Below are 41096 nucleotides of genomic sequence, written 5' to 3'. Positions count from 1 at the left end.
TCGTTTCAACACCCTCATTTTCGCCTGGTTTAATTGACTTTATACTACCCCGTCGTAAAAAACCTACACCTGTCAGGGAGTAGGGGTTGGGCCAGAAAGCCCGCCCTGAATATACAATTTAAATGCGCGACAGCTTAGTAGTGGTGCTAATATTGCTGAAGGAGATGGTCGAGGTAGCTATCATAATCATCGGCGATTTATCAAGATTGCCAGAGGTTCTTTATATAAAACAAAGCACTGGTTGAGACGGGCTTATACTAGGCAACTACTAACAAGTACGCAAGTAGAAACACTCAAGCCAATTATTGACGCACTGTCGCCAAGGCTAAACGCCTATCTAAAATCTATAGGCAACACATTAGACAAAAATTAACAACTGCCAACTATCAACTGCCAACTATCAACTGCCAACTGCCAACTATCAACTGCCAACTGCCAAAGGAGGTAATATGCGATCGCGAACTGTAAGAGAAGGTTCTGTCGGGTTCTTAATTTTAGTAGGAATCGGTTTATTTGGTGGCTTAGTTCTCTGGCTGCGGGGCGTGCAACTAGGGAACCGCAGCTACAAATTCGCCGTAGAATTTGGCAGCGCCCAAGGAATGCAAATAGGCACGCCCATCAGGTATCGCGGGGTTGCAGTCGGTAAAATTACCGCCCTCCAACCGGGTTCCAACGGGGTAGACGTGACGCTGGAGATTGCCCCCGGTACTTTAGTGATTCCCAGGGATGTTACCATCGAAGCGAATAAATCGGGTTTAATTGGCGAATCGTCGATCGACATTACCCCCAACTCGATTTTGCCAGAATCATTACTTACCGCCAATCCCGTTAGTGCCAACTGTCCCCCAGAGATTATCTGCCAAAATTCGCGCTTAAAAGGTCAAGCTGGTGTCACTATCGACGAACTAATTAAATCCACAGTCCGCCTAGCTAATTTCTACACTGACCCCGCGCTTTTTAACAATATTAAATCTCTTACCGAGAATACAGCCAACACAGCTAAAGGTGCAGCTAAACTCACTCAAGATTTATCAAATTTAACTCAAACTGCCCAAGCGGAAATAAAAAATTTAAATCAATCTGTAAGGGGAGACCTTGGGAGCTTAAATCAATCATTAAAAAGTGAAATAGCAAGTTTAAATCAATCATTAAAGGGGGAAGCCAGCAGTTTAAATCAATCATTGAAGGGAGAAGCAAGTACCTTAAATCAATCGCTCAAGACGGAAATATCAGCCGCCGCCGCTGATGTTTCTAAAGTAGCAGCTACGGCGGACACTTCCACAAAAGCCGTATCTGCAGCTGCGATAAATTCTGCTAATTCAGTAACTCAAGCAGCCAATCAAATTACATTAACAGCCAACCAACTCAATTCTTTAGTAACAACCAACCGCGCCAGTTTAGTCTCAACTCTGAATAACATCAATCAAAGCAGTCAGGAACTGCGGGTAGCTGTCAGCAGCTTGAGTCCGACAATTAATCGAATCAATCAAGGACAATTGCTGAACAATTTAGAAGTTTTATCAGCGAATGCTGCCCAAGCTTCTAGTAATTTGCGAGATTTATCCAGCCAGGTAAACAATCCCGCCACTTTGCTATTATTGCAGCAAACTCTAGATTCTGCACGAGCTACATTTCAGAACGTGCAGAAAATCACTTCCGACGTGGATGATTTGACAGGAGATCCGGCTTTCCGCAACAATATTCGCAGGTTGTTCAACGGATTAGGAGGCTTATTGGGTTCGACAGAACAACTGCGACAGCAAGTTAAAGTGACTCAAACATTAGCTCCCCTTTCTGAGAAAGTAAAGGCGAGTACACCTGCCAGAAATCAATCAGTAGAGCCGGGATTCCCTCGCTTGCACAAACAGCAAAAATTGCCTGTTATACCTTCTCAAACTGCAAAGTCAGCAGAACCAGTTGCTCCCGAAAATAATCCTTAAAACACGGTATAATTGAATAACCGCCAGTGCAATATTCGCGACTTACTCTAGTTAGTAATATGGGCAATACGCACTTTGATTACAGCTATTTAATAAGGTGTGGCTTTCGCACCAGGTATTAAATTTATTGTCCAAATCCTATTAAGAAAAAACTCTTTATATCGCCACGAGAAAAACCAATGACGCAAATATTATCGAAACCGGACGAAACCAAAACCAAGTATAATATAACTTGGGAAAAATTGCCCGACGACTTTAAATTACCCGACGCTCCTGTTGAAAACATTGACCAACCACTTTTAGCGGCGGCCCTCCGAGAAGCCTTGGAGATCGCAGGATTTATCCTAGCTTCAATGCTAATAGCTTCCAATTTTGGACTCTGTGCCAAAGTTAACGACAAAACAGTAGTAAAAGCACCGGATTGGGTGTACGTTCCCTCAGTATTGCCAGCAGAACCAGGAGAAGTTCGCCGCAGTTACACGCCCAATGCTGAGGGAGAAGTACCTGCTGTAGTGATGGAATTTTTATCGGAGACTGACGGTAGTGAATATTCAAATAAACCGACATATCCTTACGGAAAATGGCGGTTTTACGAGCGAATTTTGCAAGTACCGATTTATGTAATTTTTGAACCGAAATCGGGAGTATTGGAAGTGTACAGACTCTCGACTTCTGGAGAATACGAATTGCAAGAACCGGATGCTAATCAGCGATTCTGGATAGAATCAAGGGGTTTATTTCTGGGGGTTTGGGAAGGTGAAAAATCTCATAGAATGGGTTATTGGTTGCGCTGGTGGGATGAGAATGGCAATTTGCTGCTGTGGGGTGCGGAACGGGTGGAACAGGAACGCCAGCGCGCCGAAGATGAACGCCAGCGCGCCGATCGACTAATGGCATACTTGATTCGTCAGGGTATCGATCCTGATGGCATTTGAAGGTGTGGGAGGTCGATCGACCTTTCGGCCCTTAATCCAATCCCATTTTGATTACACAATCGAGTCAGCAAGGGCGTTTTAAATTAAAAATAACCACAATTAAGGAGCGATATGCAGGACTGCAACAAAATTAGAAGAAAAATTAGATCGGCTTTCTGATGAATTAGCCTCAGCACTAGAAGCGGAACGCCAGCGTGATCCTGAACTCACATCTTTGCTAGCGCTTTACCGAGATCGGTTTGGCGAATTGCCTGAGAGTAACGGCTAAAAAGTAAGGGTGCGATCGCGCTTCACCAATTCGATCGCCCGCGTGTTATTGTTACCTAAATGTCCTTGACAAGTCTCAGTTTTTGTGTGGGGGAGAATTGGTTTCAAATTTTAAATGGCGAAGGGCGATCGTTTTGCGATCGAACTTGGGCAATCTAGAGATAGGTGCTTTGCGAGTGCCTGGAAAACAGCGACGCCAAGAGTTAGCAATGGAAAGTACACAGAAAAAATCTAGTGAAAGTCGGGTTCATCGGAGCGATCGAATTAAGCAGATTTTTGCGTTAGTATCAATGGTTGGCTTTGGCGGTTCGGCAATTTTTGGTATGGTGAGTCTGTTCGGCAGCGGTTTGAGCAGTCAGCACCAACAAAAATCGGCTCCGGTAGCAGTTTCTCAGGAGTCTTTGCTGGCGGCGCAGGAACGGGGATATGAAACGGTTTTGCAGCGAGAACCGCAGAATCAGACGGCTCTGGAGGGGTTGGCCAATGTGCGCTTGCAGATGAATAATGGGAAAGGGGCGATCGAGCCTTTGGAGAAGTTGGTGAAGCTAAATCCCGGGCGATCAGATTATAAGGTATTGTTGGGGCAGGTGAAGGGGAAGTAGTAGCGGAAAGGGGGGACTTCAGATGTATCTTCTCCATTGGCTTCTCAGCAATCTCCCCTACCATAGCAATATCTACCCATATCATCGTTAATTATCCTTTTATTTTATCTCCAGGTTATAGCATGGCAATTTTTGTTCCGAGCCTAAAGAAAAGCGGGCATTTAAATAATATTCACGTAACAGTATGCCTCGTTGGCTCTCGTAAGATCGCAGACAAAGATGACTATGGGAGTCAGGGGTGGGATATTTTTGCACCCAATCTTACTATCTATGGATTCGATGCTGATGAAGCTGCTTGTCATGAGGCTAACGCCACTATAGAAGCTCGAAAAATAAATTGGACTGAAAAACATATTCCACTAGCTCTGGGAAATTCTGTCGGAACATCCACAATTTATCTTACTAAACACCCAGGTTGCAGTTCACTATATCCTCCCAGCGATTTCTATATTGAGCGGTTTGTCGGAAATTCTCAGCTAATTGAGCTAGTTTCTACTGTGGAAGTTGAGATAACAACTTTAGATTCTTTTTGCCAATCAAAAGCAGTTAACGAGATTGATTTTATACAACTAGACGTTCAGGGGGCAGAGCTTCTGGTTTTAAAAGGAGCTTCTAGTATTTTAAAAAGTAGCACTCTAGCGATTGTAACAGAAGTAGAGTTTACAGAAATATACAAGGGTCAACCTTTGTTTGGGGATGTAGATGTGTACCTGAGAGAACAAGGATTTACACTTTTTGATTTATGTAATATACATCGTGACGATCGCCGAATGCCTGTAGTGTCACCCGACCACTATGGAGCCTTAGTCTGGTCTGATGCTTTTTATTTTCGGGATCTGATTCGGGAAGACTTGGATACAGAATTAAAGACACCTGATCAAATACTAAAATTAGCTTGTATCGCTGATGTGATGAACTTTCCTGACTATGCTCTGGAACTTCTAGCGTATTTGACCCTGCAATATGGCGACGATATAAGATATAACTTGGCGGATAATATTATAGAGAGCTTAGCGGAGATTCCAGAGCTAGTTAAGGTGGGACTAAGTTCATTGCCTATTATTGCTAAAATTATAAATTACAGCAGCGGTTACAGTGCCAGGAGTGTGTTAAACGATCAATGTAATTGGCAAAAAAGAGGTAATTCCTGCTTGTTTTTAGGAGACTATTCTCAAGCAGCGAGTATTTATGAGCAAGCTATAGAAGCTGAACCAAACATTAAATCCCACTATTGGCACTTGGGGTTGATGCTGCTTTTGCAAGAGCAAGAAGCCGAAGCTCTAACAGTCTGGCTCACAGGTATACTTGAGGGCAATGCCGAACAAAGCGAAGAATGCACATCTGAACTAATAAAAGTTATACAAACAGAAGCACAGCGCCGAGAAAGACTCACGGATTATGCTGTTGCTCGCGGAATCCGGCAACACATCCGGGAAATAGATCCCACCGACATAAATAATTTGTTAAAGATTGTCGATCTTTCTATTAAAATGAATAGTTTGACAAATCAATACCTAATATCCTTGGGAATTGTTGAGTTGTTGCGCTCGGAGTTGTACCCTGTTAATTCCGATTTACTATTACAAGTACTTCAAAGCATTTTAGATTGTCTACCCTACGAACAATCTACCCTGGAATTTGCAACAGCTTGTCAGCGTTATGCCTCCGATTCTCAAGCATTTGTTAAGGTATTGATGCTAGCTAGCCCTAAAATCCCAGATACCCAAACTGTAGATACTCCTACTCATAAATATTCATATTTAGACGAAGAAACTATTATTGATAAATATTTAAACCAATTAAATATAGAAAACAAATACTGTGTCGATATAGCTGCTAGTGATGGGATAAGTATGTCAAACACTTATTTTTTATACAAGCAAGGATGGAGTGGGTTAGCAGTAGAATATGATAGCCAACTATTTACCAAATTAGCACTTAGGTATACTGAATTTGAAAAAGTAAACTTAAGTAAGTGCATGGTGACACCTGAAAACGTAGTTTCTCTTATGAAAACACATCAAGTTCCAGAAAACTTTAGTTTTCTCAATCTTGATATAGATGGTTATGATTATTTTGTATTAGACAAAATACTTAGTTCATTTAGACCTTTGTTGATTACCGTAGAAATAAATGAAAAAATCCCACCACCTCTAAAGTTTACTGTTAACTATAGCCCCAATTATGTTTGGAATAACGATCACTTTTTTGGTCAAAGTATTTCACAGTTAAATAATCTGTGCCAAAAATATAACTATGCTCTCGTAGAGTTACATTATAATAATGCTTTCTTGATTCCTCAAGAAATCAGTCCGATAACTTCACTTACACCAGAGGAAGCCTACAGAAGGGGGTATCTCGATAAACCCGACCGGAAAAATAAATTTCCGTGGAATGCTGATATAGAGCAAGTTCACAATTTATCTCCTCAAGAAGCCTTAATTTATATAACTAACTTTTTTTCTAAATATGAAGGACAATTTACCTGCTACATATAATTTTAGTAATTAGGCGTTTAATGAAAAGAATTTAATTTTTTAAGTAGTCAGATGCCTAATCTAAGGAAACGCTAATCTAACAAGCAAGGTAAAGACAGGCTCTAAACAATGGAAAATAATATTTCAAACTCGGAGATAAATGCCTACGCTATGTTCAAAAAAATTACTGTTCAACCAGTCAGCTATACAACCATTCAGTCTGCTGTTGAAGCCATTGAAGGTTTCATGGTTCCAGGGCAAGAAGAGTACCTTTTCAATAAGGTAAAATCCCTTTCTAAGGATGCTGTAATAGTTGAAATAGGCTCGTATAAAGGACGCTCCACAGTCGCAATGGCTTATGCTTGTATAGGAACTAATAGGAAAATTTATTGTATTGATACCTGGGACGGCAACGATATTGACTTTCCCGACAGAAACTTCTTTGAAATTTGGCAACATAATGTACAAACAAATGGATTATATGAATATGTAGTCCCCTTACAGGGATATTCTCATCAAGTGTTAAGCCAGTGGAGCGAACTAACTGGTGCTAACAAAATTAACTTTATTTTTATTGATGGTTCTCACCAATTCTTAGATGTATTAAAAGACTTTGAACTGTCATTCCCTCTCCTAAAAGAAGATGGTTGGATAGCGTTTCATGATGTTGTACCTACTTGGCCGGGTTCTGAGCGTGTATGGCATAATATTGCCAAATATTGTCTAGTCAATCATCAGTATTCGTCAACTCTGGCCTGCGGTCAAAAAAATTCTACTGCTTTCTCCTCTACTTCATCACCCGAATTACCGATTCACTTCTTTACTATTGTCCTCAATGGTGAGCCATTCATCAAGTATCACATAGAAGTATTCAAACAACTCCCCTATAAATGGCATTGGCATATAGTCGAGGGTGTAGCGGACTTGAAGCATGATACAGCCTGGTCTTTGCGAAATGGCGGACGTATTACCGACGAAATCCACTCCAAGGGACGCAGCAATGACGGCACAGCAGAATACCTAGACGAACTGGCACAGTTATATCCAGAAAATGTCACTGTTTATCGTAAACCGGAGGGTATTTTCTGGGAAGGCAAACGTGAAATGGTTAATGCACCACTACCTAATATTCGCGAGGAGTGTTTGCTGTGGCAAGTGGATGTGGATGAATTGTGGACTGTTGAGCAATTGTGTACTGCCAGATATATGTTCATCAATAATCCTGAAAAAACGGCTGCTTTTTATTGGTGTTGGTATTTTGTCGGAGAGAATCTGGTTATTAGCACTCGCAACTGTTACGCTCAGAATCCCGCACAAGAATGGTTGCGAACCTGGAGGTTTAAACCAGGATGTGTCTGGACTGCCCACGAACCTCCAGTATTAACTGAACCTTTACCTAATGCTCAGTGGAGGGATGTTGCAGCAGTAAACCCTTTTGTCCATGAGGAGACAGAAAAGCGGGGTTTGGTGTTTCAACACTTTGCCTACGCGATGGCAAAACAATTAGAATTTAAAGAACAATACTATGGCTATTCAAACGCAGTTTCTGAATGGAAGATATTGCAATCTCAGACTAGATTCCCAGTTCGCCTAAGCCAGTATTTTTCGTGGGTTCAAGATGGCACGATGGTTGATACTGCTAATTCTTGTGGTGTAACACCAATGGCGAAAAGAGAAAAAGATACTAATATCTGGGAGTTTTGCTCCACAGACGAATTACCAAGGAAAACAGTAATAAATCTTCCAAAAGCAAATCGAACGATTATTATTGATGGTGTGTTTTTTCAGCTTTATAGAACTGGAATAGCCCGTGTTTGGACATCCCTTCTGAAAGAATGGGTAGAAAATGGGTTTGCCGATCACATTATTCTTTTGGATAGAATTGATACGGCTCCCAAAATTCCCGGTATCGCCTATATCCAACTGCCAGCTTACGATATCAACAACATTTTAGCTGACCGCCAAATGCTACAGCAAATCTGCGATGATGAGGGTGCTGAGGTATTTATCTCCACTTACTACACAACACCTATATCTACTCCCTCTGTATTCATGGCTTATGACATGATTCCAGAGGTATTGCGAGCTGATTTGAATGAGCCTATGTGGAGGGAAAAACATTATGCTATCCGCCATGCTTCTGCCTATATTTCGATTTCCGAAAGTACGGCCTGCGATTTAACTAAGTTTTTTCCAGAAATTGCACAGGAGTCTGTAACAGTAGCTCATTGTGGAATTAACAAATTCTTCTCAACTGCTAGCACAGAAGAGGTTAATAATTTTAAAAATAAGTATGGAATTACCAAGCCTTATTTTCTGTCTGTTGGGAGTGGAGCAGATTATAAAAATAATAATTTGTTCTTCCAAGCTTTTGCTCAATTGCCTAGCAAACAAGGCTTTGAAATTGTCTCTACAGGCAGCGGAATTGTATTAGAAGGAAAGTTGAGAACTTATACTTCAGGTTGTGTTGTTCATAAGCTTCTACTAAGTGATGAGGAATTGAGAGTAGCTTATTCTGGAGCTGTAGCACTGGTGTTTCCGTCAAAGTATGAAGGTTTTGGGATGCCTGTGTTGGAGGCGATAGCTTGCGGATGTCCCGTCATTACTTGTCCCAATGGGTCTATACCTGAAGTGGCGAAGGAAGCAGCTTTGTATGTCAATGATGACGATGTTGAGGGATTAACCGATGCACTGTGTGAGGTACAAAAGCCGAAAATTCGCCGATCATTAATTGCTGCTGGGTTAGAACAAGCTAAAAACTTCTCTTGGTCTAAAATGGCGGAAAGAGTTAGTTTTGCTTTGATTGATGCTACTCTCTTGCGTTTAAAATTAAAAGAGATTAATTTAGTTATATTCCCAGATTGGTCACAGTCGGAACAGTCTTTGAGTCTAGAATTGGAAGGAGTAATAAGATCGATCGCAACTCACCCCGACCAAAATAAGATGACTGTGCTTATAGACAGCAGCAACATTTCTGATGAAGATGCAAATCTAACTTTATCTAGCGTAGCGATGAACCTTTTAATGGAAGAAGATTTAGATGTTTCCGATGGACCGCAAATTTCCCTGATTGGACAGTTGAGTAAAATTCAGTGGGAAGCGCTCATGCCTCGCCTTCACCGTAGAGTGGTATTGGAGAATGAGAATAGAGAGGCGATCGCAGCAGCAGGATATGAAGAAATTCCATCTTATCTACTGGACTGTTTTACGAATATGTAATCTTGACAGAAAGGCTCAGCAATTATTGTATAACTAGGATTACTATGAACAGTGATATGTCAAAATCCCCACCTCCTCTCAAGCCAACTTTGGACAGACCTATATTTTTCTATTGCTGTGAAGGAGTGTATTCACCTTTAAGCATATGTTTAGCGGAAGGCTTTAAAGAGCTGGGAATACCCTTTTATTCAAACATCAATCATTGGAAGATTGCGCCCGGCATAGAAGAATATCTTTTCTGTTATGACCCAAGTGTGAGTCATCGCGATTGCTCAATTGTGATTTTGGACTTCAGATGGATCCTAAACGGGACATCTTTTCCTGAAAATCTATTTCAGTCAGGGCGAAAATATGTCACTGTCTATCTAGATGACATGGATGGTTTTACCATCTGGAACCCACAGTTAGAGAATTTCGATTTCAGATTTAGAACTCACTGCAACAGCAAATCTATAGAGCCTTCAAACTGTTTAACCTGGGTTTTTGGGCTTTCTAATCGCATCCTTCGAGAGACTAGCGAAATAGAAAAAATTCAGAACAAAAAAAGACGCTTACTTATCAACTTCCGCAACGATCATCGGCGATTGAGCTACATTAACGCTGTGATGAAAACTCGCCAGGGTTATCTATGGGTTAACAGTGGAGAGATGATATTAGACAATCCTATAAGGGAGATTGTTCGCGAACAATTCTTGCCATTGATTCAACATATTCTACCGCCGGATGAGAGCACCGAGGATTTTGATAAATCTCCCTCAGACAGTTACCATTACTTGCAGTGGAAGCAAACAGGTAAACGCCACTATCCGAGTTACTACCAGCGTTTGAAGCAATCTGCGGCTTGTGCGTGCTTTGGGGGTGCTGTTACCTCCAGCTATTTCACAGGAGAACCAATTGTAGAATGGTGGGACAGTTGGCGCTTTTGGGAGTCATTGGCGGCTGGGTGCGTAACGTTTCACGTAGATTTCGATAAGTATGGAGTTAAACTGCCAGTAATGCCCGAAAACTGGCGGCACTATATAGGAATCGATCTAGACAATATGCAGGATACTGTCGATCGCATTGCTGATGACCCAGGAATTTTAGAGAAAATCTCTATGGAAGGTCGGCAGTGGGCTATTGAAAATTACGCTCCTGTTCCTACAGCTTTGCGTTTTCTGGAAATGCTCGGTTTCTACACTCCGCAAATGGGCCAATGCCAGGAAAATGAAAGCGGGTCAGCAGCCTTGTCACTGTCGATGGAATTGAGAGGGATTAACCTAATTGTTTTTCCAGATTGGACGAGACCAGAAGAGTCTTGGGGCGTAGATATAGAACGAGTGATGAGGGCGATCGCAACTCACCCAGACAAAAGCAAGATGACTCTTTTAGTAGACAGCAGCAATATTTCTGAGGAAGATGCTAATCTCGCTTTGTCTGGTGTAGCGATGAACCTTTTAATGGAAGAAGATTTAGATGTTTCCGATGGACCGCAAATTTCCTTGATTGGACAGTTGAGTAAAATTCAGTGGGAAGCGCTCATGCCTCGCATTCACGGTAGAGTGGTATTGGAGAATGAGAATAGAGATGCGATCGCAGCAGCAGGATATGAAGAAATCCCATCTTATCTACTAGACTGTGTTACGAATATGTAATCTTGACAGAAAGGCTCAGCAATTATTGTATAACTATTATCGTTGGGGATTTAGAGGATGTTTGTACCATGAGTTTTACTATCAAAAGAACTGAAGAACTGAAGTAAACAAACTTTAGCCTTATTCAATGTAACTAAAAATGAAATTAGTCCTCCTTCTTAACGGTATCCTGCTGTTGGCTGCCTCCAAAAAGCCTTGCCCCCACTTGCTCATATAATTCTCTAGAAAGTGGGTGCAAAAGATTATATTCTAAAACATTTTTAAGGACTAGCAGCAATAAGCCGGAATCTACCTCCGACGATTGATCCGACTTCAGAAGCTTGATTACGCCCAAAGAATCAAGATCGGCTTCTATATACGTCCCAATGATAATAGACAGGTTAATCAAATGCAACAGGTTATTGATGTCTGTGGGATTGATTTCCTGTAGATGACGGCGGATTGTCCAAGTCATTAAATACTCACCAAGTTTTCCCCGTCGCTCCGCTTCGGTTTGCAAGACTTGGATTAAATCCTTTGTCCAGACATCGACTTGTTCCCTATCTCCTCCTGTCATCCCCACCAGCCATGTCGCCTGAGCTTCTATCTCTTGTTCATCTAATAGCAACGCCAATCCCAAATACCAATAGTGAAACTTATTGTCTGGTTCAGCTTGAATAGCCTGTTCGTAGAGATTGGCAGCTTGACTGTAATCTCCTTGAATTAAATTTTGATAGGCTTGCTGCTGGATAGTTTCTGCTTGGGTCAATCCCGTTTTTTGTAAAACTTCAAATGGCCTCAAATTTTCGACGTATGCCGTTAAGGTTTCTCGATACGCTTTAAAATGCGCCCTCAGTCTTTCTTCCTGCTCCTTTCCTACTAGATAACGGGACTCTTTTGTAAACTGACCTGATTCTTTTACAAAAACCATATCAACTTGAAATAAAGCTGAGTCTGAAAGTCGATACCCCAGATCCACAATATCGTAGGGTACAAAACCTTGCTGTTTCATAAAGTCGATCGTAGCGCACATCTTATCAAATCTAGCTGCTACATATAAACTCACTTCTACTATTACCAACTCTGTATTTTGAAGAGTTTGAGTGGCACCTGCTAGGACATCTAGTTCTCTACCATCTACATCAACTTTGATTAAATACGGTCCTTCTAACTGGCGAGTTTTACAAATTTCATCCAGAGTAACGGCCGGAATTGTCCTTAGCTCAAAAGTTTCTGAGCTAGCCTCATCCTCCTCTGAGATGTAAGAATGGATAAAGTTGCTCAAATTCACTTGAAGAGGCACAAGCCCTTCTTCTTTGGAAGCAGCAGCAATTATATAGTCTCCTGTTTCAAGATGTTGACAAATTTTTATGAGATATGGTTCATTCTCTGCTATGGGTTCGATCAGGAGATATCTTGATTTTGGAAAAGCTTCATAAATTTCAAATGTTCCTAACCCAGCACCTACGTCAATAACTGTTTCTGGTTCCAAGCCCAACTGCTTGACATTCAATAACGACCCAAACATTGAACTTCTAGGAATTTCGTTGTTCGTCATAATAGTAATTTTTCCCTCTACTATTCCTAATGGATCAATTTCTAGCTTCAACGTAAATTTGCCACATTTGCTCGTAAGCTTTTTCCATCTCTCGCGTAAATTGCTTAGCATTCCAAAGAGGCGCAGTTTGCCGTGACTGTCGCAATTTCCACGATATTTGCTGCCGCAAAACTGGATCTTTTCCTAAACGAATTCCCCACTCCACGTACTCTTCATCTGTCCAAGCAATCCCTTCGGAAATACCAGCATTAACCATCATCGTGTAGCTGTTGCGGGCAGAAAACTGCTCCCCCACTCTTGTCACCATTGGAATGCCCATCCAGAGAGTTTCTAGAGTAGTCGTAGCTCCGTTATAAGGATAAGTATCTAGAACAATATCAGCAATGCCTAAGTTAGCTCGGTGAACCTCCTCTGAAGGCGCACTTGGTAAAAATCGTAGGCGATCGCGGCTCACACCCTCTGCTTCAGCAGTTTCTATAAAGAAATTATCGAGAAATTCTCGCTCTCCATAAGCTTTCATCAAGAAATAGCTATTCGGCACTTCTTTAAGAATTTTCATTTGCAGCATCGCCGTGTGGGGATGATACTTGACACCCCTCTGAACGCCGAAATATACCACTGCATCGCTCGGCAGATCCAGATGATCGCGGCGCAGCGCAGGTACGCCAACTTCAAAACCATCTACAGCTATATAGGTTTGAGGCAATCGCCAGATTTTTTCTGCATAGTAATCTTGAGCCGATTCCGGTAAAACATAGGGATCGGCAATGTAGTAATCGATCGTTGGCATTGCCGATGCGTCCCATCCCAGCCACGTCACCTGAATTGGTGCAGCCTTTGTCGATAAAATCCCGCAGGCTGTACTGAGGGTGATACTGTCAAGATCGATCAAAATGTCAATTTCATCCAGAGAAATTTGCTCAGCTATTTCCATCCCCCCAAGCCCCGTCTTATACGCTTTATCAACATGATTAACGTACCATTCCTGCAAGGAATCAACAACCTCGGTACAGCCGAGCAAATAGGCATAAATTTCAAATCGCTCGCGATCGTGATGTTCAAAAATCCATCGCGCCAGCCAACCTACTGAATGCCGCCTTAAACAATGAGACAAGTATCCTATTTTCAAACGTTTATTTGAGGTATTAAATCTAGGACGCGAAGATAGTCTGTGGCGGTAGCGATCTATTACCTCCTTAGCCTCTACTTCAATATTAGCTTGGCAAACCTGAGCTAGCTGACTGCGATATTTGTTATTAGTTTGCGGAGCATCCCGAAAGTAGTTTAAGAAAAAGGTTGTGTTGTATAAGCCTAAAACATCACGGTTAGAACCTAAGTCTGTTGGCTGGTCTTTGTAAAGCGACTCTAGCAGCTCTTCCTGTATTTGGATGTGCGAAGTGATTTCATCCCAATATCCACAGATTCCTGCATTCATTGTGGCGCGCAGAATCACGTGATTGTCATAAATTTTATCTATCAATTGCCGATCGGGGAGGAAATAGCACAATTTAGCAGCTTCTATAGCTTTAGTATGTTCGCCCAAATCCGTATAAAATGTGGCTAAACACCGGAGCAGCTCTGGATGCTGGGGCATCGCGCGCAAACCCAAGTTAGTAAAGCATATTGACAATTTCTGTCGCCTGTGCGTGTAAGTAATTTGATAAATTATCGGTAGCAAAAAATCAACAAAAGCCGAAGAGTCAGGTATATAGGACAAACAAGTTTCTGTCAATTCCAATGATGAAGGAAGCAAAGGCGCATAATTTAACACCTTTTCCAGAATGTCTACTAATAGAGCTGAATCTAGTTCTACAGGTGGCTGGGCCTGTAGCAAATCTATCACTCCCAACTCAGTCAGCTCTTTTCCTGTATAAGTCTTAATCTGAATATATAGTTCTATGAGATGGAGTAGATTATTAATATCGGTTGGGCTAATTTCTCGTATGTGTTGCCGAATCGCCCAAGCCACAGAGTAGTCTTCTAGAGTCTTCCTCCGCTCTGCTTCCGTTTGCAGCACTTGGATTAATTCGGCTGTCCACTGCTCAACTTGTTCTTCATCCCCTTCTGCCATTGCCAGCAGCCAAGTTGTCTGTGCTTCTGCCTCTTGTTCCTGCAACAATAACATCAGCCCTAAATGCCAGTAGTGCGAGTAGATGTGGGGTTCAGCGACGATCGCCTGTTCGTACAACCTCACAGCTTGAGTGTAGTTTCCTTTGCTCATACATTGAACGGCTTGCTCCTGCCAATTCACTGCATCAATCGGTAAAGACTCTGAAATCATAAGTTAATTAAAACAACTATCTATTTATATTATCTTATTCATAACTGAAGAGAGAGAATAATCTAGCCAAACCTATTGCCCCAGTTATCAAATGACATTCTTCTGCCATAAGCCTAACTGCACTAAAAGAGGTAGCGCTTGTGCGCTACCTCTTTTTCAACACTTAAGCTAGACTGACAAGCTACAATTCCTGCCACAATCTCTCTGTTATTACTTGGTAACGGCACTCCAGCCGCCGCTGCAGTCTGTCAGGTTGAACGCGCCTGCGTCACCTTTTGCTTCGCAAATGGATGTCTGAGTAGTCTTTGCCTCGCCACTGTCAACTAGAACTACAGCGCCTCCATATGCTCTCAGAGAGGTAGTATTAGTAGGCTCAGCAGTAGCATTTACTGCCGAATTGGCAGCATTGTCTGTGACACTATATTTGTAGTTAGTGGTTTCAGTTTTGAGACCTAAACCCAAGTCCGGAATGACTGTTGTAAACTTGCCGTTCTCAGCATAGTAAGCCTGCTGACCCTTGTTGATCGAGGCGATATACTGCTTGGCTTCAGATTGCTTGGCTTTGTTTGCTTGGTTGAGGAATGCAGGCAAAGCAATAGCCGAAAGAATACCGATAATGATGATAACTACCAACAGTTCAATCAGGGTGAAACCTTGATCCTGTCTTCTTTTGTTGATGTGTTGCAGGAACTTGGCTTTAAATTCAGTTTTCATGGTTTGTTTCTCCTAGAGGGGTGGGATGCTTGATTTCTAACTCCTGAATGTAACTTACCCACTTTCGTTCTTTCTCCTATCACCCTGTGCTAAAAAAATTTAGCTAGGGCGGGGTGAACGCTCCAAAAGCAAGTAAAGAAACGCTTCCAGCGTACTCAAGAGTTCTTTAACTTCCTCCCAAGCTGCCTGTTCGCTGACAGGCTCTAGAGTAACGGGATGCAGGGGTTTGAGCTTTAACCAGCGTTCCACAAGGGACTTCGCAGGACAAGCGCCCTCCCAAAGCGGTAGCAAGCAAGCAGCCATATAACTTTCTAGGAAAATAGGTACTAAAGCGGGCAAAGTGACATAACGGCTAATCTCGAAGGGTTGTTGGCTAGTGATGCACTGGATCAAGTCTGCTCTCGCCTGGGGAGTTTTTAGCTGAGGATGCAGGTGTACCCGCGCATCCTGCCAGTCAGATAAAGTCCATTCAGCAACCGGTACAAATGGCTGTGCCCGATCGGGATGAGCGCACCAAAAGTCAATTAAACGGTTGACGGGATGTAACAATTCACATAAATGCAGCCGCTCTTCTGGAGAAATCTCTGGCAGGCTCATGGCTAGAAAAGCAGGTAAATTGTCTTGCTCTTTGAAAAGATCGAGCAAGTCCCATTGCCGCCAATTCACCATACTGACCAACTCTAAATCAGCGGCTTGCAGTGCCGAAAACATTTCAGGGATAGTGTAGCCTTTATCGCCTTGAAATAAATAATTCATTAGCATCCACTCTTCACTCTGGGCGGCATCGGGATTCCAGGTTTGTTTCTTGAGAATGACATCATCTTTCAAAGCGGTCATAATTTCTCGGGCTAATTCCATTTCTAACTCTCGGGGATTTTCGTCCATTAATCCCATCATTTTGAAAACTCCCTGAACCCGAAAATAGGCAAACCTCTGTAGCGAACTATGGAAATTAGCACGAATTATTCCCCGATCTTTTAGCACCGACTTAAGTGTTTTCAATCCCGCCTTTATATCTGGCAATAAATAAAGAACTTCGTCACTATTAATATAGTCATACTCTAATCCTAAGTTAGGCAAATCTTCAATTGAAAGCACATGAAACTCTGCATTCTCAAACCCATAATATTCGAGACGGTGACGGGCTAACTTAACCGATTCTTCTGATAAGTCAATACCAACTATTTTAGCGCCGGGATTGGCTTCTGCTAAAGTCAATGATTTATAGCCGGTGCCACAGCCTGCATCTAAAATAATTTTTCCTTCTGTTTCAATAACTGTTTGATTTCTTAAATAGTAAGGTGTTATAATGTTATGAATATATAGAAGCTGGTAGTTATATTTAGGAGAGTTTTCGAGTGGGGTGCTCGGGTAAGGAGCGCTGTTAAATTGCTGGCGAATTTTTTCTACGATCTCAGATTTTTGGTTGTTCATTCTACATTGCTCCGGCTACTAACAAATTGCGCTGTGACATACCTTAATTTTAGGATGAGAAGGTATCTTATCTACGCGGTGCCCGAAAGGTAGTTGCGATCGCACTTTTCCGCAAACCCCACACGGCACAACGGCAGGGACTTGGCATAATAGTGAGGGTCAATATTTCCAGCCCCCGCGCAAAAATATATTATACAACCAACTACCCGCTCCATGAACACCAACATCAGCCCCATCCTCAAAGTATTCACCCTATCCGCCGCACTTTCCCTCGCCATCAAGTACGCAGGACCTAGCTTATCCATCCCCTCTACCGACCTCAACGCCCTGATCGCCGTCTTTTCACCCAGTCTGATCCTAGCTGCTATCCTCGGCTGGCGATCGCGCCAACAGCAGCAGTAGAGACGCAATCAAAAAGTGCGATCTACACTAGGTCTAAAGACTATGTTTTTGCCCAAATCTTAATTCCCCGTACAGCTTATCATAAGCAAACTTGAGGCACTCACCATGATTCAAATCATACCTGAATTAGTAACATTCGATGAATTCATTGACTGGTATCCTGAAAACTCAGAACACCGCTACGAACTGCACAATGGAGAAATTGTTGAAATGCCAAAAGCAACAGGCAAACATTCTAAAGTGGCCGGTTTTACCGCACTGAAAGTCGGAGTAGAGATTGAGCGTCTCAATTTGCCCTACTTCATCCCCAAAGAATGCGTCATCAAACCCATGCGCGAGGAATCGGGATATGAACCAGATATTATTGTACTTAACGAACAAACCATTGCAAACGAGCCGCGATGGGAAAAATCATCAATTATCACAATGGGTTCATCAGTCCCCCTAATCGTCGAGGTAACTAGCACTAATTGGGGTGATGATTATGCCCTAAAGCTTGAGGCTTATGAGTCAATGGGTATTCAAGAATATTGGATTCTAGACTATCTAGGATTGGGCGGCAGACGGTTTATTGGCAACCCCAAACAACCCACTTTTTCGGTTTACCAACTAATTGACGGCGAATACCAAGTCAAATTGTTCAGAGGCGGCGAGGTTATTGAGTCCCGAACTTTCCCCGAATTGAAGCTGACGGCGCAGCAGGTGCTCGCCAAAGGGAATTGAGGAGGCTGCTTATGCTGATGTCCGAGTAGGGGTATCTGATTAAAGATGCGATCGCGCGCATCTAAGGTATCTTATAGAGATGCGATTTATCGCTTCTGGGCTGGAGAGCAATTAGCAAGCAGTAATTCCCCATACCCTATTCCTCAATCTAAAATCTAAAATCTAATATCTAAAATCTAATGAAGCTAGGACAGTGGATGGGCTTATTAGCCCTCATCGCATCTTGTTACATCCTGTGGCAAATCAGGCAGGCCCTACTGCTGCTGTTTGCGGCCGTCGTCTTAGCCACAGCCTTAAACAGGCTAGCACGCTATTTGCAAAAATTCGGACTCAAAAGATCGATCGCCGTACTGTTATCAGTTAGTTTCCTAGTCCTCATCTTTGTAGGATTATTCCTAATCATTGTACCCCCCTTTGCCCAACAGTTTCAACAACTTACCCAAAGAGCCCCTCAAGGAATAGAAAGATTAAATCAGTGGATCGATCAACTCGAAACGCGCTTTTCTGGACAAATTGGGCAGCGACTGCCGAATCTTGATATTAACGATATTATCCAACAGCTACAACCCCTATTCAACCAACTCGTCGGCGGTGCAGGAGCTTTTGTAGGCAACACATTAGGTGTTATTCTCAGCTTTTTGCTAGTCATAGTTTTGACATTGATGACATTAGCAGAACCTCTCTCTTACCGCAAAGCATTTATACAACTTTTTCCCTCTTTTTATCGGCGGCGAATCGATGGCATCTTAGATGAATGCGAAATAGCGCTTGGTCGATGGGTAATCGGTGCTTTAATTAGCATGAGCGTTATCACTTTCCTGAGTTTAATTGGTTTGTCAGTCTTGCAGGTTCCCCTAGCTCTAGCTCACGCTGTTTTAGCCGGCTTGCTGAACCTAATACCCAATATCGGTCCTGGTTTGAGCGTCATTCCTCCAGTGACGATCGCACTTTTAGACTCTCCCTTAAAATCCGGTTTTGTGCTGATCCTCTACTTTCTAATTCAACAATTTGAAAGCAACCTCCTCACCCCCTACGTCATGGCGCAGCAAGTATCACTGCTGCCAGCAGTAACATTAATAGCTCAAGTATTCTTCGCCACCTTCTTTGGATTTTTAGGCTTATTGCTAGCTCTCCCCCTCACCGTTGTAGCTCAAGTTTGGATTAGAGAAGCCCTAATTAAAGATATTCTAAACCAGTGGAGTGCCAGCCCTAAAACCTTAGCAGCAATCGATTCTGCTATCCATGAAAAACATGAATCTATAGAAGTCGCCGAAAGCCTGCCAGAAAAATATTTACCAGAACAGAAACCAGACATCCCCGATCATGCTGAAAATGAGGCTCCTGAAAATAAATAGTTAAGGTTCATCATAACTTTAGTCCTGATTCATTGCCATTTATAGGACAGAAGTATTCACTAGAAACTTAGGAAAAATGTGGTACGAACGCCCTCAAATAACTATCTTCAAGCCTCGCATTTTCTACCGGATCTCTGCCAGCACTAAAAATCTGTTTAACCGTCAAATCCAACTGCCCAAATATGAGCGATAAAACCAGCTCGTTCCCTCTAAAATGACAGACTTGATACTCACCGTCACCCAACTGGTAAACTGACAAAGTAGGTGGTTTAGGATTGCCAATATAGCGTCGCCCGCCACCTACCAAATAGTCCGCAATCTATTATTCAGAAATGCCCAAAGCTTCGTAGTAAACCAATTTCTAGCCATAATCATCCCGCCAATTGGTACTGACAACTTCGACAATTAGCCGGACAGAACTACCCATTGTAATGATAGATTCCTTTTTCCATCTAGGTTCGCTCTCCGTCCCTTGCCTGTCCAAAACGATCGCATCCGGTTGGTAACCAGATAACTCATACAATTTTAGATTTTAGATTTTAGATTTTAGATTAGCCATGAGTTACGGGATATGGGTTTGGAGCTTGCCTGCAGTGACATTATTTTTTTGTGAAACTTGTATCATAATTGGTGGCGACAACGCATTCCTTGGGAAGGAAGTAGGGAAGTCCTAGTCGTCTGATTTCAAAGTTGAGTTTAGCGACAAGGAAGGCTGCTACTTCTGAATGTTCTCCGGTTGGTTGAGGCATCTCAACAATAGTTCCATTGTGCAGTTCGTAACGGTTTACCGAATTTTCAGGATACCAGTCAATAAATTCATCGAAGGTGAGTGGTTTTAATATCGCTTGAGTCATGGCGATCGCTCTTTATTTTATTTATAATATAATCCTGATATCTGTTATAGCATTTTGCTGTGTTATCAAACCGAGGTCGATCGCCAAAACAGCATTCGCTCGCTCGACATTCCATCAATCCCCAATCAATCCCAAATCAATCCCAAATCAAAATCACTCCAAAATCAATCAATTCAAAATCTAAAATCCAAAATCTAAAATCTAAAATATATGCGATCGATCGACGAAATCAACGATAAAATCAGCCAAGGCAAAGCCACAGTCTGGACAATCGAAGAACTCAAAACTAGAGTTCAAGAAACCAGCATTACCCAAGCAGCCAAAGAAGTCGATGTGATTACCACCGGCACCTTTGAGCCGATGGAATCCTCCGGTGCAATCATCAACCTCGGCCATACCGACCCGCCCATAAAAATCCGCCAGTGCTGGCTAGACGGCGTTTTAGCCTACTCCGGCTTCGGGGCAGTAGACCTGTACCTGGGAGCCACCCAAGTAGCGGAAGACGGTGAAGAATCCCGCGAACGGGGCGGCGGACACGTCATCGAAGACTTAATAGCCGGCAAACCCGTGCAGTTGCGAGCCTTGGGGCAAGTAACAGACTGCTACCCGCGCGCCTCCTTTGAAACCACGATTACCCGGGATACAATCAACCAGTTTTATTTATTCAATCCCCGGAACGCATATCAAAACTTTATTGTTGGCGTCAATGGAGGCGATCGCCCGCTGTTCACCTACCTCGGCCCCCTCCAACCAAACCTCGGCAACGCCGTCTACTCGAACCTTGGAGCCATGTCTCCCCTGCTCAACGACCCCGACCTCGAAATCATCGGCATCGGCACCCGCATCTTCCTAGGAGGCGCCACCGGCTACATCACCTGGGAAGGAACCCAGCACTTCCCGCTGCAAAAACGCCAGCCCAACCGCACCCCGATCGGCCCGGCCGCCACCCTCGCACTAATCGGCGACGCCAAACAGATGAACTCCAAATGGGTGCGCGGCTGCTACTTCAAAAACTACGGCCCATCCCTGATGCTGGGAGTCGGCATCCCGTTTCCAGTCTTAAACGAAACAGTCGTCGCCCACTGTGCAGTATCAGACAAAAAAATAGTAGCGCCGGTGGTAGATTTCTCTATCCCCCGGCGGGTTCGTCCCACATTCGGTTTAGTCAGCTATGCTCAATTAAAGACTGGCCGCATCCTGATAGAGGGCAAACCAGTACGGGCCGCCCCCCTTGCGAGTATGTTTCTCTCCCGGCAAGTAGCATTGGAATTGAAGCAGCAAATTGAAGCGGGTCAATTTACCCTCACGGCCCCAGTTGCTCCCCTACCCACCGACAGAGTATTTCTCCCGCAAGATTTGTGGGGTGCCCAAGTGAGACTGGAATAGACAGTCGGTAAACTAAAGTCACGGATTATACAGCGTATTCCAGGTTGATGAAATACACCTCAGAAACCGGGTTTCTTTACAGTTCTCGCATCCTTACTGATTCTGTTGCTCGAAACCCGGTTGAGCGCGATCTACATCTACATGGAATATGCTGTATATCTGCGCCGCGAGAAATCTCGAATATTGGTACCGCGAGTCCAAAACAAACCTGACATTGGAGCAATGACATAAATATGTCATTGCTGCGTCCTGAAATGACATCGGAATGACATTGAGGGTGCGATTGTCTCCACTGGCGAGCCACCTCAGAGGGAGCGAAATCAAAGCGATCGAAATTAGATCGCTTTTGACCTAATTTTCCCGCTTATTCTACAGTCTGAGAAAGTGGCCGACAGCCAGACAATATCGAGTGCAAATTGACGACATTTCCGATGACCGCGATCGCAGGTGCTGCAAATCCGATCGCCTCAACTTGCTCTACAATTGTACCCAAAGTCCCGATCAATTCTTCTTGTTCCGGCCGCGTTCCCCAGCGCACTAAGGCTATGGGCGTTTCTGCACTCAATCCTGCATCTGTTAACTGGCCGATAATGTAAGGCAAATTGTGGATTCCCATGTATACTACAATGGTTTCGGAGCCACGGGCGATCGCCTGCCAATTTACTTCCGGTCGATATTTTCCCGCTGATTCGTGACCGGTGACAAAGGTGACAGAGGAACTGTACGATCGATGTGTTAAAGGAATTCCCGCATAAGCAGGGGCCGCAATCCCAGAAGTTACGCCGGGGACTACTTCTACTGACACTCCAGCTTTTACCAACTCTTCCATTTCTTCGCCACCGCGGCCGAAGATAAACGGATCGCCGCCTTTGAGACGAACTACGATCGCATTATCTCCAGCTTTTTCTATCATTAGTTGAGTGGTTTCGTCCTGCATTAACGAGTGACGCCCTTTGCGTTTTCCGGCATCAATTCGTTCTGCTTGGGGGTTGATTACTGCCAAAATTTGAGGGCTGACTAAAGCGTCGTAAATCACCACATCCGCGCACTCTAACAAAGCTTTTCCCTTCAAGGTCATCAAACCCGGATCTCCGGGCCCCGCACCTACTAAATACACTTTTCCTAAAGACATTTTTCTTGCTTCCTTTACCTCTTCTGTGCCTCTGCGGTTCATTTTTGAATTAAATTCCCAATTAAGTCTGCTAATTGTACACTGGCGCCTAGAGGATTTGCGAGATGAAGTTCCGCCGCAGGAAATTGCTGCTTTAGCTGTGCGACATTTTTGGCGATCGCATCTGTAATCCCTCCATTAAATAAGAAGTATGGCACAATTCCTATTTGCTGCTGTCCACCACGAACCAAACTCTCAATTTGCTCTTCCAAACTCGGCTTTACCGACCAATAAGCTGTCTGTACACCGAGTTTACTGGCGATTTCCTCAACTGTCGAGTTACCTCCGGGGCGACGGCTGCCGTGAGATAATAAAATCCATTTTGGCAATAGCAGATTGGGGAGAAAAGTCACCTCTTCCATCTGACTTTTTACCAATTTTGTTAAGCCTGCTTCCTGGGAACCTAAATGCGGGCGCAATGCAATTTTTAGCTTGTCACCAAAAGTTTGTTGGGCAATTTCCACCTCTGCCGGTATGTCTTCGGCGACGTGAACTCCCGGCAATAAAAATACAGGCAGGATTTGCAATTCTGTCAGTCCCAGCGACAGGGTACGTTCGCCAAAACTGCAAATTTGTTCGTGCAGCGGTGCGGGCCCTAGTTCTAAGGTGGCGGTTGCTACTGCGGGGAACGAGTCAGCCCAATTTTGAGACAGCAGTTGACCTAGGTTTTCCAAAGCTAGTTGCGGTCTGGGGTCACGGCTGCCGTGAGAAACTAATAAATAGGTCGATGATCGCAATTTCAATATGGATTTGATGTTAATGTTCGAGCCGAATTTCAAATAATTATAACACCCTTGGGTGCGTGACTTGAAAAATACTCAACCCTCAACCTGAAGTTTGCGAGTCACGCACCTCTAACAACTAAACCAAGGTACCCGGCTTAAAAATTACTTAATACTGGCTTAAATCTTCTAAGCCGCGCACCTTACAAAAGAAGGTGCGCGGCTTAAAAATTACTTAACACATTACTTAACACTGCGCTTAAATCTTAACTCGCCACGCAGGTAACACAACTCTCAAATTAACCTTTAGGAGCGGGATCGGCAATGTATTGGAAAGTAGGTTCTGAGTTCCAAGGGCCGCGTTCATCCTTGCCATTTGTGGACAAGTTAAAGTAGAGATCCACAGTGGAATCGGGCGGAATATTGCCGAACATCGGATCGGTGAGTTTACCCAGCGATTCCAGAGCTTTCATGAACATTTCAGTGTGAGAAATTTCGCGAGTCAGCAGAAACTGCAGGGTCTTTTTCGTTCCCATATCCGGTGCTAGTTTAATCAACTCTTCGTAGGTTTGGCGAGCTCCTGCTTCCGCACCGATATTAGCACGCAAATCGCGCACCACATCGCCACCTTCGTTGACATAAGCACCAGTCCAAGCTTGACCTTGGCTGTCCAACAAGTGCGGGCCTACACCGCGCACAGCAAACAAGGTGCTTTTATAAGCTTCTGTTTGGTCAACATTTTTGGTGTGCATTTCGATTAGTCTACCCACCATTTCTAAGTGGCTGAATTCTTCGAGCGCAATATCTTGAAGCATATCCTTAATCCCTGCATTTTCACAGTGGAATGACTGCACCCAGTATTGCAAAGCTGCTGTGAGTTCTCCTGTTGCTCCGCCAAACTGTTCTAGCAGTAATTGGGCAAAACGGGGGTTGGCTTCGTCTACTCTGACCGCAGACATTAATTCTTTTTTGTGAAAAAACATGGATCGGTACCTCTTTTTAGTTCGGTTGTTAAAGTCTGAAGGATTGCAGACTTTATCTGTGTTCGCCTTCAGAATCCATTGTGCGACAAACGATCGCACCGAGCCTCGGTCGATGGATACATCTAGCTCGACAAATTTCTCTGCTTTCAGGTAGAGTTTAAATATGAAATTTTACTTAGTGAGTCGGTAGACAAAATTACAATTTAGGAGCAGGATTATTGTCGCACTCGGTTAATTTTGCTGACAGGGCATCGAGATGCCGCAGCCACTGAATGCCGCCAACCCAACTGCGAGAGGGGAGGTGTCCGATTGGTGCTTGCTGACTAAATTTAATCTGCCCTAAAGTAGTAGCAGAATTGTAGGTTTGCCAGTTGACCCGATCGCAAAATCTGATATAGTCTCCCTTAACGCTTTCATAAATCTGCTTTTGGACGCTGAAGCCAAACCGACCTTGACTGTAGCGCAACCAAAGGCGATCAAGTGTTTGCAAATCTTCGCAGGGTAGCTGGTAAATGTGGCTAATTTCTAGCTGAGTTCCCGGTGGCTGGGAAAGAGATTGACACATCAAGCCCCAAGTTTCGCGATCGGCTTCTTTCCACTTTTTGTTTGACAAAAAATCACGCAGTTTGGTATAATCAACTCCCCGTGCAGAAATTATGGTTGGTTCGATATTTGAAGTAACAGATAAGGGAAAAGTTTCTGCGGAATTGGCTACGGCATTTGTGGGTAAAATCGGAGAATCAGGAGTTTGTAGCGCGTTGATATCGGCAGAGTTGTCGCTATTATTAAGAGCAGGAGCGATCGGCTTTTTGGGCGAAAGCAAATTTTGATGGCGAAGATCTAAAGCTGCTTGGATATCTTGCAAAACTTCCGTAGCAAAACTGTACCGCTGAGGGAGACGAGTTTGCAGCAATTTATCTAAAATTTCACCTAACTCATCGCTAATATTCGTGGCTTTGGGGAGAAACTCGCGCCACCACCAGCGCTCATTGTTGCAGTCGTACATATCCAAAGGAGGAACTTGCGTCATTAGGCGAATGCAAGTAACACCTAAACTGTAAAGGTCGCTAGCAGGAAATACTTTGCCGCGCATTTGTTCGGGAGCTACATAATCTTGACTGCCGATGAGCGTTGCGGGACGGAGTATCGCTGTATCAGTCAGCAGTTTTGCAATGCCGAAATCGATCAATACGAGTTTGTTGTCCGACTGTCGGCGGATAATATTTTCGGGTTTGATGTCGCGGTGAATGACGCGCTTGTCGTGGATAAATTGCAGCACGGGCAATAAGTCTTGCAGCACTTGCCAAATTTGATTTTCATCGTAGACACTCTTGTCTAATTCTTGTTTAAGAGTCGATCCCTCTATAAACTCTTGAACTAAATAAATATGACCTTCTTGTTCAAAGCAGGCTAATAATGTGGGGATTTGCGGGTGTTTTCCGAGTTCGTCTAAACGGACGCCTTCTTGGCGAAATAATTCAACGGCTTTGTTGAAAATTTCAGGGTCGCGGTCGTAAAAATAAAATTGCTTGACTGCACAGCGGGGTAGAGATGGGATGTCTTCATCAATTGCTAGGAACGTTTTACCAAATCCGCCTCTACCTAAAAGTTCAATCGGGCGATATCGCTGTCTCAGCAACAGGTTAAAGCCGCAGTTTAAGCAAAATTTGGCGGTGTTGGAGTTTTGAGGATTTTGACATTCTGGGTTGATACAGTAGCTCATATCGATTTTAGATTTTAGATTTTGGATTTTAGATTTTGGATTTTAGATTGCGGACAAGACTTTTTTTTAAACGAACCGCGAAGACGCGAAGCGGCGCGAAGGAATAGGGAAAAGAGAAGAGAGAGAAAAGGGATGGTGGATAAGTCATGCTGTGTGGGATAAGCTGTCCCGCTTCTGGCGTTGTATTTTTCGGGCGGGCGGGACACCCCACAAGCATTTCATCTGAGATGTTGCACCATTCTCAATCAGGCTTTTAGGGGCGGGCTAGAAGAGCCCACCCTAAAAGAAATTCATTCTTTGTGGAACAGGCCGGAAAGCCTGTTCTTAAAAATGGTGCCAGAGGTGAGTTTTATCAATCAGGACTGTAAAATGTAGATGCGCCTGGGCTGATAAAGCTATTTTAATGCGCTGGATCGAATCGGGACGCTGCCCGATCTGCCGAACCCACGCCGCATGAGTGCTAGAGGCGAGATAATTGCCGTTGGCGAAGCCCTCGAAGAGGCTCGCACAGGCCGATCGCACAGAGCGAAAATTGTGCTAAACTCTTACTGTGCTTGGAATTTGAGGCACATCGATCTGTCTGGTTCAGGGACGCTCAGAAATATTTCAAAATATTTTTGCCTTACCCCTAGACTTGTGCTGAGATCTGATGCTATAGTTAAAACTGATACGGCGAGCGTAGCCAAGTGGTTAAGGCAGTGGTTTGTGGTACCACCATTCGTGGGTTCAAGTCCCATCGTTCGCCCTTTTGATTCTAAACTGTTTAATTCGATCGCCTCCGGGTGTGCTTCAGCACACCTTAATCTTTGGGATTTAGCCGTTCTGTCGGCATCATGTGTGTCAACTTAACGTTAAAAGTAGTATCGGTCTGCTGTTTGACAGTTAGAGTTCGATCCCCCCTAACCCCCCTTAATAAGGGGGGGACAAGAGCGTGATCAAAGTCAACCCCTACTCCCCTTATTAAGGGGATTTAGAGGGATCTAGACTCAGCGAAAAGCGAGATTTCTCAGGGATTTCAGGCTGGTTATTGACACCAATGTGTCGGCACAAGTTCCGATGTGCTAATCTTAAATCCAATCTAAAATCTAACATCTAAAATCTAAAATCAAAATATGCCATCTTTAGTAACAGAAGATTGGGGATATAAATTTAGTGGCGATCGCACAATTAATAAGTTTATTCGGGATATAGAAGGAGAAGCGGCTTTAGGGAAATATTGCGATTGGGAATGCAAAGAGCGTGCGGAAATTCTGATGTCGGAGATAGCTGGGAAATCCCACAATCTTTTCTACGTGCGCCGCCAAAAGGTAAATGAGAGATTTTCGGAAGAAGAAATCTGGGAATTGCTCCTTGCTACGGATGGAGATGATTTTGAATTACCCCAATTGTTGCAAAAAGCCGATCGCACTTTGCGGTTGTTAGCAACTGTACGCTGTGAAGACGGAATTGGCGGTTTAAAACTGCTGGATGCTGGTTTGGTGGCGGTTCCCAGAGGGAGGAAAGATGGGTATTCTTTGCCGGTTCAGTTGCGACTTTTGGCTAAGAGTAGATCGCCAATTCCTGTAAAGTCGATCGCCCGCGTCCAACAAATGCCATTTTGGGACGACAGACACATACCGACTACCGAACAACTAAAAGTTTGGCATACTTTTTTAAATGTAGAAAAACGCATTGCGGAAGCGCGTCAATTTTGTGTACCTTTCCGAGGACACAATTACGGTTCCGGCTTCAAAATCGTCACTTTTGAAATTGAGCGTAATTCCGCAACTCTTGATGGCTATGAGGAAAATCCCTTAGAATTGGGCGACTTTCGCGAAAGGCTAAAAAAGGCGCGAAATGAAGAAATTATTCTGTTTGATTCGCCGCCCGGAAGCAGAAGCAGCCGCGATGGAGAGACATTGGGTAGCATCGCGGAAATTGACTTTGAACATAGTAAATTACGGATTAAGTTAGATGTTGATTTAGGATCTCGCATGGCGGGCGGCAGATATCAAATGCCCAAACAAGGATTCTTGTATTTTGAGGCGGCGGGCGATATCAGTCAGATTGAACGCAAGAAAAAAGCTTTAAAAATGCTGACAGATGGCCGCGCTCAAAATCCCTATTTGAGTGAGTTTTTATTCGACTCTTCTCAGGCGAGAATGCCCGAAAAACTGATTAAATTGGATCGGGAAAACTTATTAAATCGCAATGCTAATGACGACCAACTTGCGGCCGTAGAAACGGTGCTTTCGGCGCGGGATTTAATTTTGATTCAAGGGCCGCCGGGAACGGGCAAAACGACTGTGATTGCGGAGATTTGCTATCAAATTGCCCGTCAGGGTGGCAAAACGCTCATTGCTTCGCAAGCAAATTTGGCTGTAGACAATGCTTTGAGTCGGTTAGTTCACAATCCGGCGATTCGGGCTTTGCGGAAGGGAAAAGCTCATAAGGTGCAGGAAGAAGGACAGCCGTTTTTAGAGGAAAATGCGATCGGCACTTGGCTGCAAAATACGGCGACTGACTGCGAAGAAAAGCTCTCGCAGCGCCTGACTAATGTCAAATCTTTGCGGCAGTTGGTGGCAGAATCAGAGCGATTTACCGCCTACAGTGCCGCAGAGAGAGATTTTTTTAATGAACTAAAACACCTGCACGATAGTAAAGCAAATCTTGAGGAAAAGTGCAGCCAGCAAGCAGCAGATTATGAACGGAATTTAACTGAAAAAAACGATATTGAATCTCTAGTTAGTGGGTTAGGAAATCTGCTGGATGCGCCTAATGTCAACTGGGAATCTCCAGAAGTGGCTGAGTTTATGCCCCGACTAAAACCATATTCTGAAGGCAATGTTTTAGTAGAAAACTTTATGGCAAATGTTCGGATTGCCGCTAGCAATGCTATTCAAATAGGCTTCGATCGCCCTGCTTGCGGCGCGTTTGGGATTGCGGTTTGGCTTCAGGAAACTGTAGCAGCGCAAATATCGGAATTTAAGACGGCATTCGATCGCGCTGATGATGTTTGTCACGCTATGTCGGCGGTTGCGGAGTCGTTGCGGGTGTCGCGGCAGATGTCGGATGCTGTGAATCAACTCGAATTGGGCGATCGGCAAAATCAGACGCACCGCCACAATCTCGAACAGAAAATCAAGAATTTGGAACTGCGAAAAGCCGAAATTGCAGCCGTTGTCGTCGCCGTTGCACAGTGGATTGAGACAGCAGATACGGGGCTCTATGAAGTCGTGAAAACTTGCTGGGAAACGGGCGCAATGCTGACGGATGATATGGTAGAATTGCCCGCAGGATTGCTGAAAATTGCCCGATCGCTCAAATTGCCGATCGTGCCGCCGAAATGCAAAATCAATTTGCCCGATTTGGATCGGTTGCAAAAGGCGATATCCCACGAAGAAAGCGCAGGTTTTAAGGACATACAAGGGCAACAGTTCCGGTTTAGCGAGTTTTTGCACCTAAATTTGAGTCAAACGCCGATCGTGCTCTCTGCGGGCGATCGTACACAGTGGCAGCAACTAGCCAAAGACTTCGCCAGCTACTCCCAAGTCAGCCAAAGTCAGCGCAAATTTATCATCGAAAAAGCTCGCACTTTCTTGGGTAGCCTTCAACAATTTTATAGTCAATCCTTGCAGCCAAATCATATCCAAGCTACCTTCGATCGCCTAGTCAAAGAATTGCTGCACAGTATCCTCGCCAATGCGCGTCAGTGCGTGGTTCCCCTAAAAACCGAAACTGAACAGCAGCTTATAAAACAGCAACAATTATTAGATAAAATCGGTCAAACCTTAAACCAGCAGGAAATATCAGCCGCTAAACTTCAGGTAGAAACAGCGCAGCAAGAGGCTAACTTAAAAATTAGCGAAGTTACTAATTTGTTGCAAGCAATTGTCCAACAGCCAAACGCACCTGAAAAGTTGCGAATTGTATCCGAACAATATCTCGCCCAAAAATCGAATATTTGGGAGCAACCGCAGCAGTTTGTCAAGCAAGTTGAGGCTTGGAAAGCAAGCGCGATTCAGCTTGAAAAATCAATTGCTGAGCTAGACCCTTTTGGGGTGTTGGAGACAATCAAAAACACTCTTGACGAGCATTTATCCCCGCTACAAATTGCGGCTGCAACTTCGCAGCAGCAACTCGCTCAACTACAAGCAGAATTGAGCGAAATTAATGCTCAACTGCAACAGCAGCAACCAACAGCAGCATTACTTGTCGAGAGAATTTGGTGGGAGTCAGCATGGCAAACTATCCCGACTCAATATCAGCCAGAAGTTCCGAATACAGGATTATTCAGCGTAGCTTTTCTGAACAAAATTAAGCGTCTCTTCAAAACGTGGCAGCGGAAATTAGAACAAGAAGAAACAGCACTAAATCGCTCTCAAACGTTTGTGACAGATTGGATTCAAAAACTCCGAAATCCATCAGAAAAAGACCGCAACGATTTAAAGCAAATTTATATTGACAATGCCAACGTAATCGGCATTACTTGCGTGCAAGCTGCTAGCTTCGATTTTACTAAAAACTTTCCCAGCTTTGATGCAGTCATCATTGACGAAGTTAGCAAATGCACTCCCCCAGAGTTATTAATTCCCGCTTTGAAGGGCAGAAAGTTAGTATTAGTGGGCGATCACCGGCAATTGCCGCCTATGTTTAATCAAAGTACGATCGACGATATTGCCGAAGACATCGGCTGTACCGGAGACGAACTTAGCTTCATAAAAGAATCTTTGTTTAAAGTATTGTTTGAAAATGCCAGCGACAGCATCAAAAAGATGCTGACAACTCAGTATCGAATGCACCCGCAAATCATGGGCGCCATCAATCAGTTTTACCAGCAAAAGCTCAACTGTGGCATTCAGGAAGCTGACACTAAACGCGCCCACAACCTCGCAGGTAGAATCATTCAAGAAAATAATCACATTCTGTGGGTGAAAACGCCGATCGGACAAGGGTTTGAAGAGGAAAAACAGGGTACTTCGCGGTTGAATGTCAAGGAGATTGATGCGATCGAGCGTTTGTGCGAACAAATGGAGACAGCTTGGCAGCCCAAAGTGGCCGACGGTGAACCACCGAAAGAAATCGGAATAATCACTTTTTATGCTGCTCAATTAAATGCAATTAAAGACAGAATCGAAGGCGAAAGATTCTCTGCTTTGAGCATCCGCACTGGTACGGTTGACATATTTCAAGGCATGGAAAGACCTGTAATTATTGTCAGCACAGTGTGCAATAATGTTAGGGGCGATATTGGATTTGCTAAGGAACCGGAACGGGTGAATGTGGCATTTTCTCGTGCTCAAGAATTGCTGGTAGTTGTCGGCTGCCACGATTTATTTACTCAACAAACAGGTACTGTCGGAAAAATGTATCAGGAAGTTTCAAAAACGGTGCGTCACTGCGGAGGTTTTGTAGATGTTTCTAGCGTCCTCAACTAAACCCATAGACTCGAATTTAAGTTCGCTAGCGGAACAAATTGAGCAACAAAATCCGGGTTTGTCAGTGTTGGCGGCGCGTCAATTCCGCTTCGCCATCCGCCAAACTCCGCTGGAGGTGGCGATTAGTGAACCGCGCCAGTTTAACGTGTTGGAAGAGTTCATTTTGCGGGCGGGCGTTGAGTTTGAACCTGCGCCAACTTTGAAGGAATTGGCGGATTTGCTGGGGTTAGACGAAATTTTTGTGAAGACTACGGCGGCGACTCTGGTTAGTTTGGAAAGCTTGGAGGTGGCTGAAAATGGGAAAATTGCGATCGCCCCGCAAGGTAGAGATTTTTTTGATAAAGGTGCGGTTAGTCGATCGCAAATTCAATCAATTTATGCCATTTCCGATCCACTAAATCAAACTCTTACCTTCAAGTTCGATGCTTTAACGCCAGAATCGCTCAACTTACCCGATTTAGCAGATTTAGTATGGCTCGATCATAAAATTACCGACCTTGCGGATTTAAGTATAGCAGAAATCCAGCCGTTAATTCAAGCTTCCGGCTTAGGAATTCACGTCCCCGAAAACGGCAAAATTGTGTCTAAATGCGATGTCATCGGCGACGATTTAGATATTTGGCAAACAGTCTCCATTTTTGTGTTGTTAGATGCGATCGAAAATAAAACTACTATTCAAGTCAGACAGGGAAAGCAAATATTAGAAACCGCATCAAACTTGCTAAACGAACTTGAATCGCAACAAAAACTTTCCTTGAACGACTTGTGTAAAGTAAACCCAGACATCGCACAGCAAGAATCAGAGACAATCCCCGTCCAGAAAACTCCTAAAAAGCCATCTAAGAAGAAAACCAAGAAAACGATATGATGAGGACTAAAGTCCTGATTACGAACTGGTTTGTATTGAGGACTAAATTCCTGATTAACTGATATCTTGCACCAGGCTCAATTACTTGTTTAGGAACGGGCAAGATGCCCGTTCCACAATAAAATCAAATTTTGTGGAACGGGCATCTTGCCCGTTCTTGACAAGAGTACAACATATAACTATTAACAACAAATGAGGTGATTGTATAAGGGACAGACTAGCTCAATATCGTCAATACCTTCAGACATTAATGAGCCGTTATTCTAAAAAAGTTTTAGACGGCTCTTTAGCAACTAAATTCGGCTGCATTCCCCGCGCCAAGAAACCAAATTCCGCCGCTCGACGGCGAACCGCCATCAATTCAGCGCCAGTGACGGGCTGCGAAGGTTTAAAAGTTCCATCTTGATAGCCGCTAACTATCTTGTTGTCCCGCGCAAATAGAACTTTTCCGGCACTCCAGCGGGAAATACCAACGTCGCTAAATGGACGGATAGAAACATGGCTAGGAAATGTGATATTAGCACCTTGTATTCATTTCAAGGATTCCCAAACTAAAGATACCAATTGCTCTCTGGTAACAGCAAGTTGCGGTCGAAAGGTATTATTTTGATAAAACCGGGCTACAAACCCAAAGCCCACAGCTTCTTTAATTTCGGAAGCGTAGATATCATCGGTAACTATCTCCGAGTTGTAGAAGAAAAGCCAGTATTGCCTACGGTATTGGTATTTCCTGCGGTATTGGTATTTCCTGCGGTATTGGCTGCGGTATTGGCTGTGGTATTGGCTGCGGTATTGGCTGCGGTATTGGCTGCGGCATTGGCTGCGGTATTGGTATTGGTATTGGTATTGCCTCCGGCATTGGCTGTGGTATTGCTTCGGTATTGCCTCCGGTATTGCCAATTTCTCCCGGTGCGGATTGATTGGTAGTGAAATAAAAGTGACCTAATGTGCGGCCTTGGTAAGCTCTTTTACTCAAGCGCCAAGCAGGATCGAGACTGATTTTCATGAAGTCGTTAACATCGCCGTTTGTGCGACCGATAATCACCGATTTACCTTGGTAATCTACCGGGGTTCCCATTAGTAGAACATTCCCATCAACACTTTCCAAAGTCAGGGTGTATTTTAATGCTAAATCGGTGCCGGCCATGCGAATTGAAAAGCCGTTGCTGTCAGTTGCGCGGCCACAAATACCGGTGAAATCAAAAGTAACTAATAAGGGATCGACTTTCACGGGATTAGAGCCACTTTCGCTCCAGCATTTTCGCTTGTCAGATACCTGTTCTACAATTAGCAATTGGTAGCCGCCGAAAGGGCGGGGTTGGGCGATGACAATTACTCGGTCTTGGTTAATGTCGGTTTCGTCAAAAGTAAATGCTTTAGCTGAACCGATCGCCCCTAGTGTTAAAATTGCTGAACCTGCCAGTGCGGCAACTGTTCGTACAAGTGAATGTTTCATGATTTTTCCCTATTGGCTCCTTATTGTGATGAGACTTATCTAGAATATAAAAAATTCGCCCTCTTCCAACAACAAGATAGAATTTTACCATCTCTTGTTCCGGTGGTACCAAGTGCGATCGATCGCCGATCGTCACCTTGGTTCGTAGTGAGAACTAAAGTCCGAGCGAATTTTATGAGGGCTTTAGTCCTCACTACAAACTTATAACCGTTATTTTACCGAGGAACTTGATAAGCTGTTCGACCTCTAAATTGTATTTTCCGGGCGGGCGGGACGCCCACTCCACAAGAATTTGATGGGACTTGAGAGTAAAATTTAGATGAGCCTGGGCTGATTACTTGCGGGAAACGATCGCAAGATCCGCAAAAAAAACGGTGCGTTACACTCTTGTTAACGCACCCTAAAACAAACATTCAAAAAGCGCCTTTCCTATCTAGCGGAACATACTGCTAACAGAACTATCTTCGTGAATCCGCCAAATAGTTTCTCCGAGTAAATTGGCTACCGAAAGCACCGTCAACTGCTTAAAACGGTTCTCTTCCGGCACAGGAATTGTATTCGTAACAATTACCTCTTCCAAAACCCCGCTAGACAAACGCTCGATCGCCGGAGGCGAAAACACCGCATGAGTAGCACAAGCATAAACCTGCCTAGCACCCTCGCGGCGCAACAATCTCGCGCCCTCAGAAATCGTGCCGGCAGTATCGATCATGTCGTCCACCAACACAGCAGTTTTGCCCCTGACATCACCGATAAGATTCATCACTTCTGCCACGTTGTGAGCTTGGCGGCGCTTGTCAATAATTGCCAGGGGAGCATCACCAAGCTTTTTGGCAAAAGCTCTCGCCCTAGCGACTCCGCCAACATCCGGCGAAACCACAACAATATCCGTCAATTGCTTGCTCGCCAGATAATCCAAAAGCACCGGCGAACCGTAAACGTGATCGAAAGGAATGTCAAAATAACCTTGAATCTGAGCCGAGTGCAAATCCATCGCCAAAATGCGACCGGCTCCAGCTTCCGTAATCAAATTAGCCACTAATTTTGCAGTAATCGACTCTCTTCCGGCCGTTTTGCGGTCAGCCCTAGCATATCCGTAATAGGGAATGACAGCAGTAATTTGTCTAGCCGAAGCGCGGCGACAAGCATCGATCATAATTAACAATTCCATGAGGCGATCGTTTACCGGACAGCAAGTTGGCTGAATCAAGTAAACATCGCAACCCCGAATCGATTCTTGAATTTGAACGTAGAGTTCCCCATCAGCAAACCGCTTGCGAACCATCGGCCCCAAATCAATCCCCAGATAGCGAGCCACCTCTTGGGCGAGGGGAATATTAGCAGAACCGGAGAACAGCCGCAGACGGTCATGAGCGGAAACCGGCGGCTCGGGAAGCGGAAGCGGTAAAGTAGCAGAACGGATCACAGCAGGCCTCTTGCAGGACGTTTATTCCATCGCTATCTTACCATCTGAAACTAGAAATATTCAGCCAATTTTTTAATAGATTTAACTTTCGGGGCGACCACAAGTGTTAAGTTAGCCGAATTGAATAGGACTTGCAGAAAGATGTCTGATAAACCCGGTTTCTAGCCCACTTTCGGCACACTCAACGGTCACAATCGGTTTTTACTTATTTTTATCCACCAATAAAACTATAAGTTATACGAGAATACCGTACATTAACGGATAACTTACTTTTTAAAGGCATAATTTATTACTGTAAATATAGAGCATTCTGCGTAATTATGCTGTGTGGCACCCCCAGGGTGTGGAATGTGGGTTCTAGCTGAAATGTTGCACCATTGTCAATAAGCTTTTTAGGAACAGGCTTTTCGGCCTGTTCCACAAGAAAATCTACTCTTTGTGGAACAGGCCGAAAAGCCTGTTCTTGAGAATGGTGCAAGATGTGAGTTCTAGCGAACTCTGTACTGGCAGAAGTACGATCGCACTTCTGCCCCTGCGTCTAAAAGTTCTGGCGTGAGTCAATTTGGGGCTGAGGCTGCAAGTGCAGCCACCCCAAATTCAGTTGAAAGCCCAAGGCATCTGGGTTCAATGCGATGAAAATGCCACCAACAGGCAATAAACTTGAAAATACTGTAAAAAAAGTTAAGAATCGGAAGCATACTTCAGATTTTTGATATCGGGCAAAGCAAGGTAGAAATCGATGAGCTTAAGAGAACGCATTGACGCAGAAATCAAAGCAGCCATGAAGTCCAAGGACAAAGTTCGCTTGGAAACAGTTCGCGGCATCAAGAAATTTATTCTCGAAAAAGAAGTCAGCCTTCGTCCTTCCGGGCAAGAAACGCTGACAGAAGCTCAAGAAATGGAAATTTTGATGCAAATAGCCAAACAGCGCCGGGATTCGATCGAACAATACCGCAAAGGTGGCCGCGAAGATTTAGTGGCACAAGAAGAAGCGGAGTTAGCAATTGTTGAAGAGTATTTGCCCGCGCAAATGTCAGATGAAGAGGTGAGTCAAGTCGTTGACGAAGTGATTGCGTCGGTTGGCGCTACTTCTGCAAAAGATATGGGCAAGGTGATGGGCAAGGCAATGCAGCAGCTTAAGGGCAAAGCAGACGGTAACAGAATTCAAGACATGGTGAAAGCAAAGCTTAACAGTTGACAGTTGACAGTTGACAGTTGACAGTTGACAGTTGACAGTTGGCAGTAGTCAGTAGACATCTCCCATAAATCATCTCAAGCTTTATAGAGATGTATGGGTTAGGCCGGGGGGCGACAATTTATTAGGGCTAAGGCCAAAAAACCCGGTTTCTACGAAAAATCGTGCATTTCTCCCTTGAGATATTGACGCAGAAACCGGGTTTTTGATCGGATGTGCGGGTTGCAACCTGTGTGTTTTCGTGAAAAACCCGGTTTCTGACCATCATGGCGTCCAAGAATGTCAAAAAAATGTAAAATACTAACTTTGGTCGGGACTGGGGACTACAGAGAGTGAAGTCTGCTCAAGAGCATGAAAGACCTAGCATTACTAAGTCTGTGAGTGATCGTCTATTTTTTAACAGTTTCTACTTAAACTTATGCAGCCACCTATTGCTATTGGAACTCTCCTACAAAACCGCTACCGCTTGGTGAATATTTTAGGTCAAGGAGGATTTGGCCGGACTTATTTAGTAGAAGATTTGGGACGGTTTCAAGAACGCTGCGCCCTGAAGGAATTGATTCCGGTGCAAAGCGGGCCATACGTTTTGGAAAAATCGAAGGAATTGTTTCAAAGAGAGGCGGCAATACTTTACCAAATTGGGCACCCACAAATTCCCCAGTTTCGGGCAATATTTGAAGAGAACCAGCGTTTGTTTTTAGTGCAGGATTACGTGGAAGGGATGACTTACCGCGAACTGTTGCTCGATCGAACTTCAAATGGTCGCACCTTCACCGAAGCCGAAGTCTTGGTATTTATCCGGCAAATGCTGCCGGTACTGGCTCACATCCACGCCCGCGGCATCATCCACCGCGACATCTCCCCAGAAAATATCATCCGCAGGGAAAACGACCAAATGCCAGTGCTGATTGACTTTGGAGTGGTGAAGGAACTTGCCACCAAAGTCCAGTCTCCCGAAGGAACAGCCCACGCGACAACTGTCGGTAAAATCGGCTACGCGCCGATGGAACAGTTGCAAAGCGGGCGGGCAACAGCCAGCAGCGACCTCTACGCTTTAGCTGTAACGGCGATCGTCCTGCTGACAGGCAAAGAACCGCAGGAATTGCTCGATCAAACAACGCTGCAGTGGAATTGGCAGCAGCAAGCGCAGGTGAGCACGGGTTTGGCTTTGGTGCTGAATCGGATGTTGAGCCGGTCTCCAGGCGATCGATATCAATCTGTCAGCGAAGTCGCCCAAGCACTCGACGGCCAAACTAATCCTAAACCTAGCCCGCCAATTGTACCGCCCGCGCCGCCAGCAGTGGTGCCGCCAAATCCTTCGCTAATACAAACGGTGGCCGTAGGCAGGGCGCCAGAGCCAGTCGCCCAGAGTTCCCACCCGCAAAACCAGCCAGACCCGTTAATTGAGCCTGCTGGCGACACTTTTTGGGACAATCCCATCGCTGCGATCGGACTGCTGGCCGGCTTAGTAATCTTGACGGGCTTCGGTTCCTGGGCTTTAGTCGGCTCATTTCTCAACAATTCGCGCCCCAAACCCACTCCGACACCCCCAGCACTCATAAATCCCACGCCGACACTAACTCCGATACCAAACCCGCTACCTTTGCCAACCCCAACCCCGCAACCTTTGCCAACCCCAAGCCCAGAACCTTTGCCAGAACCAAGCCCAGAACCTTTGCCAGAACCAAGCCCAGAACCTTTGCCGGAACCGAACCCAGAACCTTTGCCGGAACCGAACCCAGAACCTTTGCCGGAACCAAGCCCAGAACCTTTGCCGGAACCAAGCCCAGAACCAAGCCCAGCGCCAACTCCCGCACCAAAACCGACGCCCGCGCCGACTCCGGCGCCCAAACCGGCGCCCGCACCAACTCCCGCACCAAAACCGACGCCCGCGCCGTCGCCAACACCAGCACCAACTCCCGCGCCGACACCAGCACCAACACCGGAACCGGCCCCAACACCCGCGCCGTCGCCGGAACCGGCCCCAACACCAGCACCAGCACCAACACCGGAACCGGAACCGGAACCAGCACCGTCGCCGGAACCGGAACCGGAACCCGCGCCGTCAGCGGAACCAGCACCAACACCCGCACCATCGCCAGAACTCTAAACTTCTGGCAAAATTCCCCTAGACTGAGGTTGATGCCAATTAATTGTTAGCTATTTGCCAATGAACTCGCTGCTAATTGCTGGAACTGATACCGACGCGGGCAAAACTGTTTTGACCAGCGCTCTGGCTGCTTATTGGCAAATGTATTTTCCCGATCGCAGTTTGGGAATTATGAAACTCTTGCAAACGGGAACGGGCGATCGGGAACTCTACACCCGTTTGTTTTCCCTCGACCAATCCCCCGAAGAACTCAATCCGCTGCACTTTGATGCGCCTCTAGCACCGCCGATTGCTGCGGAACGGGAGGGGAGACGTATCGAACTCGAAAAGGTCTGGACGGCTTGGCAAAGCCTCTCGGAGCGCAAGGATTTTGTGTTGGTGGAAGCTTTGGGAGGGCTGGGATCGCCTGTAACGTGGGAACTGACGGTGGCCGATATTGCCAGGGATTGGCGGCTGAGGGGGGTTTTGGTAGTACCTGTGAAGTTGGGGGCGATCGGGCAAGCTGTGGCGAATGTTGCTCTCGCCAGACACACTGGTTTTAAGCTGAGAGGAATTGTGCTCAATTGCGTTAAAGCTTATTCTGAACAAGAAATTGCCGAATTAGCGCCCGTAGATTTGATTCAGTCGCTGACTCAAATACCTGTGTTGGGTATTTTGCCGCATTTAGATGACCCGACTGACCTTGCTAAATTAGCTAAAATTGCTTCAGATTTAGATTTAGAACAGTTACTGCCAGGGGTTAATTTAGTTCCTCAGACTTCTAAATAACGCTATTCTCAACACCTCTCTTTCTCATTCTTCTCTTTCTCTGCGTACTCTGCGCCCTCTGCGGTTCATAAAAAAAATCTCCTGCACAAATCAGATAGGATTGAAGAAGATTTTCTTTTAACCGCAGAGAGCGCAGAGATCACAGAGAAAGAAAAGAGAGAGTTTTACAAATTGCTATAAGGAGAATAAAACATGGTTTCTACTTTACCGAATTTAACCTCTGTAGATTTATCTCAATTGCGGCTGGAGATTAGAAATTTGCAGCCTCAGCTAGTCGAATGGCGTCGCCTTTTGCACCAAAGGCCGGAGTTGAGTTTTGATGAAAATTTAACGGCGCAGTTTATCTCACAAAAGTTGCAGGAATGGGGCATAGATCATGAAACTAATATTGCTAAAACTGGTATTGTCGCAACTATAGACAGCGGCAAACCGGGGCGGGTGTTGGCAATTCGGGCGGATATGGATGCTTTGCCTATTCAAGAAGAAAATGAGGTGGATTATCGATCGCAGCATGATGGAATTATGCACGCTTGCGGCCACGACGGCCACACTGCGATCGCCCTGGGTACTGTCTGTTATCTCGCCAAGCACAAACACAGCTTTTCGGGTAAAGTAAAATTTATCTTTCAGCCCGCCGAAGAAGGGCCAGGAGGCGCAAAACCGATGATTGAAGCGGGAGTTTTGAAGAATCCTGATGTTGATGCGATCGTCGGCTTGCATTTGTGGAACAATCTACCTTTGGGCACTGTAGGCGTCCGCAGCGGCGCGCTGATGGCTGCTGTCGAGGTTTTTGACTGCACGATTTTTGGCAAAGGTGGACACGGCGCAATGCCACATCAGACTGTGGACTCGATCGTAGTTACAGCCCAAATTGTCAGCGCTTTGCAGGCAATTGTCGCGCGGAACATTGACCCGATCGACTCAGCGGTAGTAACTGTCGGCCAATTCCACGCAGGCCACACCCACAACGTCATTGCAGACACCGCTCAAATCGGTGGCACGGTGCGCTATTTCAATCGAGCATATCAAGGTTATTTTGCACAGCGAATCGAGCAAGTAATTGCCGGAATTTGTCAGAGTCACGGGGCTAATTACCAATTAGATTATTGTTCGCTTTATCCGCCAGTTATTAATGATTCGAGAATAGCTGAATTGGTGCGCGGCGTGGCAGAATCAGTTGTCGAAACTCCTGCGGGAATCGTTCCAGAATGTCAAACAATGGGCGGCGAGGATATGTCGTTCTTTTTGCAAGAAGTGCCAGGTTGCTATTTCTTTTTGGGTTCAGCAAATCCAGAGAAAAACTTGGCGTACCCGCACCATCACCCGCGCTTTGATTTTGATGAAACTGCCTTGGGGATGGGTGTAGAAATGTTTGTGCGCTGCGTGGAAAAGTTTTGCGTCAGAGATTGAAAGCAATTTATAAGTAGGTAGGCGGGAAAAAACCAATCTATGTAACAAAATATTAAGTTACCTAATTGGAGTTAAACTTAAGACGTT

At 44.8% G+C, this 41096-nt stretch carries 30 protein-coding genes, 1 tRNA gene and 2 pseudogenes; 20 read left to right on the top strand and 13 right to left on the bottom strand.

Annotation, left to right across the window (positions count from 1 at the left end; all coding sequences use genetic code 11):
• Positions 1 to 109: 109 nt before the first annotated feature.
• From QUA83_RS20435 to QUA83_RS20405, 7 genes are all read left to right on the top strand, one after another.
• Positions 110 to 373: a four helix bundle protein gene (locus QUA83_RS20435; RefSeq protein ID WP_333295419.1), complete on the top strand. Its 264-nt coding sequence runs from the start codon at positions 110 to 112 to the stop codon at positions 371 to 373.
• A 76-nt stretch (positions 374 to 449) separates the two neighbouring features.
• Positions 450 to 1940, top strand: coding sequence for an MlaD family protein (locus tag QUA83_RS20430; RefSeq protein ID WP_333295417.1), 1491 nt, complete (start codon positions 450 to 452; stop codon positions 1938 to 1940).
• 179 nt (positions 1941 to 2119) lie between these two features.
• Positions 2120 to 2875, top strand: coding sequence for a Uma2 family endonuclease (locus tag QUA83_RS20425; protein WP_333295415.1), 756 nt, complete (start codon positions 2120 to 2122; stop codon positions 2873 to 2875).
• 365 nt (positions 2876 to 3240) lie between these two features.
• Entirely contained in the window at positions 3241 to 3744 is a 504-nt protein-coding gene (locus tag QUA83_RS20420; protein ID WP_333295414.1) for a tetratricopeptide repeat protein, read from the top strand.
• Between the two features lie 122 nt (positions 3745 to 3866).
• On the top strand, positions 3867 to 6242 hold the full coding sequence (locus tag QUA83_RS20415) for an FkbM family methyltransferase (RefSeq protein ID WP_333295413.1): 2376 nt from the start codon (positions 3867 to 3869) through the stop codon (positions 6240 to 6242).
• 108 nt (positions 6243 to 6350) lie between these two features.
• Positions 6351 to 9440, top strand: coding sequence for a class I SAM-dependent methyltransferase (locus tag QUA83_RS20410; RefSeq protein ID WP_333295411.1), 3090 nt, complete (start codon positions 6351 to 6353; stop codon positions 9438 to 9440).
• Positions 9441 to 10087: 647 nt separating this feature from the next.
• Entirely contained in the window at positions 10088 to 11074 is a 987-nt protein-coding gene (locus QUA83_RS20405) for a hypothetical protein (protein ID WP_333295409.1), read from the top strand.
• Positions 11075 to 11219: 145 nt separating this feature from the next.
• Here QUA83_RS20405 and QUA83_RS20400 read toward each other — a convergent pair whose 3' ends face one another.
• The 4 genes from QUA83_RS20400 to QUA83_RS20385 all read right to left on the bottom strand — a co-directional run bounded on the left by QUA83_RS20400 (position 11220) and on the right by QUA83_RS20385 (position 17040).
• Positions 11220 to 12611: an FkbM family methyltransferase gene (locus QUA83_RS20400; RefSeq protein WP_333295408.1), complete on the bottom strand. Its 1392-nt coding sequence runs from the start codon at positions 12609 to 12611 to the stop codon at positions 11220 to 11222.
• Positions 12612 to 12645: 34 nt separating this feature from the next.
• Positions 12646 to 14892, bottom strand: a complete 2247-nt coding sequence (locus QUA83_RS20395; RefSeq protein WP_333295406.1) for an O-linked N-acetylglucosamine transferase family protein — start codon at positions 14890 to 14892, stop codon at positions 12646 to 12648.
• A 210-nt stretch (positions 14893 to 15102) separates the two neighbouring features.
• On the bottom strand, positions 15103 to 15606 hold the full coding sequence (locus QUA83_RS20390; RefSeq protein ID WP_333295405.1) for a type IV pilin-like G/H family protein: 504 nt from the start codon (positions 15604 to 15606) through the stop codon (positions 15103 to 15105).
• Between the two features lie 99 nt (positions 15607 to 15705).
• Positions 15706 to 17040 carry a class I SAM-dependent methyltransferase gene (locus QUA83_RS20385; protein WP_333295404.1) on the bottom strand — a complete coding sequence of 445 codons (1335 nt, stop codon included), beginning with the start codon at positions 17038 to 17040 and terminating at the stop codon, positions 15706 to 15708.
• Positions 17041 to 17253: 213 nt separating this feature from the next.
• Between QUA83_RS20385 and QUA83_RS20380 the strand changes: the two genes are divergently transcribed.
• The 3 genes from QUA83_RS20380 (at position 17254) to QUA83_RS20370 (ending at position 19520) form a co-directional block, all read left to right on the top strand.
• A complete protein-coding gene (locus tag QUA83_RS20380) occupies positions 17254 to 17442 on the top strand; it encodes a hypothetical protein (protein ID WP_333295403.1) in 189 nt (62 codons plus the stop codon).
• A gap of 105 nt (positions 17443 to 17547) precedes the next feature.
• The gene (locus QUA83_RS20375; RefSeq protein ID WP_333295402.1) at positions 17548 to 18165 is read left to right on the top strand and encodes a Uma2 family endonuclease; all 618 of its coding nucleotides are present in this window, start codon (positions 17548 to 17550) and stop codon (positions 18163 to 18165) included.
• Positions 18166 to 18344: 179 nt separating this feature from the next.
• Positions 18345 to 19520 carry an AI-2E family transporter gene (locus QUA83_RS20370; RefSeq protein ID WP_333295401.1) on the top strand — a complete coding sequence of 392 codons (1176 nt, stop codon included), beginning with the start codon at positions 18345 to 18347 and terminating at the stop codon, positions 19518 to 19520.
• Between the two features lie 67 nt (positions 19521 to 19587).
• On the opposite strand, the pseudogene QUA83_RS30630 reads toward QUA83_RS20370, so the two are convergent.
• Positions 19588 to 20374, bottom strand: a pseudogene (locus QUA83_RS30630) (Uma2 family endonuclease).
• Between the two features lie 210 nt (positions 20375 to 20584).
• Between QUA83_RS30630 and QUA83_RS20355 the strand changes: the two are divergent.
• Positions 20585 to 21760, top strand: coding sequence for a homocysteine biosynthesis protein (locus QUA83_RS20355; protein ID WP_333108202.1), 1176 nt, complete (start codon positions 20585 to 20587; stop codon positions 21758 to 21760).
• 364 nt (positions 21761 to 22124) lie between these two features.
• On the opposite strand, the gene cobA is transcribed toward QUA83_RS20355, so the two are convergent.
• The 4 genes from cobA to QUA83_RS20335 all read right to left on the bottom strand — a co-directional run bounded on the left by cobA (position 22125) and on the right by QUA83_RS20335 (position 26359).
• A complete protein-coding gene (gene cobA, locus QUA83_RS20350; RefSeq protein WP_333295399.1) occupies positions 22125 to 22934 on the bottom strand; it encodes a uroporphyrinogen-III C-methyltransferase in 810 nt (269 codons plus the stop codon).
• Positions 22931 to 23674 (bottom strand): sirohydrochlorin chelatase, encoded by a 744-nt coding sequence (locus tag QUA83_RS20345; RefSeq protein ID WP_333295398.1) that lies wholly within the window; start codon positions 23672 to 23674, stop codon positions 22931 to 22933. The genes cobA and QUA83_RS20345 overlap by 4 nt, the downstream gene beginning before the upstream one ends.
• A 278-nt stretch (positions 23675 to 23952) precedes the next feature.
• Entirely contained in the window at positions 23953 to 24636 is a 684-nt protein-coding gene (locus tag QUA83_RS20340; RefSeq protein WP_333295397.1) for a manganese catalase family protein, read from the bottom strand.
• A 196-nt stretch (positions 24637 to 24832) separates the two neighbouring features.
• Positions 24833 to 26359, bottom strand: coding sequence for a serine/threonine-protein kinase (locus QUA83_RS20335; RefSeq protein ID WP_333295396.1), 1527 nt, complete (start codon positions 26357 to 26359; stop codon positions 24833 to 24835).
• Positions 26360 to 27031: 672 nt separating this feature from the next.
• On the opposite strand from QUA83_RS20335, the gene QUA83_RS20330 reads away from it, so the two are divergent.
• The 4 genes from QUA83_RS20330 to QUA83_RS20315 all read left to right on the top strand — a co-directional run bounded on the left by QUA83_RS20330 (position 27032) and on the right by QUA83_RS20315 (position 33050).
• Positions 27032 to 27104 (top strand) — tRNA-His (locus QUA83_RS20330).
• A 367-nt stretch (positions 27105 to 27471) separates the two neighbouring features.
• Positions 27472 to 31776 carry an AAA domain-containing protein gene (locus QUA83_RS20325; protein WP_333295395.1) on the top strand — a complete coding sequence of 1435 codons (4305 nt, stop codon included), beginning with the start codon at positions 27472 to 27474 and terminating at the stop codon, positions 31774 to 31776.
• A complete protein-coding gene (locus tag QUA83_RS20320; protein WP_333295394.1) occupies positions 31754 to 32644 on the top strand; it encodes a hypothetical protein in 891 nt (296 codons plus the stop codon). The genes QUA83_RS20325 and QUA83_RS20320 overlap by 23 nt, the downstream gene beginning before the upstream one ends.
• Positions 32645 to 32894: 250 nt before the next feature.
• Positions 32895 to 33050, top strand: a complete 156-nt coding sequence (locus tag QUA83_RS20315; protein WP_333295393.1) for a hypothetical protein — start codon at positions 32895 to 32897, stop codon at positions 33048 to 33050.
• Positions 33051 to 33061: 11 nt separating this feature from the next.
• On the opposite strand, the pseudogene QUA83_RS20310 reads toward QUA83_RS20315, so the two are convergent.
• The 3 genes and pseudogenes from QUA83_RS20310 to QUA83_RS20300 all read right to left on the bottom strand — a co-directional run.
• A pseudogene (locus tag QUA83_RS20310) lies at positions 33062 to 33112 on the bottom strand (hypothetical protein); the annotation flags it as partial.
• Between the two features lie 63 nt (positions 33113 to 33175).
• Positions 33176 to 33295 carry an S-layer homology domain-containing protein gene (locus tag QUA83_RS20305; protein WP_445301794.1) on the bottom strand — a complete coding sequence of 40 codons (120 nt, stop codon included), beginning with the start codon at positions 33293 to 33295 and terminating at the stop codon, positions 33176 to 33178.
• A gap of 61 nt (positions 33296 to 33356) precedes the next feature.
• Positions 33357 to 34100: a DUF3747 domain-containing protein gene (locus QUA83_RS20300; RefSeq protein WP_333295391.1), complete on the bottom strand. Its 744-nt coding sequence runs from the start codon at positions 34098 to 34100 to the stop codon at positions 33357 to 33359.
• Between QUA83_RS20300 and QUA83_RS20295 the strand changes: the two genes are divergently transcribed.
• Positions 34092 to 34307, top strand: a complete 216-nt coding sequence (locus QUA83_RS20295; RefSeq protein ID WP_333295390.1) for a hypothetical protein — start codon at positions 34092 to 34094, stop codon at positions 34305 to 34307. The two genes, QUA83_RS20300 and QUA83_RS20295, sit on opposite strands and share 9 nt — an antisense overlap.
• Positions 34308 to 34533: 226 nt before the next feature.
• Here the strand turns inward: QUA83_RS20295 and QUA83_RS20290 are convergent, their stop codons facing one another.
• Entirely contained in the window at positions 34534 to 35526 is a 993-nt protein-coding gene (locus QUA83_RS20290) for a ribose-phosphate pyrophosphokinase (protein WP_242716335.1), read from the bottom strand.
• 739 nt (positions 35527 to 36265) lie between these two features.
• On the opposite strand from QUA83_RS20290, the gene QUA83_RS20285 reads away from it, so the two are divergent.
• The 4 genes from QUA83_RS20285 to QUA83_RS20270 all read left to right on the top strand — a co-directional run bounded on the left by QUA83_RS20285 (position 36266) and on the right by QUA83_RS20270 (position 41009).
• Complete coding sequence (locus QUA83_RS20285; protein WP_333139456.1) at positions 36266 to 36724, top strand: GatB/YqeY domain-containing protein; 459 nt, start codon at positions 36266 to 36268, stop codon at positions 36722 to 36724.
• Between the two features lie 415 nt (positions 36725 to 37139).
• The gene (locus QUA83_RS20280; RefSeq protein ID WP_333295389.1) at positions 37140 to 38831 is read left to right on the top strand and encodes a serine/threonine-protein kinase; all 1692 of its coding nucleotides are present in this window, start codon (positions 37140 to 37142) and stop codon (positions 38829 to 38831) included.
• 60 nt (positions 38832 to 38891) lie between these two features.
• Positions 38892 to 39599, top strand: coding sequence for a dethiobiotin synthase (gene bioD, locus QUA83_RS20275; protein WP_333295388.1), 708 nt, complete (start codon positions 38892 to 38894; stop codon positions 39597 to 39599).
• 192 nt (positions 39600 to 39791) lie between these two features.
• A complete protein-coding gene (locus QUA83_RS20270) occupies positions 39792 to 41009 on the top strand; it encodes a M20 family metallopeptidase (RefSeq protein WP_333295386.1) in 1218 nt (405 codons plus the stop codon).
• Positions 41010 to 41096 lie beyond the last annotated feature (87 nt).

The sequence above is a fragment of the Microcoleus sp. K1-B1 genome (genome assembly GCF_036704705.1).
In the GTDB taxonomy this organism is placed as follows: Bacteria; Cyanobacteriota; Cyanobacteriia; order Cyanobacteriales; family Microcoleaceae; genus Microcoleus.
This window is presented reverse-complemented; position numbering and strand designations above follow the sequence as displayed.

What these genes read in the sequence shown, in the direction of transcription:
- QUA83_RS20430 (WP_333295417.1), top strand. Translation starts at nt 450, where the DNA reads ATGCGATCGCGAACTGTAAGAGAAGGTTCTGTCGGGTTCTTAATTTTA.
- QUA83_RS20425 (WP_333295415.1), top strand. Translation starts at nt 2,120, where the DNA reads ATGACGCAAATATTATCGAAACCGGACGAAACCAAAACCAAGTATAAT.
- QUA83_RS20415 (WP_333295413.1), top strand. Translation starts at nt 3,867, where the DNA reads ATGGCAATTTTTGTTCCGAGCCTAAAGAAAAGCGGGCATTTAAATAAT.
- QUA83_RS20410 (WP_333295411.1), top strand. Translation starts at nt 6,351, where the DNA reads ATGGAAAATAATATTTCAAACTCGGAGATAAATGCCTACGCTATGTTC.
- QUA83_RS20405 (WP_333295409.1), top strand. Translation starts at nt 10,088, where the DNA reads ATGATATTAGACAATCCTATAAGGGAGATTGTTCGCGAACAATTCTTG.
- QUA83_RS20400 (WP_333295408.1), bottom strand. Translation starts at nt 12,611, where the DNA reads ATGACGAACAACGAAATTCCTAGAAGTTCAATGTTTGGGTCGTTATTG.
- QUA83_RS20395 (WP_333295406.1), bottom strand. Translation starts at nt 14,892, where the DNA reads ATGATTTCAGAGTCTTTACCGATTGATGCAGTGAATTGGCAGGAGCAA.
- QUA83_RS20390 (WP_333295405.1), bottom strand. Translation starts at nt 15,606, where the DNA reads ATGAAAACTGAATTTAAAGCCAAGTTCCTGCAACACATCAACAAAAGA.
- QUA83_RS20385 (WP_333295404.1), bottom strand. Translation starts at nt 17,040, where the DNA reads ATGAACAACCAAAAATCTGAGATCGTAGAAAAAATTCGCCAGCAATTT.
- QUA83_RS20380 (WP_333295403.1), top strand. Translation starts at nt 17,254, where the DNA reads ATGAACACCAACATCAGCCCCATCCTCAAAGTATTCACCCTATCCGCC.
- QUA83_RS20375 (WP_333295402.1), top strand. Translation starts at nt 17,548, where the DNA reads ATGATTCAAATCATACCTGAATTAGTAACATTCGATGAATTCATTGAC.
- QUA83_RS20370 (WP_333295401.1), top strand. Translation starts at nt 18,345, where the DNA reads ATGAAGCTAGGACAGTGGATGGGCTTATTAGCCCTCATCGCATCTTGT.
- QUA83_RS20355 (WP_333108202.1), top strand. Translation starts at nt 20,585, where the DNA reads ATGCGATCGATCGACGAAATCAACGATAAAATCAGCCAAGGCAAAGCC.
- cobA (WP_333295399.1), bottom strand. Translation starts at nt 22,934, where the DNA reads ATGAACCGCAGAGGCACAGAAGAGGTAAAGGAAGCAAGAAAAATGTCT.
- QUA83_RS20340 (WP_333295397.1), bottom strand. Translation starts at nt 24,636, where the DNA reads ATGTTTTTTCACAAAAAAGAATTAATGTCTGCGGTCAGAGTAGACGAA.
- QUA83_RS20335 (WP_333295396.1), bottom strand. Translation starts at nt 26,359, where the DNA reads ATGAGCTACTGTATCAACCCAGAATGTCAAAATCCTCAAAACTCCAAC.
- QUA83_RS20325 (WP_333295395.1), top strand. Translation starts at nt 27,472, where the DNA reads ATGCCATCTTTAGTAACAGAAGATTGGGGATATAAATTTAGTGGCGAT.
- QUA83_RS20320 (WP_333295394.1), top strand. Translation starts at nt 31,754, where the DNA reads ATGTTTCTAGCGTCCTCAACTAAACCCATAGACTCGAATTTAAGTTCG.
- QUA83_RS20315 (WP_333295393.1), top strand. Translation starts at nt 32,895, where the DNA reads ATGAGCCGTTATTCTAAAAAAGTTTTAGACGGCTCTTTAGCAACTAAA.
- QUA83_RS20295 (WP_333295390.1), top strand. Translation starts at nt 34,092, where the DNA reads ATGTTTCATGATTTTTCCCTATTGGCTCCTTATTGTGATGAGACTTAT.
- QUA83_RS20300 (WP_333295391.1), bottom strand. Translation starts at nt 34,100, where the DNA reads ATGAAACATTCACTTGTACGAACAGTTGCCGCACTGGCAGGTTCAGCA.
- QUA83_RS20285 (WP_333139456.1), top strand. Translation starts at nt 36,266, where the DNA reads ATGAGCTTAAGAGAACGCATTGACGCAGAAATCAAAGCAGCCATGAAG.
- QUA83_RS20280 (WP_333295389.1), top strand. Translation starts at nt 37,140, where the DNA reads ATGCAGCCACCTATTGCTATTGGAACTCTCCTACAAAACCGCTACCGC.
- bioD (WP_333295388.1), top strand. Translation starts at nt 38,892, where the DNA reads ATGAACTCGCTGCTAATTGCTGGAACTGATACCGACGCGGGCAAAACT.
- QUA83_RS20270 (WP_333295386.1), top strand. Translation starts at nt 39,792, where the DNA reads ATGGTTTCTACTTTACCGAATTTAACCTCTGTAGATTTATCTCAATTG.